We start from the raw sequence: 57,671 nt of genomic DNA on the forward strand, positions 1-57,671 counted from the left end.
TCGACAACAACCGTGCCGAGAACGCCATCCGCCCCTTCGTGATCGGCCGCAAGAACTGGCTGTTCAGCGACACGCCCAAGGGCGCCACAGCCAGCGCGCAGCTCTACAGTCTGATCGAGACCGCCAAGGCTAATGGGCAGGAGCCCTATGCCTGGCTGCGCTATATCCTCGAACGCCTGCCCTTGGCCAATAGCATCGAAGACTTCGAAGCCCTGCTGCCGTGGAACTGCCCGCCGACGAGCGCATCCTGATAACAAAGCCTCGTCAACGGAAGACGGGGTTTATGGAGCGGATACCGCGGTTGGTAGGCCACGAAGGAAATCCAGAGCCTCGTGATAGTCAGCAATACGCTGCTCACTACCTTTAGGACCAACGGTAAAGACTCCGGCGCGGCGCAGATTCGGCAAGAATCTGGAACCATCTCTAGCCACCGGAACACTAACCGCGGTCCCCCCTACTTTTTTTCTGGTAACGCCAACTCGTCTTCCAGATATTTCGTCAAGACATCACTATCGAAGCCTAGAATTGAGGCGTAGCGTTGACGCAACAGCTCTTCGCGTCGTTTGACGAAGTCCAGGAAACACTCCAACCGGAATAGATTCTTGTCAGCGGGGATTAGATGTTGCTTTGAGAACTCTTCAGTCCTTGACATGACCCAGCCATCAAAATCGCTATCAGACTTCTCCATGTTGTCTACGGATGGTAGCAACTGCAGGTTTGCCAAGCAGTCCTTTGAACTTACAAACGCTTCGACAGCCCATTCCGATACGCCACTGGAAAGAAGTCTTGCCTTAGAAAGCTTTGCTTGTGGGAATATGTGATCAACATGATACTGTGAAGCCCCCCAGCGCTTGTCTGCATAGAGCAACGAAAGCGCTAGGAAACACCCTTTATCAGAGTACTTTATCGCCAGAAGATCATTCAGGCTGCGACTGTCCGTAAAGTCGATTTGACTGTGCTTACGCAGGCCAACGAGCAAATCTCTTTCCGGAAAACCCTCAGAAACCGCGAGTGATTCCTGAATAATTTTTCTCGCAAGCGCAATAGTATTATCAGAAGATCCACTAAACGCACTTCCGAGCAATGCCTTCATCAACCACCGATGAATAGAAACAATAGCGTCCGCACCCATCGCATCGGTAGCATTGAAGCGCACCTTTGTTTTGAATAGGTAGTAAGCCACCGGCAGAAGGGCGTTAGTACTTGTCAGCGTATCCCGATCAATGCCGAAATCGTTGACTATGCGAACTGTACTTTCAAGGGCAACCTTGATGGCGTCCCAATTTTTGCGAATTAACTCAAGGTTAGACTTATTGAAGTTAGATACTTTGTACGCATTCGGCAGGTCTGAAAGAACCAGGCAAGCTTTCATTACCCAGTCTTTATCGAAGTCGTTGTGACGTGCAAGCCCAGAATTCAAGTAATCAACAAACTGGTAGATTTCTTCTCGGGCATTCAAATCCCCCCAGGTTGTTGTAATCGTGGACAGCAGCAGATCTGACTTACTTAGTTTTGTGCCGCCTTCATTCGCTCGAACGAATACGTCCAAAACCCTTTCAAGAGATTTACTGGTCTCTGTGAAGTACGCAATTACCTCATCCTTCCAAATCGCTCGATAGAGAGTTTCAAGATTTCTCTCAACTATCTTTCTATCAGTTCTATCTACCCCTTGACTCTCCAGTTTTTGCAGCAGATCATCAACATAGGAATCAAACTCTTTCTGATCCCCAAACTCTAGAACCCTGCTGACAGGGAACCAATAACTCCCCGCACCTAGAGCTGGATCGTCCTTGAAGAATTGAAGACCATATGTTACGTCAGTAAGCGAATCATCTTCACTGCGCGCATCCTGCAACAAGTCAAGATACAGATACTGCCTAACCCACGCATCCGGATTATCCCACCGCTTATTCTTCAGCTTACTCTTGTAGCTTCCCTTCAAACCTATCAAAAGAGAAGTTAGACGCTGCTGACCATCAAGCACAAGCGTGACCTGCTTATCAGTCAGATACGCAGACTCGTTATGGAAATCTCCGTAGGTAAAGTCCTCGACAAACTTATATATATTAAGATTCTCGATCTGAGCTGGACTTACGTCCCAGAATAAAAATGAGCTGATAGGATAGCCCTTTAGCAAGCTATCAAAGAGCCTAACAATTTGATCTGGAGTCCAAACGTACGGCCTCTGAATGGCTGGTAAAAAATAATCCACATTGAGACGTCTAATTACACTGGCGATATTGCTAGATTTATAAGCCACCACTAACTCCCTCTATCGTCTAAACATACCGCCCCAGAAAAAACTGAAGGCTGCAAATGAACACCATTGCATGCCACATATTCAAGCGCGCTTAAGCTACCAAATGGCAATCTGCCACATCAATATCAATTCAGCTGGATCAGACATAGCTCGTCGATCAGCCCTACCATGGCTTAGTAGCATATAGGTGGAATCGGCTGTCCAATGCATCGGTCGAAGATGCGGATCAGAGCGTTGTAGTCGCAGACAACTGCGTCGATGTTGGCCTGAATCCATTCGCACTCTTCGACTCCCCACCAGCTGAGCTCGTAACCGGCGTTGACGATGATGAACTCAAACAGGATGCGCTGAGCCCGTCCGTTTCCGTCGCGGAATGGGTGGGTCATATTCAGATCGCCAAACAGTTCAGCGGCAGCGGCGACCAGGTCGTGGCGATCCAGTCCCTCGAACCAATTGGCATTTGCCAGGGTACGGAATAGCTTCTCAGCCTCGGGCTCAATGCGGGTGACATTGCAGAAGTGAGTGCCGCCCTTGGAGATATCCACAGTGCGCAGCTCGCCGGCCCAGTCGTAGATGTCCTGGAACAACTGGTGATGAATACGCTTTAGGGATACCAAGTCGTATGGCGGGGGGATGAATTCGATTTCGCTGGCAGCGATTGCGGAGAGTGTGCGCTCTGCTTCGTTGAGCGCTTCGTCAGAGGTTAGGCCCAAGCGGTTTCTAAGCACCGAAGTGCCGGGGTAGCAGTAGGGGTCTTGGCCGACGCCGTATTTGTCGACCATCAGCCTTGCTTGTTGCGGTAAGCGTCCAGGGCAGCTTCGCGAGTAGGCAGCTTGCGGTCCGCATCGGCCGGCGTCACGTCAAAGCCTTCCAGACGGAGACTGGCGGCATAGTTGGACTGGCGCACCTTGGCGAAGTAGGCCTTTTTGGCCTGTAGGGACAGAGCTGGCATTGGGTCGCGTCTCTCGCTGATTACTGCGCGATTATAGCGGATACCCCGGTTGCGTAGTGGGCAACAGCGGCTGCCGAAAGTGGTGACTACATTAGGCGTTTTTTCTGGAAAGCTTTGGTTTGGCGAGGTTGGCGGGTGCCTGGACAGCCCGTTTTATGGGCCTTTGGGGTACAGCAGGTTGCCGCTCGGGTGATTGATCAGGCGCGGCGAGCGCGGGTCGTCGCCGAGCTTCTGCCGCAGGCGCGAGACCAGCAGGTCGATGCTGCGGTCGAAGGCCTCGATCGAACGACCCCGCGCAGCGTCCAGCAACTGCTCGCGGCTGAGCACCCGGCGCGGGCGTTCGAGGAAAACCCAGAGCAGGCGGAACTCAGCGTTGGAAAGCGGCACCACCAGCCCTTCGGGCGACTGCAGCTGGCGCAGCACGCCGTCCAGACGCCAGGCGTCGAAGCGGATGCTGCTGCGGCTGTCGGTGCGAGGCGTGTCGTGGTCGTCACGCACCCGACGCAGGATGGTCTGGATGCGTGCCACCAGTTCGCGTGGCTCGAAGGGTTTGGCCATGTAGTCATCGGCACCCAGCTCCAGGCCGATGATGCGGTCCGCCGGCTCACAGCGGGCGGTGAGCATCAGGATCGGGATATCCGACTCCGCACGCAGCCAGCGGCACAGGGACAGGCCATCCTCGCCGGGCAGCATCAGGTCCAGCACCACCACGTCGAAGCGTTCTTCGGCCAGGGCCAGGCGCATGGCCTGGCCATCGTCCACGCCCACCGCCTCGATATTGAAGCGCGCCAGATAGCCGCAGAGCAGCTCACGGATGGGCGCGTCATCGTCCACGATCAGGGCGCGGACGCTCCAGCGGTTCCGGGGAAAGGGCGTGTCCGAAGCGGAAGTCGATTGCAGGGTGAAGCTCGTGCCGAGGAGGAGGGCGTTTGGCGGCCCAGGAACTACACGCGGGCGTGCTTCGGGTGGACGAGCTACTTGGCGATGGACGTTGCGAGGCGCGGTGGGCTTTCTCACCTCCAGCCCTTCCCCATTCGGAGAAGGGCTGGGAGTGGGGGGATGCCTCAGCCTGCCCGAGCGAGAATGGCGCGCGCCACCCTCGACCCGTTCTCCTTGCCCAGCACCGCGCAGATGCGTTGCCCGGCTTCCACCAGCTTGTTCATGTCGATACCGGTCTCGATGCCCATGCCGTTGAGCAGGTAGAGCACGTCTTCGGTGGCGACGTTGCCGGTGGCGCCCTTGGCGTAGGGGCAGCCGCCGAGGCCGGCGACCGAGCTGTCGAACACGGTGATGCCTTCCAGCAGGCTGGCATGGATGTTCGCCACGGCCTGGCCGTAGGTGTCGTGGAAGTGACCGGCGAGGCGGTCACGCGGCACACGGGTGCCCACCACGTTGAACAGGTGGCGGGTGGCGCCGGCCGTGCCGGTACCGATGGTGTCGCCCAGGGACACTTCATAGCAGCCCATGGCGTAAAGCTCGGCGGCAACGCTAGCCACTTGCTCGGCGGGCACCTCGCCTTCGTAGGGGCAGCCCAGCACGCAGGACACATAGCCACGCACGCTGATGCCGTGGGCCTTGGCCGCGTCCATCACAGGCACGAAGCGCGCCAGGCTCTCGGCGATGGAGCAGTTGATGTTCTTCTGCGAAAAGGACTCGGACGCGGCCGCGAACACCGCCACCTCCTTCACCCCGGCTTCCACGGCGGCTTCGAAGCCCTTGAGGTTCGGCGCCAGGGCGGCGTAGGTCACGCCGGCCTTGCGCTGGATCTGCGCGAAGACTTCGGCGGAGCCGGCCATCTGCGGCACCCACTTGGGCGAAACGAAACTGCCCACTTCCACATAGCCGAGGCCGGCGGCGGTGAGGTCGTCCACCAGGCGCACCTTGTCGGCGACGCTGATAGGTTGCTTCTCGTTCTGCAGGCCATCGCGCGGGCCGACTTCGACCAGGCGGACCTTGCTGGGAATAGTCATTGCGTCATCTCTCTTTCGGTGCGAAACCCATCAACCCCGCGATGGGTTTCGCGGGCTCTACCCATCCTACGGTCATGCCGGGTCAGGCCTCTTCCAGCTCGACGAGGGCGGTGCCTTCGTTGACCAGCTCGCCTTCGCTGCAATACAGCGCCTTGACCACGCCATTGTGGGGCGCGCGGATGCTGTGTTCCATCTTCATGGCTTCGAGCACCACCAGGGCGGTGCCGGCTTCTACTGTCTGCCCGGTTTCCACCAGGACGCGCACGATACTGCCGTTCATGGGCGCCGTCAGCCCGCCGTGGTGGGCGTGGCTGGCTTCGACTTCCTCGATCGGGTCGACCCGGCCGACGCTGCGCAGCTCGCCATCCCACTCCAGGTAGAGGGTTTCGCTCCGGCGGATCGCCAGATGCTGGCGGCGCAGGCCGTCCTGCTCCAGGGTGACGTATTCGCCCTTGAGCTGGATCGGGCTGGCGGCGGTACCACGCAGGCGTATGACCTGGCGCTCGTCGCCGCAGGTCAGGTGCAGGTCGGTCGCGCTCGGCAGGCCGGCACGCCAGCCGCTGTTGCGGCTCCAGGGCGAGTGCGGGTCGTCGCCGCGCACGCGCTCGGCCTCGCTCTGGCGGAAGGTTTCGCCAGCCACCTGCCAGAAGACCGGGGGCAGGGCGGCCGGGGCGGGCAGCAACTGCTCCTGATGACGGGCAATGAAACCGGTGTCCAGCTCGGCAGCGGCGAAGGCCGGGTGGGCCAGCACGCGGCGCAGGAACGCCAGGTTGGTCTTGAAGCCGCCCACGGCGGTTTCGTCGAGCATGGCCAGCAGGCGTTGGCGGGCTTCTTCGCGGTTCTCGCCCCAGGCGATCAGCTTGGCCAGCATGGGGTCATAGAAGGGCGATACCTCGTCACCTTCGGCCACCCCGCTGTCCACGCGGCGGCCGGGGCCGGCGTTGGCTTCGCGGTAGAGGGCCAGGCGGCCGCTGGCGGGCAGGAAGTCCTGGTCCGGGTCTTCGGCGTAGAGGCGCACTTCGATGGCGTGGCCGATCAGCGGCACCTGCTCCTGGGTAATGGGCAGGGCTTCGCCACGGGCAACGCGAATCTGCCAGGCCACCAGGTCCAGGCCGGTGATGGCTTCGGTCACCGGGTGCTCCACCTGCAGGCGGGTGTTCATCTCCATGAAGAAGAAGTCGCCGCGTTCATCCAGCAGGAATTCCACGGTGCCGGCGCCCACGTAGCCGATGGCCTGGGCAGCGCGCACAGCGGACTCCCCCATGGCCTTGCGGATTTCCGGCGAGAGGCCGGGGGCGGGCGCTTCTTCCACCACCTTCTGGTGACGGCGCTGGATGGAGCAGTCGCGCTCGTTCAGGTACAGGCAGTTGCCATGGCTGTCGGCGAACACCTGGATTTCCACGTGGCGCGGCTTGAGGACGTACTTCTCCACCAGCATGCGCGAGTCGCCGAAGGCAGACTGCGCTTCGCGCTGGGCGGAGGCCAGGGCCTCGGCCAGCTCGCTTTCACGCTCCACGACCTTCATGCCCTTGCCACCGCCACCAGCAGCGGCTTTCAGCAGCACTGGGTAGCCAATGCGCTCGGCGGCGGTGCGGAAGGTGTCCAGGTCCTGGGCTTCGCCGTGATAGCCGGGCACCAGCGGCACGCCGGCAGCTTCCATCAGCGCCTTGGCGGCGGACTTGCTGCCCATGGCGTCGATGGCGGTGGCCGGTGGGCCGAGGAAGATCAGCCCGGCATCGGCGATGGCGCGGGCGAAACCGGCGTTCTCGGAGAGGAAGCCGTAGCCGGGGTGGATGGCCTGGGCGCCGCTGGCCTTGGCGGCGGCGATGAGTTTGTCCACCAGCAGGTAGCTTTCCGCCGGCTTGGCGCCGCCCAGGTCCACGGCCACGTCGGCCTCGCGCACGTGGCGGGCGTTGCGGTCGATGGCGCTGTGCACGGCCACGGTACGGATACCCAGCGCCTTGGCAGTGCGCATGACGCGGCAGGCGATTTCACCGCGGTTGGCGATCAGCAGGGTGGTGATCATTGTTATTGCTCCTGCCAGGACGGTTTGCGTTTTTCCAGGAAGGCGCGCAGGCCCTCCTGGCCTTCGGGGCTCACACGGATGCGGGCGATGGCGCTTTCGGTGTAGCGGCGCAGATTGGGGCTGAGGGCACCGCTGCCGACTTCGCGCAGCAGGTCCTTGGTGGCGCTCATGCCCTGCGGGCTGTTCTGCAGCAGGTTGGCCGTCCAGGCTTCCACGGCCTGGTCCAGCTCCTCGGCTGGATAGCACTCGGCGAGCAAGCCCAGTTCACGGGCGCGTTCACCGCTGAAGCGTTCGGCGGTCAGGGCGTAGCGGCGCGCGGCGCGCTCACCGATGGCCTGGACGACGAAAGGGCTGATCACCGCCGGGGCCAGACCAATGCGCACTTCCGACAGGCAGAACTGCGCGTCCACGGCGCCGATGGCCATGTCGCAGCAACTGATCAGGCCCAGCGCGCCACCGAAGGCCGCGCCCTGCACCACTGCGAGGGTTGGCACTTTGAGGTGGTAGAGGTTGTACATCAGCTCGGCCAGCTCGCGGGCATCGTCGAGGTTGGCGGCGTAGTCGAGCTGGGCGGATTCCTGCATCCAGGCCAGATCCGCGCCGGCGGAGAAGTGCCGGCCGCGGCCGCGCAGGACCAGGAAGCGCACCTTGCCATGCGCCTTGACGGCATCCAGGGCGAGGATCAGCTCTCGGATCATCCCGGCGTTGAAGGCGTTGTTCTTGTCCGGACGGTTCAGCCAGAGGGTGGCGATGCCGTTGTCGGCGATGTCCAGTTGCAGCGTGTTGAAGTCGGTCATCCTGCTCTCCTGTAGGAGCGAGCTTGCTCGCGATCAGCGGTGGTACCCGGGGTCGCCAGCAAGCTGGCTCCTACGATGGCTCCACCGCTCGCAAGCAGGGTTTACATGCGGAACACGCCGAAAGTGGTTCGCTCGATCGGGGCGTTGAGGCTGGCCGAGAGGGCGAGGCCGAGCACGTCGCGGGTCTGCGCCGGGTCGATCACACCGTCGTCCCACAGCCGTGCGCTGGAGTAATACGCATGCGCCTGGCGCTCGTACTGCTCAAGGATCGGCTGCTTGATGCGGGCTTCGTCTTCGGCGCTCAGGCTGTGGCCAGCACGTTCGCTCTGCTCGCGCTTGACCTGGGTAAGCACGCCAGCGGCCTGCTCGGCGCCCATCACGCCGATGCGGGCGTTGGGCCACATCCACAGGAAGCGCGGGTCGTAGGCGCGGCCGCACATGCCGTAGTTACCGGCACCGAAGCTGCCACCGATGATCACGGTGAACTTCGGCACCTTGGCGCAGGCCACAGCGGTCACCAGCTTGGCGCCGTGCTTGGCGATGCCGCCTTCTTCGTACTTCTTGCCCACCATGAAGCCGGTGATGTTCTGCAGGAACAGCAGCGGGATGCCGCGCTGGCAGGCCAGTTCGATGAAGTGCGCGCCTTTCTGCGCGGCTTCGGCGAAGAGGATGCCGTTGTTGGCGAGGATGGCGATGGGGTAGCCGTGCAGGTGGGCGAAGCCGCACACCAGGGTGGTGCCGAACAGCGCCTTGAACTCATCGAACTCGGAGTCGTCCACCAGGCGGGCGATGACTTCGCGCACGTCGAAGGGCTGCTTGGCATCGGCCGGGATCACGCCGTACAGCTCATCGCTGGCGTAGCGCGGCGCCAGGGGCGTGCGCAGGTTCAGTTCGCCGGCCTTGCGCCAGTTGAGGTTGGCGATGCTGCGCCGGGCCAGGGCCAGGGCGTGCTCGTCGCTCTCGGCGTAGTGGTCGGCCACGCCGGACACCTTGCAGTGCACGTCGGCGCCGCCCAGTTCTTCGGCGGTCACCACTTCACCGGTGGCGGCTTTCACCAGCGGCGGACCGGCGAGGAAGATGGTGGCCTGGTTGCGCACCATGATGGTTTCGTCGCTCATTGCCGGCACGTAGGCGCCGCCGGCGGTGCAGGAACCCATGACCACGGCGATCTGCGGGATGCCCATTGCGCTCATGTTGGCCTGGTTGAAGAAGATGCGGCCGAAGTGCTCACGGTCCGGGAACACGTCTTCCTGGCGCGGCAGGTTGGCGCCGCCGGAGTCCACCAGGTAGATGCAGGGCAGGCGGTTCTGCTGGGCGATGGTCTGGGCGCGCAGGTGCTTCTTCACGGTCAGCGGGTAGTAGGAGCCGCCTTTCACCGTGGCGTCGTTGGCCACGATCATGCATTCCACGCCTTCCACGCGGCCGATGCCGGCCACCACACCGGCGGCGGGTACGTCTTCGCCATAGACCTCATGGGCGGCGAGCTGGCCGATTTCGAGGAAGGGCGAGCCGGGGTCCAGCAGGCGATTGATGCGCTCGCGGGGCAGCAGCTTGCCGCGCGAGGTGTGGCGTTCCTGGGCCTTGGCGCCGCCGCCTTCATGGATGCGGCCGAGCAGGCTGTGCAGGGCGCCGACCTGTTCGAGCATCGCCGCGCTGTTGCGGGCGAAGTCCGGGGAACGGGTGTTGATCTGGGTGTGCAGGATGGCCATCTGGCGCGCTCCGTCGAGTGTCTGTACCGGCGCTTTCCTGTAGGAGCCAGCTTGCTGGCGAAGGCGTGTCCGCGAGCAAGCTCGCTCCTACAGGGGCTCGGTGTGGCGATCAGCGGGTTTCGTTGTACAGCTCGCGGCCAATCAGCATGCGGCGGATTTCGCTGGTGCCGGCGCCGATCTCGTAGAGCTTGGCGTCGCGCAGGAGACGGCCCGCCGGGTACTCGTTGGTGTAGCCGTTGCCGCCCAGCAGCTGGATGGTGTCCAGGGCCATCTTGGTGGCCATTTCGGCGGTGTAGAGGATCACTGCGGCGGCGTCCTTGCGCGATTCCTCGCCGCGGTCGCAGGCCTTGGCCACGGTGTACAGGTAGGACTTGGAAGCATTCATGCCGGCGTACATGTCGGCCAGCTTGCCCTGCACCAGTTGGAATTCGCCGATGGACTGCTTGAACTGCTGGCGCTCGTGCACATAGGGCAGCACCACGTCCATGCAGGCGCTCATGATCCCGGTCGGGCCGCCGGAGAGCACGGTACGTTCGTAGTCCAGACCGCTCATCAGCACGGCCACGCCACGACCTTCCGCACCGAGGATGTTTTCTTCCGGCACCTCAACGTCTTCGAACACCAGCTCGCAGGTGTTGGAACCGCGCATCCCCAGCTTGTCCAGCTTCTGGTGGCGGGAGAAGCCCTTGAAGTCGCGCTCGACGATGAAGGCGGTCATGCCGCGTGAGCCGGCGTTGACGTCAGTCTTGGCGTAGATCACGTAGGTGTTGGCGTCCGGGCCGTTGGTGATCCACATCTTGTTGCCGTTGAGCACGTAGCGGTCGCCTTTCTTGTCGGCGCGCAGCTTCATCGACACCACGTCCGAGCCGGCGTTGGGCTCGCTCATGGCCAGCGCGCCGACGTGTTCGCCGGAACACAGCTTGGGCAGATACTTGAGCTTCTGCTCGTGGGTGCCGTTCTTGCGGATCTGGTTGAGGCAGAGGTTGGAGTGGGCACCGTAGGACAGGCCGACCGAGGCGGACGCGCGGCTGATTTCTTCCATCGCCACCACGTGAGCCAGGTAGCCCATGTTGGTGCCGCCGTACTCCTCTTCCACGGTCATGCCGAGCAGGCCCATGTCGCCGAACTTGCGCCACATGTCCATGGGGAACTCGTTATCACGGTCGATCTGCGCGGCACGCGGGGCCAGTTCGGCTTGGGCGAACTGATGGACGGAATCGCGCAGCATGTCGATGGTCTCGCCGAGACCGAAGTTGAGAGTGGGGTAGCTCATCGTTACACCTGTGCTTGTCATTGTCGGAGGATGAGTGGATCAGGCGTTGACGCCCTGTTTGCGTTCGGTTTCGGCCATGGCCGCCAGGCAGCGTTCCTCGGCCGTATCCAGTTCCAGCTGCATCTGCTGGATATCCAGCAGCTGCTGTTCAAGCTGCGCGCGGCGCGCGGCGATCTTGTCCATGAAGGTCTGCAGCTGCTTGCGGTTACCGCTGCTGGGGTCGTAGAGGTCGATCAGTTCCTTGCATTCGGCCAGCGAGAAACCGATGCGCTTGCCCCGCAGGATGAGCTTGAGCGCCACCAGGTCCTTAGGGCTGTAGATGCGCTCCTGGCCGCGGCGCTCGGGGCTGAGCATGCCTTGCTCCTCATAGAAGCGGATGGCGCGGGTGGTGACGTCCAGTTCGCGGGCCAGGTCGGAAATGCTGTAGGTGGTGGGCATGGTCGGGGCTCGTGGCTGTGTTTACCTTTACGTTAACGTAAACCTGTGCCAACCTGACTGTCAACTACGCTTCGCAACAGCAGGCGACGGCCGGAATGGCTTGATACTTGCTGCCTGCAGGGGAGTTGGTCCGCTCTTTACGGACGTGGGCCGGGGGTGTAGACATTCAAGGCGAGCGACTTGACCGCCGGCCCATGCCGGGGCGCACGCTGGAGCGAGAGATGGCGCAAGACATTCGAATAAAAACCGCTGCCGATCCATTGCACGAGTCGCGTCAGGCTCGTTTGAAACTGGCCAGCGAAGGCGAACTGCCTCAGGGCGTGCTACGCGACGAGATCGATGCCTCGTGGCGGCGCAGTCTCGGCCACGGCCTCAATTGCCTGGAGGGCGAGCAGGTCGAGCAGCGGCACGACCTGCAATTGCTGCTGGACAGCAACCGCCTGCTGATCGATGCCGCCACGCCGGAGCTGGAGTACCTGGTCAGCCAGCAGGGCAAGGGCGGGCTGATCATCCTCGGCGACGCCCAGGCCAACGTCCTGGCCATCGAAGGCCAGACCGAATTCCTCAAGAGCTTCGGGCTGCGCGACCTGCGTCCCGGCAGTTGCTGGAGCGAGTCCCTGCGCGGCACCAACGCCATTGGCACCGCCGTAGTGGAAGGGCGACCGACCCTGATCAACTGCGGCGAACACTACCTGGACCGCCTCAGCCCGTTCTCCTGCACCTCGGTGCCCCTGCGCGACCCCCAGGGCCGGGTGGTCGGCGTGATCGACCTGACCCGTGAAGGGGTCATGGCCCAGCCCCAGGACAACCTCGCCACCCTGATGCTGGCCGCCGGTAACATCGAGAGCCGCATGTTCGGCCTCTGCTACCCGGATCATCTGGTGCTGGCCTTCCACAGCCGCCCGCAATATCTCGGCAGTGCCTGGCACGGCCTTCTGGCCGTCAGCCTGGACGGCGAGGTACTCGCGGCCAACGAGCGTGCCTGCGACCTGTTGCAGATACGCCGCGAAGCGCTGGTGGGCCGCCGTTCGAGCGACCTGATCGGTGAGCGCTCGCCGCAATTCATCACCCGTCTGTTGCAGGGCGGGGTGAGCAGCGTGCAGACCGCCAAGGGCGAGTTCTTCTTCCGCGCCCTTCAGGTGCCGCGCCACACCAGCCTTGGCGGCACCGCACCCGCTGCCAGGGCGCCGGCCTCGCAGAAAACCTTGCTGCTTGATGAACTGGCCGGACGCGACAGCCGTTTCGCCCGCGCCCTGCGCATGGCGCGCCAGGGCCTGGCCAATGAGCTGCCGGTGCTGCTGCTGGGCGAGACCGGCACCGGCAAGGAAGTGGTGGCCCGCGCGTTGCACCAGTCCAGCCCGCGTGCCGACAAGCCGTTCGTGGCGGTGAACTGCGCCGCCATCCCGGAGGGCCTGATCGAGTCCGAACTCTTCGGCTACCGCGAAGGCGCCTTCACCGGTTCGCGTCGCGGGGGCATGGTCGGACGGCTGATGCAGGCCCATGGCGGCACGCTGTTCCTCGACGAGATCGGCGACATGCCGCTGAGCTTGCAGGCGCGCCTGCTGCGCGTGCTGCAGGAGCGCAAGGTGGCGCCCCTGGGTGCCGGCGAAGAACAGGACATCGACGTCGCCGTGATCTGCGCCACCCACCGCGACCTCAAGCGCCTGGTGCAGGAAAAGCACTTCCGTGAAGACCTTTACTACCGCATCAACGGCGTCAGCCTGCGTCTGCCGGCCCTGCGCGAGCGGGATGACCTGGGCGGAATGATCAGCGGCGTGCTGCACAAGTTCGGCGCGTCCAACGTAAGCCTCGACAAGGACCTCACCGAACTGCTGTCCGGCTACGACTGGCCGGGCAACATCCGCCAGCTGGAAATGGTCCTGCGCTCGGCGCTGGCCATGCGTGAGGCGGGCGAGAAGGTGCTGGGGCTGGATCACCTCACCGACAGCCTGCTGGACGAACTCACCGCCAGTTGCCGCCAGCCCGGCAGCATCCGCGAGAACGAGCTGGAGCTGATCCGCAGCGCCCTGGACCGCCACCAGGGCAATGTCTCTGCCGCCGCCGACGCCCTCGGCATCAGCCGCGCGACCCTGTATCGCAAGCTGAAGCAACTGAGGGGATGACTCGCCCAAGCTGCCAATGCGGGGCTGAAACCCTGTGGGGGCGAATTCATTCGCTAAGCAGACCGCAGGTCTGCCCTGCAAGACCGAAGGGGGCTGCGTTGCAGCCCATAGCGAATGAATTCGCCCCCACAATGAACGTGCAATCCCTGGCGATTACCCGATGACCCGTCTCCTCCTCAAACTGGTGGAAACCAGCGACCCCGACCTGCTGCGCCGTGCCCTGGCCTGGCTCTATGGCTTCGTCCGCCCGCAGCTGCGCGCCATCCTCGTTCTGCTGGGCCTGTCCCTCGGCGCCTCCCTGCTGGTGCTGGCCCAACCCTGGCTGACCAAGACCCTGATCGACGACGGCCTGCTCGCCAAGGACTTCGGCCTGCTGGTGCAGGTGGCGGTGGCAATGATCGCCGTCGGCATCCTCGGCACCGTGCTGTCGGGCATCAACCGTTACCTGCACACCCGGCTCTCGGGGCGCATCCTCTTCGCCCTGCGTGATGACCTGTACCGCCACCTGCAGCAACTCTCGCCGGCCTTCTATGGCCGCAAGCGCATCGGCGACATCCTTTCCCGGCTGGATGGCGACGTGGCGGAAATCCAGCGCTTCGCCGTGGATTCGCTGTTCTCCGCCGTCTCCAGCGTCATCGGCCTGATCGGCGCGGTGACCCTGATGCTGCTGCTGTCCTGGCAACTGTCATTGCTGCTGGCGCTGCTGATCCCCATCGAAGTGCTCTGGCTGCGCTGGATGCGACGCAAGGTCGAGCGCGAGGTGCGCAGCCTGCGCGAACGCTCGGCGGACGTGTCGTCGTTCCTGGTGGAAACCCTGCCGGCGATGAAGTTCATCCAGGCCGCCGGTCAGCAGAAACGCGAGTCCGGCCGCCTGGAAAGACTCGGGCAGGGCTACATGAGCCAGTTGCTGCGCGTGCAAATCACCGAGTTCTTCACCCATGCCGTGCCCGGCACCCTGACCTCGCTGTCCCGCGCCTGTGCCTTCCTCATCGGCGGCTACTGGGTGATCCAGGGCACCTGGCAGTTGGGCGCGCTGATCGCCTTCTCCACCTACCTCGGCATGGCCGTGGGGCCGGTGCAGAGCCTGCTGGGTCTCTACGTTGCGCTGCAACGGATGACCGTGAGCCTCGGCCGGGTGATGGAACTGCAACAGGAGCCGGTGCCGGTACGCCAGCCCGACGCGCCCAAACCCATGCCGGAGGGCAGGGGAGAGCTGCGCCTGGAAGGCGTGCATTTCGCCCACGAGCAACGTGCCGGTGCCGTGCTGCGCGACGTAGACGCCTGCATTCCCGCTGGCCTCAAAGTCGCCATCAGCGGCGCCTCGGGCGTCGGCAAATCCACCCTGATCGACCTGCTGCAACGCTTCTACGACCCGGACCAGGGGCGCGTCCTGCTGGACGGCGTCGACCTGCGCGAGCTGGACCTCTTTGCCCTGCGCCGGCGCATCGCCGTGGTCAGCCAGGACATCGTCCTGTTCCGTGGCACCCTGGCGGAGAACCTCGGCTACAGCGCCCCCGACGCCAGCCGTGAGGCCCTGGAACAGGTGGCGCGGCTGGCCCGCCTGGACAGCCTGATCGAATCCCTGCCGCTTGGCCTGGACAACCCACTGGGCGAGCGCGGCCAGCAACTTTCCGGCGGGCAGAAACAACGCATCGCTATCGCCCGCGCGCTGCTGCAAGACCCGCTGATCCTGGTGCTGGACGAAGCCACGTCGGCGGTGGACGAAGCTACCGAGCGCGAAGTGATCGCCGCCATCGACCAGCTCTTCGCCGGGCGCACGCGCATCCTTATCAGCCACAGGCCATCCACCCTGGCCCAGGCCGACATCGCCTTCCGCCTGGAGCACGGCCAGTTGCACAGCCTGGAACCCGAGCAGGTGAGCCATGGCCAATGAACTCGCTATCGGCATTATCGACAGCGGCTTCGCGCCGGAGCAGGGGAGCCACGTTGCCCTGGCCCGGCGCTTCTGGCTGGAAGGCGGTGAGTTGCTCGATGGCGACACCCAGCCGGATGCCCTTGGCCACGGCAGCGTTGTGCTGGACACCTTGACGCGCCAGTGCGGCCCGGTCCGCCTCTGTGTGGCCCAGGTATTCGCTGAGCGCTGGCAGACCAGCCCGCTGCAGATTGCCGCTGCCCTTCACTGGCTGATCGAGCAGAACGTGGCCCTGGTCAACCTGAGCCTCGGCCTGCGCAACGACCGCCCGGTGCTGCGTGAGGCCTGCGTGCTGGCCCATACCGCCGGCATCCTGCTCTGCGCCTCCAGCCCGGCCCAGGGCGAGCCGGTGTACCCGGCGGCCTATCCGGGCGTGATCCGCGTGACCGGCGATGCCCGCTGCGCGCCGGGGCAATGGTCCTGGCTGAACAGCCCGCAAGCCGACTTCGGTGCCCATGTGGCAGCGGCCAATGGCGTGGCGGGTTCCAGCGTCGGTTGCGCGGCCCTTTCCGGCATCATCGCCGGCTTCCTGCAAGCCCATCCCGGCGCCGGCCGCGAGGCTGTGCTCCAGTGGCTACGCGAGGGAGCGGCCTTCACCGGACGGGAGCGCCGTGGCCATGACTGAGATCGTCGTGCTGGGTGCCGGCCCGGCTGGCGCGGCAGTGGCCCTCGGGCTGCGTCGGCTGGGCTACTCCGTGCGGGTGGTCAGCGAATGGCGCCGCTTTGCGGCAGTGGAGGGCGTGTCCCAACGGGTGCTGGATGGGTTGCGGCAAGCCGGTCTTGATCGTGCGCTGGCCTGCGCCGCCGCTCCCTCGCCGCGGCGGGTGCAGTGGAACGGCGACGGCCAGTCGATCAATCAGGAATGCCTGCTGGATCGCCCGCAGTTCGATGCTGCCATCCGCGAAGACCTGCGCGCTGCCGGCATCGAGGTGCTGGCGGCGCGCGTGCTGAAAGTGGAAAGCACCGGCGATGGTCATCTGATCCATATCGAACCGGGCGAACCCCTGCGCGCGGACTTCCTCGTCGAAGCCCGTGGCCGCCAGGCGCCGCTGGCCGGTGGTCGCCTGCGCGGACCGGAAACCTTGAGCCTGCTCAACCAGTGGCAGGACGCCCCCGGTCAACCGGCCTCGGCGGTGGAAAGCCTGCCCGATGGCTGGGCCTGGATGGCGCGCCTGACGGACGGCCGCTGCTACTGGCAGATCACCCTCAACGCCCGCGATCTGCCGCCCAAGGAGCAACTACCCGACTACTGTGCCCACCGCCGCAGCGAGTCCGTGCTGGTGCGCGAGCTGTTCGGCGCCCAGGCCCTACAGCCGGCCAGCCTGCACGCCCGCAGCAGCACGGCGATTCTCTTCCACGAGGCCAGCGGCCCCAACTGGCTGCGGGTAGGGGATGCCGCGATGGCGGTGGACCCGCTCTCCGGCAACGGCATCTTCCAGTCGCTGTCGTCGGCCCTGCAGGCATCGGCAGTGATCAACACCATGATTCAACGCCCCGAGTGCGCCGAACTGGCCCGGCGTTTCCACCAGCGCCGGGTGGAACACCTCTTCCTGCGCTTCGCCCGCACCGGGCGGGACTTCTACGCCCTGGAACAACGCTGGCCAGACGCAGCCTTCTGGCGCGACCGCCGCACCTGGCCCGACGCCGAGCCCATGCACGCGCCGGCGGACTTCAGCCAGGTGCGCGTGGAGCGCGCACCGGTGATTCATGGCGACCTGATCGAAGAAGCCGACGTGGTCGTAACGGCGGACCAGCCGCTGGGCATCTGGCACCTGCAAGGCATCGAACTCGCCCCTGTCGTTTCCGCCCTGCATCGGGGTGAGCTGCCCCAGGCCCTGGCCAGCCTCCCGGAACAGCCTCGTCGCCTGGTGCAAGGCTGGCTGCTGGCCCAGGGCTACAGACCCTGAACCCCGCTCAGGCCACTGCTTTTTCTGTTGGGGGCGAATTCATTCTGCTTGGCAATTGAGATGGCTATGTCTGCGTTACGTGTTGTCGGGAGCTGCATTGCCCGTAGGAGCTGGCTTGCCAGCGAATGGCCGCGTTTCGCTGGCAAGCCAGCTCCTACAAGGCTCTTGGCCCGATGGTCAATCTCTCGAAACAGCTAACGCAGACATAGCGATTGAAATCGCCCCTACAACGACGACGCCCAGCCTGGGCAATCAGGTGCTTGCATTGAAGCGGTACAGCGCGTGCAGGCGCAGCACGTAGCCGATCTTGATCGAGGTCGGACCCAGCATCGTCAAAAGGTGCGCCAGTACCAGCGCACCGATCGACAGGTAGGCGTCAAGGAAGTAGGCCAGCAGGACCCCGATTGCCAGCATCGCCGCGCCGCCTGCCAGCATATGGGTGGAGATTTTCAGTACGCGCCTGGGTGATTCGAAGAAGGCCAACATGGCCGGCTCCCTCTACAGAAGCAGCAGCGTTGCTCGGCTGGCTTCCGCCACGGGGTGACGGAAGCCAGGGTCGGATGAGGGCTCAGGCCACCGGAATCATCGGGTCAGCGGCTGCCAGGGCGGTGCTGCGATCAGCTGCCGGGGGGTAGATCCAGATGCTGTTGATCTGGCTCTTGAGCTCCTTGGCCTCCTGTTTCAGCAGCTTGACCTGGCGGTCCCAGCCTTCGGTGAACACCGCACCCCAGGCGCCGAGGTCCAGGCAGGTCACGTACTTGGGCTGGCGGTAGGCGGTGGGCGGCACGCCCAGCAGGTCGGCCGCAACGTTGTTGCCGGCATGGCGACCGAGGGAGATCGCGTGCTGGCAGGACATGGCGGCGAAGTTGCCCAGGTCATCGGTGGCGGCATAGGCAACGTCGCCAGCGGCGAAGATGTTGTCCTGACCGAATATCTTGAGGTTCTGATCCACGTGCAGGCGTCCCTGGCCATCGCGCACGCTGGTCAGTTGCTCGGTCAACGGGCTGGCGCGAAAACCAACGGTCCAGATCAGCGTCCGGCTCTCGATGCGACGGCCATCGGAAAGGGTCACGCCATCGGCGTCGACCGCCGATACGCTGGTATTCAGCTCCCATTCGATACCCAGGTGTTCGCTGGCCTCGACTATCGGCGGGCGGATTCCATCGCCCATGGCTGCCGCAATCTTCGGGCCGCGGTCGACGATGATCACGCGGATATGCTGGTCATCGCCGAGTACGGCGCGCAGGCGTGCCGGCATCTCCGTGGCGGTCTCGATGCCGGTGAAGCCGCCACCGGCGATCACCACGGTGTTGCGCGCGTCGCTGGCCGGCAGGTCTTTGAGGGACTTCAGGTGGTTCTCCAGGCGCACGGCCGACTCGATCTGGTCGACATCGAAGGCGTGGTCCTGCAGGCCGGGTACCGGCGGCCGGGCCAACTGGCTGCCGGTCGCCAGTACCAGGCGGTCGTAGCCCAGTTCGTGCGGCTGGCCGGCCTCGTCGCGGTAGCCGACGATCCTGGCCTGCTCATCGATGCGCTCGGCCGTACCCTTGATGAAACGCACGCCTACCGTGTCGAGCAAGGCCTCCAGGGGCGCGAACATGGCATGCACGTCGGGCTCGTAGAAACGCGGACGGATGCGCAGTTCGGCCTGGGGCGCCAGCAGGGAAATATCCACGTCGTGACGACCGTGCATGTCCAGCAGGCGCGCTGCGCTCAATGCACTCCAGAGTCCGCCGAATCCCGCGCCAATTACCAGAATATGCTGCTTCATGACTTGCTCCTGAAAAGAGTGGGTAAATGACATTGAAGTTGTTGGTTCATGTTCGGCGGAACGAGTTATATAGGCCGGGTTTGCCGCTGCGAGTTTCGTCGCATTCATTCGTCCGCTGTGGGTTCATGCTATTTGCGGACTGCGAAAGATGCACTTCTACATCGGTGCATTGGCGTTATGCGTGGGGTGGGTTGATATATACGAAGGTATATTCGAAGGGCGCCAAAGAATTTGCCGGATCGGCTCGGTGCTACTGGCGAAGGGCGTTCTCGATGCACTCCAGCAACTGGTCGGCCGAGAAAGGCTTGGGCAGGCAGGCGATCAGGCCGGGCATCGTGGTGCCGATGCGCGGAGCTGCTTCGGGGAAGGCAGTGATCAGAATGGTAGGAATCCGCAAACCCATGGTGATGAGCCGTTCGTGCAGTTCGACACCGCTCATTCCCGGCATCTGGATATCGGATATCAGGCAGTGCGTGTCCGCAGGGCCGGCGGAGTCGAGAAACGCCAGGGCATCGCAATAGGTACGGGCCTGGTAGCCGCTTGATCTCAATAAACCTTCCAGCGCCGTCCTTACGGATTCGTCATCATCGACGACTGCAATGACTGCCGTAGTGCCTGCCTGAGTTTGTTGCGTCATTTTAAGTCGCTCGTGATGGCGATTGTCGTAATTGAAAGATACGCCGTCCGGAACTGCGGAGAAGTATACCTATGTATAGTCAATCGACACTGAGGTGTTGATACCCATACCTCGACAATGCACGGCAAAATGGCTGGGAAGATTGCATCGGTATAGACCGCATCGGGTTTTATGGGGCATCTACCCAACTTCTCCTGACGGTCGGCAAGTCGCCGCATGCAATACCCATGTACAAGGGCGCACGCCCAAGAGGTATCCCGGCGGGACAGATGTACAAGTGACCTCCCGTCGTTGGCCTGAATAAGCTGGACCCACATCGTTGGCCTCTGGCTATCCGGACGGACAGCGAATTGTCGTGCGAATCCACCTATCCAGGCAGCGAACATGATGAACCGAAATGACCTGCGGCGTGCCGACCTCAACCTGCTGGTTGTCTTTGAAACCATGATGCGGGAGCGCAATGTGACGAGGGCCGGTGAGCGACTGTTCCTGGGGCAGACCACCATCAGCAGCGCCCTCGGGCGATTGCGCGCGTTGTTCAACGACCCGCTGTTCATTCGCACTGCCGGGGTGATGGAGCCTACGGCGCGTGCCGTGGAAATCCATGCACGGCTGGCGCCGGCCCTTGAAGGCATAGCCGAGGCCTTGAGCTGTACGCAGGCGTTCGATCCGCTGACCAGCGATGCGTCCTTCCATGTCGGGCTTTCGGACGATGTCGAATACGCACTGCTTCCGCGCCTGATGCGGCAGCTGCGGGACGAGGCGCCGAACGTGACCCTGGTGGTGCGCAGGGCGGACCGCTGGCAACTGCCCCAGTTGCTCAGCGCCGGCGAGATTTCCCTGGGCGTCAGCCTGACGCAGGAGCTGCCGGCCAGCACCCACTGCCGCAGACTGCGACCCATGCAGCCGATGTTGTTGCGCGCCGACAGCGCTGCCGGCCCTCTGGATCTGGACGCGTTCTGCCGACGTCCCCATGTGGTGGTGTCCTCCATGGGCAATGTCATCGACGACGTCGATCACGCCCTTGGGCTGGCCGGGCGCCGGCGCAAGGTGGTGTTGGCGGTGCCGCAGTTCAGTGCCTTGCCCGCGCTGCTCGCCGCAAGCGACATGCTGGCCATGGTGCCGGACTACGTCGCCCAGGCCATGGCACAGCTGGAAGGCATGCGCGCCGAGTTCGTGCCGCTCGACCTGCCAACGCCGGACCTGTCCATGGCCTGGCGCGGCGCCAGCCACAACGATCCGCGCGAACGCTGGCTGCGCTCGCGCTTCTGTCGCTATGTTGGCACGCAGGAGCGCGCCGCAGTGGCCGCCTGATGACCCGGTGTCTGCGTTTGTCCGTACGGCCGGTGGCGTTGCCGGCCAGGGTGACGTGGACTAAATTTTTCTGGATATCTACACCGCACGCACAGTCGGTCGGTGAAGAGGAGGCGAGATGAGTTCCTGGTCGCATTCAACGACGACCCAAGCCCCAACCGACCACAAGGAACCGATGGTCTATGTGGTCGACGACGACGAGTCGATGCGGCTCGCGCTCGACGGATTGCTACGTTCGATCGGCCTGCGCGTTGAGACGTTCGAATCGTCGCAGGACTTCCTCGCCTTCCCCAAGCAAGACGTGCCCAGCTGCCTGATCCTCGACGTCCGGCTGCGCGGCGAGAGCGGCCTTGCCCTCCAGGAACAGTTCGAGAAAAGCGGCGTGTGCATGCCCATCGTGTTCATGACCGGGCACGGCGACATCGCCATGACGGTCAAGGCGATGAAGGCGGGAGCGGTGGATTTCCTCGCCAAGCCGTTCCGCGACCAGGACATGCTTGACGCGGTCGCCGCCGCCCTGGCGCGGGATGGCGAGCGCCTGACCGCCGAGCGCTCGAACGCCACGCTGCGCGCCGCCTACGACTCGCTGACCGTGCGTGAGCGGGAAGTCATGGGCTTCGTCGTGGCCGGCCTGATGAACAAGCAGATCGCCGCCGAACTGAACCTCAGCGAAGTGACGGTAAAGGTCCATCGCGGGCAAGTGATGAAGAAACTGGCTGCGCGCTCCGTCGCCGACCTGGTGCGCAAATCGGAAGCCCTCGGCATCCAGCCGCCGCGCAAATCGTCCTGATCGCACCGCCATGGCGCGCCGGCAGCTACCTGATGGCCACATGCGGCAGGCCCACCACGACCAATGACACCGACCTCTATGACTAACAGACAGCAGATCGTTTGGGACGACGGCGAGCGCGTCTTCTGCCGGGAGCCGTACCCGGAGGAGGGCGGCAGCCGCGTGCTGGTCGTCCGGCTCGCCGCCGAACAGCCGTCACCGGCCAGCCTGGAGCGCCTTGCCCATGAATTCGGCCTGAAAGATGAACTGGATGGCGCCTGGGCGCTGCGCCCGCTGGAGCTGGTACGCGAGGCCGGGCAGCACCTGCTGGTGCTCGAAGACCCCAATGGCGAGCCGCTTTCTCGGTTGCTTGATGCACCTATGGAGATGGGCAGTTTCCTGCGCCTGGCCGCGAGCATGGCCGCGGCGCTGGGCAAACTGCACCAGCGCGGGCTGGTGCACAAGGACCTCAAGCCTGCCCACATCCTGGTGAACTGCGCCGACGGCCAGGCTCGGCTCACCGGCTTCGGTCTCACCTCGCGGCTGCCGCGCGAGCGCCAGGCCCCCGAGCCGCCGGAAACCATCGCCGGCACGCTCGCCTACATGGCCCCCGAGCAAACCGGCCGGATGAATCGTTCGATCGATTCGCGCAGCGATCTCTACGCCCTGGGCGTCACCTTCTACCAGATGCTCACCGGTGCGCTGCCGTTCGCCGCCACTGACGCCATGGAGTGGGTGCATTGCCATATCGCCAGAAAGGCCGTGCCGCCGGACGAGCGGGAAGCGACGGTGCCCGGCGTGGTCTCGCGCATCGTCATGAAACTGCTGGCCAAGACCGCCGAGGAGCGTTACCAGACCGCTGCTGGCGTCGAGCATGACGTGCTGCGCTGCCTCTCGGACTGGCAGCGGCAGGGCCACATCCACAACTTCCCCCTGGACGAGCAGGGCGTGCCGGACCGGCTACTGATCCCCGAGAAGCTTTACGGCCGGGAGCGGGAGGTGAACACCCTGGTTGCCTCGTTCGGGCGGATCGTCGGCAGCGCCTCGCCGGAGCTGGTGCTGGTCTCCGGATACTCCGGCATCGGCAAATCCTCGGTGGTCAATGAACTGCACAAGGTGCTGGTTCCGCCGCGAGGGCTGTTCGCCTCCGGCAAGTTCGACCAGTACAAGCGCAACATCCCCTATTCGACACTGGTGCAGGCCTTCCAGAGCCTGGTGCGGACGCTTCTGGGCAAGAGCGACGCGGAACTGGAAACCTGGCGCGGCTCACTGCTGGACGCCCTGGAACCCAACGCCCGGCTGATGACCGACCTGATTCCCGAGCTGAAACTCATCATTGGTGAGCAGCCACCCGTGCCAGAGCTGGAACCCCAGCAGGCGCAGCGCCGGTTCCTCCTGGTGTTCCGCCGTTTCATCGGGGTTTTCGCCCGGGGGGAGCATCCGCTCGCGCTGTTCCTCGACGACCTGCAGTGGCTCGACGCGGCGACCCTCGATCTGCTGGAGGATCTGCTGATCCATTCGGAACTGAGGCACCTGATGCTGATCGGTGCCTACCGTGACAACGAGGTCGATGCCACGCACCCGCTGACCGGCAAGCTCCAGGCCATCAGGAATGCGGGCGTGCGGATCGATGAAATCACCCTGACGCCGCTCGCCCTCGAACACATCAAGCAACTGATCGCAGAGGCGCTGCATTGCGAGCGCGCGCGCATCGCGCCGCTGGCCCAGCTGGTGCAGGACAGGACCGCCGGTAACCCGTTCTTCGTGATCCAGTTCCTGCAGGCGCTCGCCGACGAAGACCTGCTCGCCTTCGACCATGCGACACGGCAGTGGCGCTGGGACGCGGAGCGCATCCTTGCCAAGGGCTACACCGACAATGTCGTGGACCTGATGGTCGGCAAGCTGGCACGCCTGCCCCTGGAGACGCAGCAGGTATTGCAGCAACTCGCCTGTCTCGGCAACGCCGCCGGGATCGCGACACTGTCGACGGTGTTGGGCGTCACGCCGGAACAGGTCCACGCCGTCCTCTGGGAGGCCGTGCGTCAGGAACTGGTCGAGCGGCAGGAGGGCGCCTACTCGTTCGTTCACGACCGCATCCATGAAGCAGCCTATTCCTTGATCCCCCTGGCTTCGCGCGCGGAAAGCCACCTGCGTGTCGGGCGCTTGCTGGTGGCGCAGCTATCCCCGGAACGACGCGAGGAGGCCATCTTCGAAATCGTCGGCCAGCTCAATCGCGGTGCGGCGCTGATCAGCGACGTGGGCGAGCGGGAGCGGCTTGCCGAGTTCAACCTGCTCGCCGGCCAGCGCGCCAAGGCGTCCACAGCCTATGCGTCGGCGCTTGCCTACCTCGGCGCCGGTGCCGAGTTGCTCGACGAGCAGTGCTGGGAACACCGGCATGCGCTGATGTTCGCCCTCGAATTGAACCGCGCCGAATGCGAGTTCCTGACCGGGCAGTTGTCCGTCGCGGACGCGCGGCTGGCGGCTTTGTCCCATCGCGCCACGAGCACGGTCGAGCGAGCGCAGGTCGCCTGCCTGCGAATGGATGTCTACCTGCTCCTCGATTGCAGCGACCAGGCGGTGGCGGTCTGCCTCGCCTACCTGCGGCATGTCGGCATCGAGTGGTCGCCCCATCCGGAGGACGCCGAGGTGCGTCGCGAGTACGACCACATCTGGTCGATGCTCGGCGACCGCGAGATCGAGGACCTCATCGACCTGCCGCTGATGGACGATGCGGCCACCCTCGCGACTGTCGATGCCCTGACCAAGCTCTTCCCGTCTGCCTTGCAGACGGATGCAAACCTTGCCGCCCTGACGATCTGCAAGGGGATCAGCCTCAGCCTCGAACGGGGCAATTGCGATGCGTCGTGTGTGAGCTACGCCAATCTGGGCAGGGTCGCCGGACGGCGCTTCGGCGACTACCAGGCCGGCTACCGCTTCGGCCTGCTCGGCTGCCAATTGATCGACCGGCGCAATCTGAAGCGTTTCGAGGCCAGTAGCTTCCTGTGCTTCTCGATCTTCTCTGTGCGCTGGATGAGGCCCGTGGGAGAGTGCCGTGCCCTGTTGCAACGTGCGTTCACCGCGGCGAACCGGGTGGGCGATCTTGCCTACGGCGCCTATGCGGGCAACAGCCGCAACTCGGACCTGCTCTTCGCCGGTGAGCCGCTGCCCGATGTGCAGGTTGAAGCCGAACGCGGCCTGGCGTATGCCGAGAAGGTGCGCTTTGGCCTGGTCACTGATTTCATCTCCACTCAGCTTGCGCTGATCCGCATGCTGCGCGGCCTGACACCGGTGTTCGGCTGTTTCGACGACGAGCCGCGCACTGAAGCCCACCTGTCCGCCAGCTCGGACCTGGCGCTCGCCTTTTGCTGGTACTGGGTACGCAAACTGCAAGCCCGCTACCTGGCCGAGGACCACGAGGCCGCCATGGACGCCGCGCTCCGGGCGGAAGAACTGCTCTGGACCTCGTACTCCTTCTTCGAAGAGGCCGAGTACCACTTCTACGGCGCGCTAGTCCGGGCCGCCCGTTGCAATAGCTTGCCGGCCAGTGAGCATGCAGCGCACCTGGAAGCCATGGCTGCGCACCACCGGCAGCTTCAAGTGTGGGCGCAACAGTGCGCGGAGAACTTCGCCGGCCGGGTTGCGCTGGTGGGTGCCGAGATCGCCCGCGTCGAAGGTCGCCTGCTGGATGCCGAGCAGCTCTATGAGCAGGCCATCCGCTCGGCGCAGGAGAGTGGCTTCGTGCATATCGAGGCCCTGGCCAACGAGCTCGCCGCCCGCTGCTATGCGGCGCGCGGTCTGGAGAAGATCGCCCGCCTGTACCTGCGCGACGCCCGCTACGGCTACCTGCGTTGGGGGGCCGACGGCAAGGTGCGGCAACTGGAGGCGACGTACCCCTACCTGAGGGCGGAGGAAATCGCGCCGGGCCCGACCACCACCATCGCCACACCGGTCGAGCACCTCGACCTGGCCACTGTACTCAAGGTGTCGCAGGCGGCCTCGGGCGACATCGTCCTGGAACGGCTGATCGATATGGTCATGCACACGGCTATCGAGCAGGCCGGCGCCGAACGGGGCCTGCTGATCCTGTCGGAGGGCGGCGAGCACCGGGTCGTTGCGGAAACGGTCACGGGCGACGACATGACCCGGCTGCGCGACGAGGCGGCCAGTTCCGCGCTTTTGCCCGAGTCGATCCTCTACCGGGTGCTGCGCACTCGCGAGAGCGTTGTGCTCGACGACGCCCTGGCCGAGCCACCTTTCGCCGCCGACCCGTACGTCAGCCAGCACAGCACCCGCTCCATCCTCTGCCTGCCGCTGATGAACCAGGCCAAGCTCATCGGCGCGCTCTACCTGGAGAACAACCAGACCGCCCGGGTGTTCAGCCCGGCGCGCACCGCCGTGCTCAAGCTGGTGGCCTCGCAGGCGGCGATCTCCCTGGAAAACGCCCGCTTGTACCGCGATGTCGAGGAGCGTGAAGCGAAAATCCGGCGCCTCGTCGACGCCAACATCATCGGCATCATCGTCTGGAGCGCCGAAGGCGAGATCCGCGAGGCCAACGACGCCTTTCTCCACATGGTGGGCTACGAGCGGGAGGACCTGCTCTCGGGCCGTGTGCGCTGGTGGGACATGACACCGCCGGAACAGCGCGAGGACAGCGAAAAGGCCTTGGCGGAGGCCGTCCAGTACGGGCGTGCGCAGCCCTTCGAGAAGGAATACATCAGGAAGGATGGCAGCCGCCTGCCCGTCATCCTGGGCCTGGCCTCCTTCGAAGCGAGCCTCAAGGAAGGCGTCGCCTTCGTGCTCGACCTGACCGAACGCAAGCAGGCCGAGGAAAAGGTCCGCGAGGGTGAGCGGCGTTATCGCGAGGTCCAGACTGAACTGGCCCACGCCAACCGTGTCGCCACCATGGGGCAGCTCGCCGCCTCCATCGCCCACGAAGTCAACCAGCCAATCGCCGCCACGGTCACCAACGCTCATGCCGCGCAGCGCTGGCTAGGCGCCCAGCCACCTAACGTCGACGAAGTCGGGCAGGTGCTCGCGCGCATCATCAAGGATGCCAATCGGGCCTCGGAGGTCCTTGGCCGGATTCGCGGATTGATCAGGAAGGCGCCGCCGCAGAAGGAGCCGGTGGACGTCAACGAAGCCATCCGCGACATGATCGACTTCACCCGCAGCCAGGCCACCAAGGGCGGCGTCTCGGTACGCACGCAACTCGCCAATGGCCTGCCCCGCATAGAAGGCGACCGGGTCGAGCTGCAGCAAGTGCTCCTCAACCTCATCATCAACGCACTGGAGGCCATGGGCGCCAACGCCGACGCACCGCGGCACCTGCACATCACCACGGAGGAGGGCGATCCTGGCGGCGTGCTGGTGACCGTGAGCGACAGCGGACCGGGCTTCGCTGAACTGGCCAGCGAGCAGTTGTTCGCCCCGTTCTACACCACCAAGCCCACGGGCCTGGGGATGGGCCTGTCCATCTGCCGCTCGATCGTCGAAAGCCACGGTGGCCGGATGTGGGCCGGCGCTAACCAGCCCTGCGGCGCCATCGTCCGGTTCACCCTGCCGGCTCATCCAGTCGGGGAGGCGTAGCGGCAAGTCCCGCCACCACCCTGGATGGCGTCCGGGCTAGGATTGTCTGCCGCCCGGCACGCACGCTTCCTTGCTCACACAGGCCTCGCGACCATGACCAGACCAGGACCACCGGCGCGGGTGATTTCCACCCGCCGGCGATGCCGCCACGACTCCGACGCCATGTGCCCGAGCCAAGGCAACGCAACGCATGCCTGCCCGGCCTCCGTAGCCCTACGGATGGCTGGAGCGCGGAGGCGCGAGTCATGATGTCCGCCGTGAAACCCCTGACGCTTACTCGCACATTCCTGTTCTGGCTGGTGCTGTTCTGCCCCGTCGCCGCCTGGATCGGCTGGCAGGATTACGCCGACCGCTACGAGCGCTTTTTCCAGGACACCAGCATCGTGCAGCGCATGCTCAGCCAGAAGACCGTGCAGCACGAAGCTGTGCTGGAAACCCTGGCGGCGCTGTCGCACGCCCCCATTCCTGAACGCCTCTTGCCCAGCCTGCAGGCGTCCATGCCGCAGCTGCTGGGCCTGGGCCACCTGCGTGACGGGGGCTGGGCGGGCAGCACTGCTTTGCCGCCAGCCCTGCCGGCTGCGCTGGAAGAGGCCCGCCAGGCGGGGCACCCCGTCACCCTGCCGCTGGACGAGGCGTGCTATTGGCTGGTGGCCCCATCGGGCTGGAGCCTGTTGCTGGACGCGCGGCAGCTTCTGCCAGCCACCGATTTCCCGCCCTCGCTCGCCTTGCTGACGCTGGACCTGGGGAAGGGGGCGCTCACGCTGCTGGCGCGTCAGCCCGCCGCCGGGGCGCCGGGTTGGGCCCTCGATGTGCGCAAACCGTTGGGTGCGGTCAGCCAACCCTTTGCCCTGCACAGCTGGCGCACGCTGACGCCCGCCGACTGGCCCTGGCTGGAATGGTTGGCCTGGGTCGTCGCCAGCGGCCTGCTGGTGGCCGGCGCCGCTGCCTGGCAGCGGTCGCGCGCTGAGGCCAGGCGGCGACAGGAGGAGGTCCGCCTGGCAGCAATGGCACGGTTGAACACCCTGGGTGAAATGGCCGCGGGCCTGGCCCATGAGTTGAACCAGCCACTGACGGCCATCCTCGCCCAGGTGCGCGCGGCCGAGCGCCTGCTGGACGACGAAGAAGAGCGCCCCGCCGTGCGCCAGGCCCTGCTTGCCAGTGCTGGCCAGGCTCGCCGCGCGGCCGACATCATCAGCCGCATGCGTGAGCTGGTGACACCCAGCTCACCGTCATCGCGCACGCTAGTCGACCCCGACGCCCTGATGGCTTCGCTGCTGTTCCTGCGTGAAGACGAGCTGGCGCGTCGAGGCATCCGCCTGGCGTGGCGCAACACCAACCCGGGCGTTCGCCCGTTGGGAGACCGGGTGGCGCTTGAGCAGATCCTGCACAACCTGGTGCAGAACGCCGCCGATGCGCTGGTCGGCACACCGGCCAGCCGGACCATCGTCGTGACCGGCGGCGTCGAAGGCAGAGACTACGTATTCAGCGTCAGCGACAATGGCCCCGGTATCCCCGCCGAGGCCTTGCCGCGGCTGTTCGAGCCCTTCTACAGCACGCGGCCGCAAGGCATGGGGCTGGGCCTGGCATTGTGCGAAACGCTCGCCGGTGCCATGGACGGCCGCATCACGGCCAGCAACCTCGAACCCCGGGGCGCTCGCTTCACCCTGAGCCTGCCCCTGGCTGGAGCCGATGCATGAGCCTCCCCGCGCAATCCCCGCTGGTGTACCTGGTCGACGACGATGATGCGGTGCGCGACGGGCTGGCGCTGCTATTGCGCAGCGTCGGGTTGCGCAGCGAGGGCCATGGCGACCCCCGGGCCTTCCTGTCGTCACTGTCGCCACAGGCCATCGGTTGCGTGGTGCTGGACATCCGTATGCCGGGCATCGGTGGGCTGGATGTGCTGGCAAGGCTGGCGGAGTCCTCCGATCTGCCGGTGGTCATGCTGACCGGCCACGGCAACGTCGACTTGTGCCGCCGCGCCTTCAAGGGGGGCGCCGTGGAATTCCTGCAGAAGCCGGTGGATGACGACGTCTTCCTGGACGTCGTGCAGGCCGCCGTACGCAGCCATATCGCCAGCCGCGAGCGCCTGGCGGTCACGCAGGCAGCCGCCGAACGCCTGGCGCGCCTGTCCGGGCGCGAGCGTGAGGTGCTGGTGCGCATCGTCCAGGGCATGAGCAACAAGGAAATCGCGCGCGAGTTCGATCTGTCGCCGCGCACGGTGGAAACCTACCGCGCCAACGTCTTCGCCAAGCTGGAGGCCGACTCGCTGGCGCAGCTCATTCGGCAGTACGCCAGCTTGCTCGACGCCCCGTCTCCGTAGCGCTACGGAGGGCGTCCCGTAGTCGGGCGCATACCGCGGCAAGCGGGTTCTGGACACACTGGCCATTCCTGAAATCGAACCACGAAAAGGACATAGCCATGCCTCGTTCCTCCCTTGCCGCACTGCTCGGCGCCCTGGCTTTCGCGGGCACCGCCAACGCCGCCGTTCTGAACGAAAGCAACCTCTCGAGCGCGGACGCCCAGAAGCTGGCCGCCGCCACCGTCGCCGCGTGCCAGGCCAAGGGCTACAACGTGAGCGCCTCGGTCGTGGACCGCGCAGGCCTGCTGAAAGCCTTCGCCCGCGCCGACAACGCCGGCCCCCACACCATCGAGGCCAGCCGTGCCAAGGCATTCACCGCCGCCTCCGCCAAGACGCCGACCCTGGCCATCATGGAAAACGCCCAGAAGAACCCGGTCGCGGCCAACCTGACCGACATTCCAGGCTTCCTGCTGCTGGGGGGCGGTGTTCCGGTCAAGGCCGGCGATACCGTCATCGGAGCCATCGGCGTGGCGGGTGCCCCTGGCGGTCATCTGGACGCGCAGTGCGCCGACGCCGTCCTGGCCGACAACGCCGCCCTGTTCAAGTAAGCGCAGTGCCCGGCCTCTCTCGGCAGGGGGGCCGGCCACTCCGGTGACCATGAGCATCGGCCTGGTGCTGGCCCAGGTGCTCGAGACTACGCACTGAGGCGATTGCGTCGCTCGGACTGCCTGGGCTGCCAATGGGCGTCGCGTTGGCTTGAACGCTGCCGATAGTCTTTTCTCCAAGGATGTGATCGCGAGGTCGTCATCTTGGAGAGCCTTGTTCATGGAAAGTCTGCTGGTCGCTGCCGGGGTATTCATCTGCCTGAGCGTTGCCTCGCTCACGATGATGCATTTCTATCCGCGTCTGTCCTTGCGCCATCGGGATGAAGAGACCAACACGGTTGTGCGCCTGGTGGCCAACATATTCGTGGTGATGACATCCCTGGTGTTCGGCCTGTTCATCAACTCGGCCAAGAACACCTTCGAGTCCATCGATGCCAGCATCCATGCCTATGCCGCCGACATCATCATCCTCGACCGGACCCTGCGCACCTACGGTTCCGGCGCCGATGCCGCGCGCCGCCAACTGACCACCTATGTACGGGAAGCCATCGCGAATCCGTCCAGGAGCAATGATGCGCTGCAGCGGCGGGTGAGCGGGGCAGTCCGGTACCTGGACGACCTTGGTGACGAGCTGGCCGCCATCAGTCCTACCGACCGCTACCACGAAACCATGCTCGCGGACCTCCGCCAGCAGTACCACAGCCTCCTGCAGAAACGGTGGCAGATCGTGGAGCAATCCGAAGGCAACATCCCCAGCCCGCTCATCACCATGCTCGTTGCCTGGATGACCCTCGTCTTCGCCAGCTTCGGCTATCGTGCGCCCCACAATCCCATGGTCGTCACCATGCTCCTGGTGTCCGCATTGCTGTTCGCAGGTTCTGTCTACCTCGTGCTCGACATGGACATCCCCTTCAGCGGGCCCATCCAGATATCCGACGAGCCCCTGCGCAGGGCCCTGGCCGAGATCGAGACGCTCTAGCAGCAGGCCGGCGGGCAAGGCGAGCGGCGTCGCCGCACGTCAGTGTCTTGGTCTCGCCTGGCCTTCGTTCGCTATCGCAACCCGCTATGGGCGGCATGCGCCTCTGGTATTGGCGTGGGTTGGCGGGCCTCCCTAGAGTCGCGGAGGGACCGCGTGTCCGTTCATACCAACAAGACCAGAACGAGCCTTTACATGCCCAGCTTCCGCCTCAGCGCCATCGCCCTGGCGCTTTTCCTGTCCGGCGGCGTCCATGCCGACCTGCCCGCTGCCGGCAAGCCTGCCACCGAGTTCACCCGCAGCCTTAACCAGGGCTGGCTCGAGCGCCTGCCCTTTGCCGACAAGGCCGATTTCGAGAACGCCCGCCGGGGGCTGCTCGAGCCCTTCAAGGGTGTCGTCGAAAATGCCGACGGGCTGCCGGTGTGGAACCGCAAGGCCTACGACTTCCTGGATGGCAGGGATGCCCCGGCCAGCGTCAACCCCAGCCTCTGGCGCATGGCACAGCTGAACAACATCGCCGGTCTGTTCCAGGTACGCGAACGCGTTTACCAGGTGCGCGGGCTGGACCTGTCGAACATGACGATCATTGAAGGTGACAGCGGGCTGATCCTCATCGACCCGCTGATCAGTACCGAAACCGCCCGCGCCGGCCTGGAGATGTACTACCGGCATCGCCCACGCAAACCGGTGCTGGCCGTGATCTACAGCCATTCCCACGTCGACCATTTTGGCGGTGTTCGTGGCGTGATCGAGGAGGCTGACGTGAAGGCTGGCAAGGTGCAGGTGATCGCGCCGGAGGGCTTCTACGAACACGCTGTCAGCGAGAACGTGCTGGCCGGCCCGGCGATGATGCGCCGTGCCCAGTACATGTACGGTTCGCAGCTGCCACGGGGCGAGCGGGGTCAGGTGGATGCCGGCCTGGGCAAGAGCACGCCGAACAATGCCACGGTGACGCTGATTCCCCCCACCGAGTTGATCGCCAAGCCCCTTGAGACGCGCACCGTCGACGGGGTGGAGATCGAGTTCCAGCTCACCCCCGGCACCGAGGCGCCGGCGGAGATGAACCTCTATTTCCCGCAGTTCCGCACCCTTTGCATGGCCGAGAACGCCACCCATACCCAGCACAACGTGCTGACCCTGCGGGGCGCACTGGTGCGTGACGCCAAGGTCTGGGCGCACTACCTGGACGATGCGTTGGTGCGCTACGGCGACAAGGCCGATGTGCTCTTCGCCCAGCACCATTGGCCCACCTGGGGAGGCGCCGAGATCCGTGACTATCTGGCGGACCAGCGTGACATGTACGCCTTCCTCGACAGCCAGACGCTGCGCCTGATCAACCAGGGCCTGACGCCCACCGAGATCGCCGCGCAACTGTCGTCGTTGCCGCCGCGTCTGGCCAGCAAGTGGTACAGCCGCGACTACTACGGTTCCCTCAGCCACAACGTGCGAGCCGTCTACCAGCGCTACATGGGTTTTTACGACGGCAACCCGGCCAACCTCGACCCCTTGCCGCCGGAAGACGCCGGCACGCGCTACGTCGAAGCCATGGGCGGCGCCGACTCGGTACTGGCCAGCGCCCACAAGGCCTTCGCGGCCGGGGAGTATCGCTGGGCCGCGCAGTTGCTTAACCATCTGGTCTTCGCCGAGCCCGGCAACCAGGCGGCGCGGGACCTGCAGGCCGACACCCTGGAGCAGTTGGGTTACCAGAGCGAGAACGCCACCTGGCGCAACGTCTACCTGAGTGGCGCCCAGGAACTGCGCCAGGGCGTGGCACAACCCCGTGGCCGCAACGGCGCGCCAGACATGATCCGCGCCCTGACGCCGAGCATGTTCTTCGACTACCTGGCGGTGCGCATCGACGCCATGAAGGCCGCCGGGGAGGACTTGCGCATCAACTGGCGTTTCAGCGACCTGGGCGAGGATTACGCCTTGACCCTGCGCAACGGCGTGCTGACCTACCGCAAGGGCATGCGTCATGCCGAGGCGGAGGTGGACTTGACCATGACCAAGGCGCTGCTGGATCGCATCTCGCTGAAGGAAACCGGCTTCCTCAAGGAGGCTACCGTGGGTGGCATCGAGTTCGAGAGCGGCCGCCTCAAGCTGCTCAAGCTTCTCGGTGGGCTGGACGAGGCCAATCCGCAGTTCAACCTGGTGGAACCCTGATTCCACGCCAAGGCCCCGGTCGCGCAGTGTGGCTGCTGCGCGCCGGGGCTTTTTTGTGGCGGTAGGTCAGGCCGGCGGTTATCTGCGCGATTCCGCCAACTTCCAGGCTTCGGCGCGGCTTCCTAGTGTGGGGCTGGGGGTGTTGTATTCCCGTGTTGGGTAGCCGGCGCGCGGATAGTCATTGTTGTCGCTTCCTTGTGAAGGGCAGTGGGCTGCGCCGAGCGCCAGGCGCCCTGGAGGGCGACCAGCGTCATCACCACCAGGGCCAGGCTGGTACCGATCACCAGGACCGGTCGCGCACGACCGCATTCGTCCTGCAGCATGGTCTGGCTGATCCGGTAGCGCCCGCTCTGGCCGGTCCACAGCAGACCCGCGGTTGCCAGGGCGATGATCATCAGCAGGGGCGACTGGCCACGTAGCGCCAGGCAGGCGATCACCAGCAGGGACACCTGGGTGCGACGCCAGGCCAGCTCGGTGCGCTCGGCCTGCAGGCCCCGGTCGGTGTTGCTAGTGGTCATCTCAGCGGGGCCAGAACAGGCTGGCCAGGATCAGCGCCGCCAGGCAGCAGCCCAGGGTCAACAGCGGCACCAGCACCGGCAAGGGCAGGGCGCGACCGTGGCGCAGCGCCCGCTCAACGGCCAGCCAGCGCAGGCAGGCGCCGATGCTGACCAGCAGGCTCAGGGCCAGCAAGCAGAGGGTGATGGTCAATCGCAGCCAGGGCTCGAAAGCCTGGCCCGCGAAGGTTTCCACGGCGATGCCGCCGCCCATCAGGGCGAGCGCCGTGCGGACCCAGGCCAGGAAGGTGCGCTCGTTGGCCAGGGTGAATCGCGGGTCGGGTTCGTCGCCGCCAAGCAGGGTGTCGCTGAGCGACTTTCGGGGGGATGGGGTGGGCATGGTGTTCCGGCCAGGAAGGGCCGCCATCGGCAGGGCGCACGATGGCGGCAGGAGGGTCACTCAGCGCAATCCCTTGCTGCGCAGGGCGCCGGGTGAGTAGTCAGAAGTGCTGGCCTGATAGCTGAAGTCGAATGGATGGCGCTGTTCGCTGGTCAGGCCGGAGGCCAGGTAGCGGCCGTTGTTGAGGTCGTAGGTGATCTCCATGGCGTTGACCGCCGACTGCCCGCTGTAGTGGTAGTAGCTGTGGGCCTCGCCGATGCGCCAGAGCTCGCCACGGTTGTCGTAGTGGTCAGCCTCGAGGATGGCCCAGGTGTCCTCGTCGATGAAGTAGTGACGCTTGCTGTAGATATGCCGCATGCCGGGCTTGAGGGTGGCAACCACCTCCCATACGCGGTGCAGCTCGTAGCGGGTGGCGTTGGGGTTGACGTGGCCGGGTTGCAGCAGGTCGTCGTAGTGCTGGTCGGGGGAGGCCAGCCGGTAGCTGTTGTAGGGCACGTAGAGGGTCTTCTTGCCCACCAGTTTCCAGTCGTAGCGGTCCGGCGCACCGTTGAACATGTCTCGGCTATCGGCGGTACGCAGGCCGGCGGTGGTGGGGCCAGCCGTGTCATAAGCGATGCTGGGGGCACGCCGTACCCGCCGCTGACCGGCGCTGTAGACCCAGGACAGGCGCGGCTCGGCCACCTGGTCGAGGGTTTCATGCACCAGTACCACTTCGCCCACCATGCGCGAAGGCGCGGTCAGCAGGTGGCTGTAGTAGTAGAGGATGTTGCGCGCCTGCTCCGGTGCCATGCCCTTCACCGCGTCGCGGCGGGTGAAGTATTGCTGGGTCGTCATGATGGTGTAGGCGCCGTCCTTCTGGGGCGCCGCGCTGTCGGAGGTCAGGCTGAAGCTGGCGTTGCGATTGCGGGTCAGATGGTTCCAGAGCACCTCCAGCCCATTCTGCGGGATGGGGAACGCGACCATTCCAGAGAAGCCTTCCACGCCGTTGCCGTCATTCATCAGGCGGGCGCTGGTGGCGTTGCGTGCGGCAGATTCACGGAGGGCGTCGGGTATGGCCGCCGAGCGGTGGCTGGGGTAGACCGGCAGGTGGAAGCTGTTCGGGTAGCGCTTGAGCAGGGCGATCTGCCCGGGGCTCAGATGCTCCTGGTGCTCGGTGTAGTTGCGCGCATCGATAGTGAACAGTGGCTGCTCACCGCGAAAGGGATCGGCCGGCGTGCCATTGGCCGTCAGCTCAGGCTTGGCGGGTTGCAAGCCGCCGTCCCAGGCCGGAATGCGGCCGTCGGCGCTGCCGGCGCGTTCGGCACCGATCGGGGTCAGGGGGCCTTGCAGTTTGGCCGCCTCTTCCGGCGAGACAGCGGCCAGGACCTGGCCGGACAGGAGGAGGGTGCAGAAGAGTGCGCCGCCACGCACCAGGCTGTGGGTGTTGATCATGAGGGACTCCACTTAGAAATTGACGCCCAGGCTGATGGACAGGTAATCGCGGTCGCCACGGGTGCCGTAGTCGCCGTCGATGAAGTCGGTGTATGCCAGGCTGGCGCTGTAGGTGTTGTTGAGGGAGGCGTCGAGGCCGACGCTGATGGCCTTGGAACCTTCACTGAAGGCCGAGCCTTCGCCGGGGCCGTTGCCGTCCACATCGTGCTGCCAGGAGAGGTTGGGGCGCAGGTCGATACCGGCGATGGCGTTGGGGTAGCTCAGGTTGGTGCGCACCCGGTAACCCCAGGAGAAGCGCGTGAGAAAGCCCTGGTCGTTACAGTGCTCTGGCGTTTTCGAGGTACCCGCACAGGCGCCGCTGGCGAGGATGCCGCTGCCATAGGTGCCGCTGCGGCCATAGCGTGGACCGAAGGTGCCGTCCAGGCCGCCGACCCAGGTGGCTCCCGCTTCGCCTACCACCACCAGTTGATCGGCCCCCAGTACCTGGGCGAAAGAGTGGGTGGCGGTGACCTGCGCCTGGGTGACTTCCTTGCGTCGGTAGCCGTTGAACAGCGTGCTGTCCGCGTTGGGGCGGATGTCTTCGGCCACCAGGGGCGAGCGTGCGGCGTTGTTCAGCAGCGATTGGATGACGTCTGTACCGTTGAGCTGGATCGGCATGTTCGGCCGGTAGCTGATCTCACCCTGTAGCGCGGTACCGGTGCTGAGGTTGGTGGAGAACGACAGGCCATACAGGCGGATGTCTTCCGGGTACTGGGCCAGGTACTGGGAGGTACCCAGGCGCAGGGCACCGGCCAGACTCTGGCCGTTGGCGCTGCGAAGGAAGGCACCGCAGTTGGCCAGGGGCACGCCGAGGTTGGCGCACAGCTGCGGGGCGAAGCTGGTGTTGGTGTAGTAGGGGCTGCTGATGGTGCCCATGTAGGGCACGCGGCTGTGGTAGTTGGCGATATAGGCGCCGAATTCCGTGTCCAGGTTGGCGGCGAACCAGCGCAGGGACATCCCCCACTGGCCGCCGTTGCGGGCATCTTCATCGCCGGCACGGGGAACACGGATGCCCTCGTCGGTGAGGTTGACGCCGAACGGCGTAAGGCCAGCCACTGCCGCCGGGTTGCCGGTGAGCACGTTGCCCACGTCGAGGCCGTCGCAGCCATCGGCAAGGAAGTCGTTGCTGGAGAAGAAGGTGCCGCAGTTGTCCAGCTGGGTCTGTTCCCAATCCAGCTGGTAGAAGAAGTCCCCGGAGATCGCATCAGTCAGGTTCTGCGACACGTAGAACATATTTACCGGAACCAGGCCTTCCTTCACCTCCGAACCCGGACGGCGCAAGGCCGAAAGATTGAAGGGGTTGACCACGTTCATACCACCCTGGATGAACGTGCTTTCGCCCCAGTTCACCACCTGCTTGCCCAGGCGCGCCGAGCCCGGTTGATCGGCGATGGCGTAGTTGTAGTAGACGAAGGCGTCCAGTAACTCGGTGCCCGCAGTCTTCGCCGAGCGCTTGCGGTTATTGTCTTCCACGTTCTTGAAACGCTGGTCCTGGTCCCGCAGGACGTAGTCGTACCAGTAGCTGCCCCGCACGAAGACGCCGACGTCACCGTGGCTCAACTGCAGGTCATGGGTGCCTTTGAAGATGCCGGAGAAGGCGTCGCCCGAGCGGAAGTTGCGCCTGCCGTCGTCGCTGGTGGCGCTATTGAGCTGCTTCGGGTCAGGGTTGGCGGTAGAGATGCTGGTGCCGATGGAGAGCGAGGAATCCAGTTGGCCCTCGATCTCGCCGATCTGGAAATCGGCTGCCAGTGCATGACTGACAAGACAACTCAGCGGCAATAGGAGAAAAGGCGGACGAATAATGCCGCGCATATTGAATCTCATCACTCATTATCCTCTTTGTTTTCGAGTGAGAACCAAGTTTCAGGCGCAGGCACAACAAGTTCGGGTATATCCAGGCAATAGGAATCCCGGCCGCTTGAGCGACGAATCGACACTATTCGGCAGAATGGATATCGAGGTGGGAAGTTGGCTCTGGTTGCCTTTTACTTATTGTTCTGCGTAGTTGGGTGAAGTTGCGGATACTCCCTTCTGTCGGATGTTTAAGCGATACTAGGGGCGCCCCGGAACCCCGACAAATAGTGTCTTCCGATAGTTGCCATATCACTTCGGCATAGCCAGCGAGACCCCTATGACCCTCAAGCAGCTCCGCTACCTGATCGCCATCGCCGAGGCAGGAAGCTTCTCCGCCGCCGCGCGCCGCTCCTTCATCGCGCAGCCGGCCCTGAGCCGGCAGATCGGTCTGCTGGAAAGCGAGCTGGAAATACAGCTGCTGGAGCGCCAGCACGATGGCGTAGCCCTGACCGATGCCGGCCGGCGCCTCTACGAGGTGGCGCGTTCGGTAGTGCAGAAGCTGGATTCGGTGAAGGACGAACTGACCTCGACACGGGGGGATCCCAAGGGGCATGTGTCCGTTTCCATTCCTGCTACCGCCTCGGCATTGCTGCTGCCGGAGATCATCTCGCGGGCGGCGGAGAAGTTCCCCAGCATCACCCTGACGGTGTGCGACGGCCTCACCCGCGAGGGCGGCCAGGCCATCGAGCTGGGCAAGGTGGACTTCGGCGTGGTGCCCAATGCCGAGGAGCTGGAGCACGTAGCCGCCGAACCCATCTTCAGCGAGGACCTGTATTGGGTGGGGCCGGCCAGCGAGGCCGAGAAGAACACCCCCATCACCCTGGCCGAGGCGGCCGCCACGCGGCTGGTGGTGGCGCCGCGGGCCTTGCACCTACGACGGCGCATCGAGCAGGCGGCGATGGAGGCGGGGGTGGTGCTCAACGTGGCCTACGAACAGCAGTCAGCCCCGGGGATTGCCAGCCTGGTCCGCAGTGGGTTGGCGGCGACCATCTGCAACTGGCCGCCGCTGGTGGAGCTGTTCGAACCGACGGGCGCGCGGATGGTGGTGGAACCGCGCATCACCCGCACCGTGTCCATCGCCCACTCGATCCACAAACCGCTGTCCTTCGCCGCGTCCTGCATGCGGGACCTGGTGCGCACGATCCTGCTGGATGCGGTGCGGGAAGGCCGCTGGCGCGGCAGCCTGATCGAGCGCGTCGACGAGGAGACTCAGGCCCTGGAGCAGAGCGCGGGCGAGTCGTCCTGAGCCAGTCGCTCGCGGGAGCGCTGCGGGTTCATCGTCACCAGGCCGATCAGGCCCGCCACGATCAGCACGCCGCCGCACACCAGGAAGCCCTGGGCGTAGCCCTGCGGATGCCCGGCACCGGCGCCATGCACCAGCAGGCCGGTGACCACAGGGGCCGAGAGCCCGGCCAGCGAGGCCACCGCATTGCCGATGGCGAGGATGCCGCCGCGCTGGCTGCTGGGCGTGAACTCCGCCAGCATCGCCGGCCCCACCGAGTACATCACCAGTGCCAGGCCGCCGCTCAGGGTCAGGGTGATGATGCGCGTGGTGACCGAAAGCTCCTGGAGGATCAGCGACGCGGAGAACAGCCCGGCGACGATCAGGCAGCCCGAGACGAAAGCGCCACGGGCCAGGCGTGACGGCACGCCGCGATGCAGCAGGCGCTGGGACAGCCAAGCCATGAACAGGCTGAGCGGTGTGGTCACCACCACGAAGAGGACGAACATGCGGCCGGTGTTCAGCGGGTCGATGCCCAGGCCCACTTCCAGGTAGCTCGGCACCCAGGTCAGGGTCAGCGCCAGGGACCAGTTGGCAGCGAAGTGGCAGGCGTAGTTGCCCAGCACGCTGCCATCGGTCAGCAGGCGGCGGTAGGGCACGCGGTGGGTGTCCGGGGTCACCTGGCCGGCGCGCAGGTTATCGAGGGTGCCTTCCCGGCCCAGCAGCAGCCAGAGGGCGCACCAGACCAGGCCGATGGCCGCCAGCACGGCGAAGTTGGTGCGCCAGCCGTAGTGCAGGCTGATCCAGGGGATCATGGCGCCGGCCACCAGCAGGCCCATGGCGCTACCGGAGTGCAACAGCGCGACTGGCAGGCTGCGGCGATCATCGGGAAACCACTTGTACAGGGCGTGGGTCGCCACCGGGGAGGCGGGGCCTTCACCGATGCCCAGCAGCACACGGCAGGCGACGATCATCCAGAGGGAACTGGCGAACAGCATGGGCAGCTGGATCAGCGCCCAGAAAAGCCCCATGCCCAGCAACAGGGTGCGGGTAGGCCGGCGGTTGGCGAGAAAACCGCCGACCACAGCGGAGACGGCGAAGAGCCAATGCAGGGCTCCGCCGATCAGGCCGAACTCAGTGGGGGTCAGGCCCAGTTCCTCGGTCATCGGCACGGCGACCAGGCCGATCACCACCTTGTCGAGGAAATTGACCAGCATCATGAAGGCCAGCAGGACCGCAATGGTCCAGGCGCTGGCAGGGCGGAAGGCAGTGTTGTCTCGGTTCATGGGGATGCTCTTGTTGTAGTTGTAGAAGACCCCGTCCGGCTTCCCCGGCCAGACGGGTACTGCAGGGCGCGTCAACCGGGCATCAGAATACCCTTGGCGATGGTGTTGCGCTGGATCTCACTGGTGCCGGTCAGGATGCGCATCATGCGCGTTGCGCGGAATAGCCACTCGACGGGATGGCCCGCAACAAGCCCCGAACCGCCGTGGATCTGCACCGCACGGTCGGCGATGCGGAAGGCGGTTTCCGAGGCGTACAGCTTGCACATCGATGCCTCGACCTTGATATCGCCGCCGGCGTCGTTGCTGAGGGCGGTGGCGAACATCATGCTGCGTGCCGCATGGAGCTCGGTGGCCATGTCGGCGAGCATGTGGCTGATGGACTGGAACAGCGCAATGGGCTGGCCGAACTGCTTGCGCGTGCGGGCGTGGTCCATTGACAGGTTCAGGGCCAGGCCCGCCATGCCGAGCATGGTTGGGCAGTGCAGCAGGCGGTTCAGCGTGATGCGCCCCATGGCCAGCTTGAAGCCAGCGCCTTCGTCACCGATGCGGTTCTCCACGGGGACGCGGACGTTCTCCAGCAGGATGTTGCCGTGGGCGCCGCCGCCGGACATCACCGAGTAGTCGCTGTCCACCTGAACCCCGTCGGCAGTGAGGTCGACGAAGAATGCCGAAATGCCCTGGGGGCCGCGTCCCGGCTCGGTCACCGCCAGCAGCACGGCGATGTCGGCGTAGGAAGCGCCGGAGATGTAGCGCTTGGCGCCGTTGAGTACGTAATGGTCACCCTCGCGGCGGGCTTCGGTACGGATGGCGGTGGCGTCGGAACCGGCTTCCGCCTCGGTCAGGGCAAAGCACACGGCCTTATCCGCCCGGCATACCGGCTTCAGGAAGGCGTCCACCTGGAAGTCGCTGGCGACCCGGAACAAGTGGCCGATACGGGGTGGCCCGGAGAGTTCGCCCAGTATGTGCGGGGCGAGGGGCGAGCCGGTCAGCACCGCCGCCTCCTTCACTGCACAGAGTTCGGCAATGCTGAGTCCGGCGCCGCCCAGGTTTTCCGGTAGCAGGGCGTTGTAGAAGCCCAACTCGCAGGAGCGCTTCCAGATATCCCGCAGCAGGGGCCGGGCGACCGGTTGGCCCCAGGTGATACCTTCCCGCTGCCCCAGCGGGTCGAGTTCGTCGCGGACGAATGTGTTGATGCCGTCGATAACGCGACTGGCCTTCTCGCTTGGTTTGAGCATTTGCCTGTCTCCCTTAGATACGTCGTTCGCTGTTCTGCCAGTACGCTTCGCGGATCAGGCGGCGCACGACCTTGCCGTTGGGGTTCTTCGGCAGTTCCTTGACGAAATCCACCGCGCGGGGCTTCTTGAAGCCCGCCAGGGAACGCCCGCAATACTCGATGATGGCTTCGGCGCTCAGGCTCTCGCCCGGTTTCAGGACCACCACCGCGCGGACTGCCTCGCCCCATTGCTCGTCCGGTACGCCCACCACAGCCGCCTCGAACACCTGGGGCAGGCTGTAGAGCACTTGTTCCACTTCGGTGGGGTAGATGTTGAAACCGCCGGAAATGATCATTTCCTTCTTGCGGTCAACGATGAACACGTAGCCGCGCTCGTCCACCGTGGCCAGGTCGCCGGTGAGGTAATAGCCGTCGCGCATGACCTCGGCGGTCAGCTCCGGCGCCTGCCAGTAGCCCTTCATGATGTCCGGGCCCTTGACCACGATTTCGCCGATCTCGCCGGGGCCTACGTCCTCGAAGGCATCGTTCACCACCCGCAGGGTGGTCTCGAAATAGCAGCGGCCGCAGGAGGCCAGGCGGCGCTGGTCGTCGCCCTCGATCAGGTGGTCCTGTTCGGTCAGCACCGTCACCAGGGAGCACGTCTCGCCCGCACCGTAGCCCTGGGCCAGGATCGGCCCGAATACGTCGATGGCGCGCTTCACCAGGGCAGGAGCCATGGGGGCGGCGCCGTACATCACCAGGCGCAGGCTGGAGAGGTCGAAACGCTCCACCTCCGGGACGTTCACCAGGCGGTTGATCATGGCCGGCACCAGGAACAAACGGGTGACCCGCTCACGCTGGATGGTCTCCAGCAGCAGATGGTCGTCGTAGCGCTCCAGGAGGAGGTTGCAGGCGCCCACGGCCAGCAACGGCATGATCTGCATGCCACTGGCATGAGTGATGGGGCCCACATGGGCCATCACATCGCCCGGGGCAGCACGCCGGGTAGGGCTGGCGATGCTCTTGCGGATCAGCGCCTTGCGGTTGCCGAAACTGAGCATTGCGGCCTTGAGTACGCCGGAGCTACCAGAGGTGTAGTGCAGCACCGCCAGGTCATCGTCGTCTGGCTCACAGTGCACCGGGGCCTCGCTGCCTCGTTCCAGCACGTCCGGATAGCGGGCGTCGCCAGCTTCGTCGTCGAGGGAGATGATCCAGCGCAGGCGCGGCACTTCACTGCGACGGGCGTGGAGGGCAGCGGCGAAGCGGCCGTTGGCCAGCACCGCCTGGCTGTGGGAGTCGTCAAGGACCTGGAGGATTTCGTCCAGGGAGAGGCGGGCGTTGATCGGCACCTTGACCATGCCGGCCTTGTAGAAGGCGATCTCCGCTTCCACCAGCTCCACCCGGTTCAGCGCCAGAATCGCCACATGGGCGCCCCGGGTCAGCTCCAGGGCCTGGAGCCCGGAGGCAAGACGATTGGTGCGAGCCTCCAGCTGCGCGAAAGTGATCCGTTGCCGGCTATCGACAACCGCCTCGTAGTCGGGCCAGTACAGGGCACTTCGACTGATGATCTTTCCTAAGTTCATTTATTGTTCTCATCGGCAGGACAACTGCGCCGATGCTAGCCAAGCGAACTTCGCGGCAACTAATACAACAGTACGATGCAGGCCATAGCGATATGGAATAGCTGCAACAACGCGGTGAATTCGCCCAACTTTCCTGTGGCGGCGATTTCAGTTGCCCCGGGCGCCGTACCCAATCACCTGCAGCGCACGGCCAACCCCCTCTCCCTCTGGGCGAGGGCAGGGGTGAGGGAAATCGATCCTGGCGCGAACGTCAGGCCCGGTCCTGTGGAGGCGACTTCAGTCGCGAAGAAACAACCCCCACAACACCGAGCCCTCACGTCACAGCACACGCCGCCCAATCGGCAACTTCACCATCTCCACCAGTTGGCAGAAATCCTCGTGGCTACTGCGGGACAAGTGAATCACCGCATCCAGGAGGGCGCCTTCCCGGTACTCGTTGAGGTAAGGCCCCGGATCGCCGTCGCGCAGTGCCGCGTTATCCATCAACACCTCGGCAATTACCTGAGTGGTATGCAGCCGCGCCTCCAACCGCTGCACCAACCGCTGGACCCGCCGCTCTTCATGGGAAGCACTCATGGCGACACCTCCACGCCGTCCACAATGAATGCCGGCAAATCCCGCCAGGCCACCCACAGCTCCCGCTGCCAACGCACCACACCCACCTGCCGGTTGGCCCAACTGATAAAAGCCCGTCGCGGCTCGGCACTCGGGTCACGGTGATAGTCGTGCAGCGTCGGCACCAGCACCTCGCTCAGCCAGCGACTGATCTCGGCATGCGCGGGTCGCGCGAAGCGAAACAGCGCCTTGTAGGCCCCGGCATCGCTGATGGCTTCCACTTCTTCATGAAGGCCGCTGGCGCTCGCCAGCAAAACGGTGCGCCTTTCAAAACGCTCCAGGGCATGGAGCAAGCGACGGGCGTTGCGAACACCCATCAACTGGGCAAAGTCATGGGCGACGAACCAGGGCTGGTTGTCGATCATCACGGCGCGCAGGCGGTGGGTGTGGTGATGGAAAAGGATGGGGGTGTATGCGTCGTGCATGGTGGAGCTCCTAGCTCTAGTCCTTGGAGTCGTCACCGTCCGCTGTCAGTCGAAGGGTGACGGACCACGCGGGGTTGACAGACCGGAGCTAGGACCCGGCAGACCCGAGGGCCTCCCCGCGCGATCCGCCATAGAGCAGTGCAGTTCAAAAACTGCATACGCGTGGAGGCCTGCAAAAAACGTCCGCCGTTTTTCGCATGCACCTTGTGGCGCAATCGCGCCTAGCTAACAGGCTGTCAAACCCGGCCACGGGATTGACCGTGGCCGGGGCAGGATAGGGATAGAGGAGGGGGAGGGCAAGGGGATACGAAAGGGGCTGCTATCGGCCGGACACAGTCATTAGAAACGCCTACAAAAATGGAGGAATTCCAGTCTCTCCGAAGGCCTTTCTCATTTCGCTACCAGAGTAAGTTCGTTCCCAGAATTCGACATGTCTGCCGTCTCGCCGGTGAGGTACAGGTAAATCGACTGATTGTCGCCAGCCCCCGCTGGCCTATTCCCATTTCACGACATGCGATGATCGACAGATGAACACTAGTGAGCCAAAAACGCAGGAGCTATCTGGTCTCCGGTACGAATAGTCGCCTTCAGAGCGCTAGTTCTTGTCGTACCAAGCGGCGTCGCGAAATGAGAACTGCGCGTCCATTTATCAGCCCTCGATTTGCGCATCAGTCTCATCTGGCTAGGCTAGTGCTTGTCATGGCAGGGATGGCCGCACCGCTGCACTGCAGTCGCTACCCACAAAACTGCACGTGGACCCAAGTGGGCGACCATGTATCGGAAGTGCCGTGATTGTCTTGTTTGGCAGGGGATGCTCCATGATGAAATTTGGCACTCGCACTTCGCGTCACGTCTGTGTTGCGGCACTCGCATCCGGTCTTGGCCTCCTCGGTAACCAGGCGCACGCTGGCGGCATCCTGATCTACGAGGCCGGGCAGGAAGGCGCGGGCTTGGCCAACGCCGGTTCCGCCGCGCTGGCCACCGACCCCAGCGTGCTAATGAGTAACCCCGCCGGTATCGCCGGGCTCAAGGGCACGCAGATCAGCGCCAACGGCCAATTGATCCTCGGCCACCTGCGCTTCTCCCGCGACGCCAACAACCAGTTCGACGGTAATGAAGGCGGCAATTCCCTGGAGTGGCTGCCCGGCGCGAGCCTGTTCGTCAGCCACCAGGTTGGGGAGCGCTCGGCCATCGGCTTCGGCACCTACGGCAACTTCGGCCTGGCGCTGGATTACGATGACGACTGGGCCGGCCGCTACTTCAGCCAGGAGGCGGCGGTGATCGGCGTGTCCTTCCAGCCGACCGTCGCGCACCAGTTCACCGACCAGCTCTCGGTGGGTGTCGGCCCGCGTATCGTCTACGGCTACTACCGCACCGAGGTGGCCATCAACAACAATCTGCTGGGTCTGCGCGACAACCCGGACGGGCAGCTGGAGTACAAGGACACCGACGTCGGCGCCGGGGTCAACCTCGGCCTGCTCTACAAGCTCGACGAACGCACCCAGGTCGGGCTCGCCTACACCAGCAAGGTGAGGCTGGAATTCGAGGACAAGCCGGACGTACGCAAGGTCAGCAACCCAATCATCAACGCCGCCCTGCGCCGGCTGGATGCGGACTCGCTGGAATTGGACATGAACATCCCGCAGACCCTGCTGCTCAGTGTGGCCCACCAGCTCGATACGCAGTGGACGCTGCTCGGCAGCCTTGGCTGGCAGGATTGGAGCGAGTTCGGCGATATCGGCGTGGAAGTCGACGCCGACGCCGGCAATGTCGACCGCACGGTGGACCGCCAGTACAAGGACACCTGGCACGCCTCCGTCGGCGCGCAGTACCAGGCCACCCGGCAGCTGCGCTGGAGCATGGGCGTGGGCTACGACAGCTCCGCCGTGGACGACGAGGACCGCACCGTCGACAACCCCATGGGCGAGGCCTGGCGCTTCGCCACTGGGGTCAATTACCAGGTGGAGGAGGGGCTCGACCTGCACCTGGCCTACACCCTGGTCTGGCTGGGCGACATGGACGTGGACCAGACCAAGCGGCGTTCCGGCACCACCCTCTCCGGCAGCTACGACAACGCCGCCCTGCACATCATCGGCGGCGGCGCGACCTGGCGTTTCTGACCCGGAGTGCCGAGCGTGCGACAACGGACAACGACCCACACTGCAGGATCGACCACCAGGAGCTACACCATGACATTGAAGCCGTTAGCGGTAGTGCTGTGCCTCGCCTCGCTGGGGATGGCGGGTTGTGCCAGCAAGTACGTGGAACCCGAGGAGTACTCAGGGTTCCTCAAGGACTACAAAGCCCTCCAGGAAGAGAAATCCCCTTCCGGCGCACCGGTGGCGCGCTGGATTAAGCCCGGGGTGGACGTTGGCCAGTTCACCAGTGTCCATGTCGAGCCGAGCCAGTTCTACCCACAACCCAAACCCACCGAGAAAATTCCCGCGAGCACCCTGCAAGGCATCACGACCTACTACGACCAAGTGCTGCAGACCCAGTTCGCCAAGGCGCTGCCGCTGGCCGACGGCCCCGGACCCGGCGTGCTGGTGGTACGTCCAGCGATCACCGGAGTCAGCGCCTCGACCAAAGGGTTGCAACCCTACGAGGTAATCCCGATCGCCCTGGTCGCCGCTGGTGTGAGCGCCGCCACCGGCATCCGCGATCAGGACACCAGCATCGCCACCGAGGCGGCCTTCCTCGACGGCGGCAGCAACGAGGTGGTGGCCCAGGTGGTACGCAAGGGCGCCGGTGCCGAGTTGGACAATTCTTCCCAGGTCATGACCGCCAGCGACACCAAGGCGGTGCTCGATGGTTGGGCGCGGGACATGGTCACGTCGTTCCAGGGCTTAAAACGACAATAGTCACGGCTTGGCGACAGGCTCCCGATAGGGGAGCGTCGCCCGGCCCCATGCAGCATGAATTGATAGGAAAACATCGCTGGCAGTTGCCTCGAAAGGTACGGCGCATCAGGCAAGAAGGAGTTTGAAATGAAAGCGCACACTCGTTCCCCGTCCCAACCTGCCAGCCCAGCGGCCACCCGCCTGTGGAGCTTCAGCACCTCGTTCCTGCTGGCGGCGGCCATCTCGACCACCAGCCAAGCCTGGGCCGCTGATACACCCAAGCCGGCCACCGACGCCACCAAGGCGGCCAACGCCGCGCTGCTCAAGGAACTGCCGTTCAACGACAAGACATCCTTCGAGCTGGCCCACAAGGGCTTCATCGCGCCCCTGCCTGCGGAGCCGATCAAGGGCGCCCAGGGCAACATGATCTGGGACCCGGCCAAGTACGCCTTCATCAAGGAAGGCGAAGCCGCGCCGGACACCACCAACCCGAGCCTCTGGCGGCAGTCCCAGCTGATCAACATCTCCGGCCTGTTCGAGGTCACCGATGGCCTCTACCAGGTGCGCAACTACGACCTGTCGAACATGACCATCGTCGAGGGCAAGGACGGGATCACCATCATGGACCCGCTGATCTCCTCGGAGACGGCCAAGGCAGCGTTGGATCTGTACTTCAAGCATCGCCCGAAGAAACCCGTGGTGGCGGTGATCTACACCCACAGCCACGTGGACCACTACGGCGGCGTGCGCGGCGTGGTGGACGAAGCCGACGTCAAGGCCGGCAAGGTGAAGATCTACGCTCCGCTGGGCTTCCTCGAACACGCGGTGGCCGAGAACGTGATGGCCGGTACCGCCATGAGCCGACGCGCCAGCTACATGTACGGCAACCTGCTGCCGCCGAACCCGCAGGGTCAATTGGGCGCGGGCCTCGGCACCACCACCTCGGCCGGTACGGTGACGCTTATCCCGCCCACCGACATCATCCAAAAGACCGGCGAGAAGCACGTCATCGACGGCCTGACCTACGAGTTCCTCTATGCGCCGGGCAGCGAGGCGCCGGCCGAGATGCTCTATTACATCAAGGAGAAGAAGGCCCTGAACACGGCCGAGGACTCCACCCACACCCTGCACAACACCTATTCGCTGCGCGGCGCCAAGATCCGCGAACCGCTGCCCTGGTCGAAGTACCTCAACGAGGCGATCAAACTCTGGGGTGACGACGTCCAGGTGATGTACGCCATGCACCACTGGCCGGTCTGGGGCAACAAGGAGGTGAAGGAGCAACTGTCGTCCCAGCGCGACATGTACCGCTACATCAACGATGAAACCCTGCGTCTGGCCAACAAGGGCTACACCATGACGGAGATCGGCGAGCAGGTGAAACTGCCGAAGGCGATCGCCAGCAAGTTCTCCAACCGCGGCTACTACGGTTCGCTGAACCACAACGTCAAGGCCACCTATGTGCTGCACTTGGGCTGGTTCATCGGCAACCCGGCCACCCTCAACGAATGGCCGCCGGAAGAGCAGGCCAAGCGCTACGTCGACATGATGGGCGGCGAAACGGAAGTGCTGAAGAAAGCCAAGGCCTACTACGACAAGGGCGACTACCGCTGGGTGGCCGAAGTGGTGAACCACGTGGTGTTCGCCAACCCCAACAACCAGGCGGCGAAGGACCTGCAGGCCGACGCGCTGGAGCAACTGGGCTACCAGGCCGAAAGCGGCCCGTGGCGCAACTTCTACCTCACCGGCGCCCAGGAACTGCGCAATGGCGTGGCCAAGCTGCCCACGCCTAACACCGCGAGCCCGGATACCGTGCGCGCCATGGACCTGGACCTGTTCTTCGACTACCTGGCCATGCGCCTGAACGGGCCGAAGGCCGAAGACAAGAAGATCACCTTGAACTTCGACTTCACCGACCTCAAGCAGAAGTACGCCCTGGAAATGGTCAACGGTGTGCTCAACCACACCGCAGACATGCAAGCCAAGGACGCCGACGCCACCGTGACCTTGACCCGTGACACCCTGAACAGGATCGTGCTGCAGGAAACCACCCTTAAGGACGCGATTGCCAAGGGTGACATCAAGGTGACGGGTAGCGAAGGCAAGCTGGAGGAACTGGTGTCTTACCTCGACAACTTCGACTTCTGGTTCAACATCGTCACGCCCTGATGCTCCAACTGATGCTTCTAGGCATCGAGGCAAGCCATTGGCCAATGGCTTGCCTTTTTTTGCCGAGAGTCGGCAAGTGGGGCTGAGCGCTGAGCTCTTCCAGCAGCCCCGTCTACCTGCCATTTGGTGCCTAAGCGACGACCTGGCTGTAACCGCGCCTCGCGCTGGATGCCTTAAGCAAGAAGGTACGGATCATGGACACTATTCGCGGTACCGCATTTCTGCAGTTTGGCGATCTGCTTGCCGAACACGGGGCATCCCTTAGGGAGCATCTCGCTCCGCATCGTATCGGCATGGACGTCGTAGGCGATTACGAGAAGAAGTTCTCCTACAGAAGTCTTGTGCAAGTTTTTGAAGGCAGCGCGCACGCTCTGGAAATGCCCTACCTCGGCATGGAACTGGCTACCCGTCAAAAGTCGACGCTGCTCGGTCCGCTACAACACCTAGGGCAGACGGCACCGACCGCCGGAGAGGGATTAGCAGCCGTTGTACGCTACATGTGCGTGTACAGCCCTTCGATCCTATTTCATCTGGAACGTCGCCCCGGCTGTACCTTGTTGTGCTTCGACAACGCCTTGCCGTGCATCCAAGAGATTCCTCAGATAGTCGAAAAGTCGCTGCTGCACGGCAAGCTGTTGATGGCCGAACTGCTAGGCGACTCATTCCGACCAACGACTGTACTGCTGCGCCATCAACCTCAGGCGGATCTCGCGGAGTACCAGCGCTACTTTGGTTGTCAGGTTCGGTTCGGCCAGGATCAGAACGCGCTCGCGATTAGACTGAAGGACATGCAGCGCCCCTGCGTTCGGCACGACCCGATGCTGCACTCCATCGTGAAGTTCTACCTGGAAGCCCATTCGGACACGAATGAGAAGCTGGGCTTCGAGGTAGAACGTCATATTTATGCGTTGCTACCCAAACAACGCTGCAATTTGGAGCAGATTGCCCAACTGCTCGACCTGCACCCCAGGGCGTTGCAGCGGCGCCTGGCCAATGACGGTATCGATTTCGAAGAGCGCGTCGATGAGATCCGCCGGCACCAAGCCGAACAACTGCTAGGGCAGTCAAAATTGACGATTGGACAGATTGCCCAGGAACTCGGTTACCGGCGGACATCGTCCTTCTGCCGCGCACACCAACGCTGGTTCGGCATTTCTCCTAATGAGCATCGATATTTGTTGAGAACCTGAGCGGGTACATCGGTGCCTGCCGATTGCTTCGTGATCAAAGGGGGTTCCATGCGAGTTGTATCGTTACGCGTGTTGTCCGCGGTGCTCGCGTGCCTGGGTACATCACCGGTACTGGCCGGCTCTGCGGGTTTTGCCGGTATCGCCGCCAGTGCCGACAGCGCCGAGACCGCCAGCGACAACCCCGCCGGCATGGCGCGGCTGGATAAGCCCACGGCAACGATCAGCCTGTTGCAGGCGACCGGGATGGGCAAATTCGAGGTGGACGAGGGACAGACCACCACCAGCGGCGGCGACCCGGACAACGATCTCAACCCCGTCATGGTGCCCCAGGCCTACTACGTCAGGCCGCTCACCGACGATCTGCATGCTGGCATTTCGCTCACCATTCCTTCCGGGTTCGGCTCGGAATACGGCTCCGACTGGGCCGGCCGCTACTACACCGATAGCTACTCGCTGGTGTACGTCGCCGTGACACCCGCGCTGTCCTGGCGGATCAACGAGCAGTGGTCGGTGGGGGCCTCGCTGGGCATCAACTACATCTCGTCGCAATCGGAGGTAGTCCTCAACACGCTGACGCCGGGTGCCGGCGATGGAAAGCTGGAGGCCGACCTTGACGGAGTGGGCACCAACTTCAGCCTGTCGTTGCTGTGGGAGATGACCGAGAAGACCCGCTTCGGCCTGGTCTATACGAGCGAGTCAAAGACCGATATCGACGGCGACCTCAAGTTCCGCAACCCCGGGCCGGTAATCGGCGGGCTGCTGGAGAGGGGCATCCTGGATGACGAGATCGAGGTCGAGCAGGTGATGCCCCAGCGCATCATCGGTGGCGTGTACCACGAGCTGGATTCGGGGGCGTTCATCGTCGCCGACATCGCCTGGGTGGAGTTCTCGAAGTTCGGCGCCAACTCCATCTCCATGGATGGCACCACCCTCGACCTGGAAGACGGCGGCTTCAACAACTTCTGGGCCGGCACCCTGGGCTACGGTTTTCCGGCTAACGGCGGCCTGCGCTATACCCTCGACACCTTCTACGTTCAGGCTCCGGTGGACGACGACAAGCGCACTCTGGCCCTGGCCCTGGACCGCATGTGGGGTGTCGGCGCTGGGGTGCAGGTGGACTACGGCAATGGCAAGGCCATGGAGTTCAACCTGCACCTGGTGGACTTCGGCAAGTCCCCCGTGGATACCGGCCCCTCGGCGGTACGTGGCCGGGTGGTGGGGGAGACCGAGCATCCCTACGCCGTGATCATTTCCGGGGCGTACCACTTTTAATTCTGCGGGTGCGGAAAGAGTTGCCCTGAATGTGTATCCCTGTCGGGGCCAAGCGAGAGATAGGAATGTCTTCTATTGGCCGACAGCAGCACTACATCCCCCACCTACGCACTTCAAAGCCGGGAAACCGACAACAATGTGCTTTTGCCGTCCAAACCGACACCGCTTGCAGGTCCGTCCGTTGGGTTTCGCTTCGCTCTAGCGGAACGCCGCCCGCACCAACCTACGTCGCTTTTCTCGCGCACAAAAAAAGCCCGCCATGAAGGCGGGCACAAGCCGTCCAGCATAAAACTCAGTAGGCGTCGTCCATGCCGTCGTCGATGGCGATGCCTTGTTCGCGCATCTGTTTGATCAGGCCTGCGCGGGTTTCGGGCAGGTTGAGCAGGGCGACTTTGCGGACTGCGGCCACTTCGGCCTCGGTGTAGGGCTGGTAGTTGTCCGGCACGCTCATGCCGGCCATGCCGTCCTTGCGCATCAGCCAGTTGAGCAGGTCGGCCAGTTGGGCGTTGTTCAGCGCCGACTGGGACATGCCCGGCACTCGCACCAGGAACTCACGGCCGCCTTCTACCTTGAGGAAGTTGCCGACGAAGTCCTTCATCTTCGGTGTGTCGTTGGCCTTTGAGCCGGTGCCGTCGCCCAGGTGGCAGCCGGCGCATTGCAGTTGGTAGTTCACCGGGGTGCTGTAGCCCGCCTGGGCGATGGGCTTTTGCAGCTCTTCGTTGCCCGGTGCGTGTTTCTGGTTCGGGTCCGGAATGGCGCGGGCCAGGGCCAGCGGGGCCGCCATGGCGCACATCAGTCCAGCAATCAACAGGTAACGCATGGCGGCCCTCCGGGGTCAGATCGCGACGCCGCGGATGATGGAGACGGTGCAGTGGTAGATGTGCGATTTAGCCGCCAGGCACCAGTTCACGTCGTTGTTGTTGAACGGACGGTACATCGGCTCTTCGCTGTCGTTGCGGGTGCAGGCGCACTGGGCGCAGCTGTGCTTACCGCAGCAGTCGTTGTAGGAAATGATGTAGTCCTTGTTGTCGGCCGGGTTGCGGCAGGTACCGATCCAGGTCACCTGGGAGGCCTCGGTGCCGGGCGGGCAGGAGGTCACCGAGCCGCCGCAGCAGCTGCACAGGAAGCCGTCGATGGAGCAGTAGCGCCAGTAGTCGCAGCTGTTGGGGTCACCCGGATCGCCGGCTTTCGGGGCTTCGGCGGCCAGGGCCTTGCTGGTGCGGTCGATGGGCAGCAGCACCGGCAGGGCGGCGCCGGCGACCATCAGCGAACCCAGACGGGCGAGGAGTTTGCGTCGCGAAGTGGTGTCAGCGACGTGGCGCGTGGAGCGCTCGAACAGGCGGTCTAGCAGTTTCATGGAGAGCTCCCTTCCTCAGTGGTTGTGTGCGCCGTGGGCGTGCGAGTGGTTGTGCAGGTACTGCTGCAGGGTGGCGCTGCCCAGGTGCTCGGCTTCGAACAGGCTGTCGAGGTGCTCGCGGGAGTTCACCAGGCCCTTGGAGCGCAGCACGCCGGCGTTGTCGATCAGTGCGGCGTAGGGGAGCTTGCCGATCTGGTAGGTCATGCCCACTTCCGGGCCGACTACGTAGGTGGCGTCTTCCAGCTTGTGCTCGGCGATCAGCGCCTTCTGGGCATCCATGTCGCCGTCGCTGACGTAGATCACGTCGAGGCGGTCGGCCTGGTCCTTGGCGATGGACTTGATGGCCGGCAGCAGGGATTTGCAGATCGGGCAGGTGGGCGAGAGGAAGAACAGCAGTTGGGCTTTCTCGCCGGCATAGCCGAAGTTGACCGGGCGGCCGTTACGGTCGGCGGCGGTGACCTTGGGGGCGGGTTCGTTGACGGCCACGCCTTTGTCGACCATCAGCGCGCCGGCCGGGGCCAGGCGGCCGTGGAGTACGCCGATCTGGCGAACCAGGCCCATCACGGCGAAGGCCAGGGCAATCAAGAGGCACCAGAGCAGGACGTTGGAAACGATCAGGGCTTCCATAATTCACCTTCCAATAAGTTTGAGCAGACGGGGAGCGTTGGCCATCAGGCCATCGGCAGCGGCATAGATGAGCAGGGCCACGGCGCTGGAGGCGATCACGACGAAGCTGTCGAAAACGCCCAGCTCGCGGCTGAGGGGGGCGAGGCTGGCGATCAGCGCCAGGCCCACCAGTACGGCGTTGCGGGCCAGCAGCACCGGACGGATCGGCTGGGCCTGTTCGGGGCCGGCGCAACCGCAGTCGATGTCGCGGCGGCCGCGCCACAGGTTGATCGCGATGGCCCCGGCGTAACCGGCCAGCAGGGCGGCGGCGACCCATGCGGCAACCGGGCGGCTGGCGGGTACCAGCAGGGCGAAGGCCACGGCCACTTCGATGAAGGGCAGTACCCGTGCTACCGGGCGTACCAGGCCGCGCGGCAGCAACTGGTAATCCTCCACCTGGTTGGCGAAGCGCGCCGGCGCACGCAGCTTGTGGGTCGCTGCGCTGGCCAGGATCACCGCAACCGCAACGGCGGCGGCGATGACGAAGATAGGATCAGGTTGCATGGCTGCACCTCGTCAGTGGCTGAGGACCTGGATCGGCGTCTTGGCGATGCGTTCCATGGTGCCGGTGTGCTTGCCGCTCTTCAGGTCGAAGACTTCCAGGCCGCCGCTGATGTTGGTGCCCAGCAGCAGGGGCTGGTCATCGCTGGTGGCGTGCAGGCTCCAGATCGGGTTGGGTGCTTCCAGGGTGCCGATGCGCTTCTGGGTCTTGAGGTCGTAGACCCAGACGAAGGGGCTCGGGTCTTCCCACTTCATCGGCTCATGGGCGTCATGCATCAGCACGTAGAGGCGGTTCAGCTTGGGCGCGACGGTGATCAGCTGCCAGCCGCCCGGTGCCCAGCCGGCCTTCTTCTCGGCGGCATCGCTCACCAGATCCCAGGCCTCGAGGATTTTCGGCGACTTGCCGGAGAAATCCACGCCGCGCACGGTGCCGGTGGTGGTGACGAAGTAGTAGGTGTCACCCACGGCGTAGGCGCGCTCCACCAGCTTCTCGGCGTTCGGGTCGAAGAAGGCGGTGTGGGTCCGGGAGATTTCCTTGCCTTCGTCGTTCAGCGTCACCAGTTGCAGGTTGCCGTCGCCACACAGGGAGGCGAAGGAGCGCTTGCCCACCGGGTAGTTGAGCACGCAGCCGGGAATGGCGATCTCGGTCGCGACGGCTTTCGCCTTGGTATCGACCACGGTCACCGAGGTGGACGGGGTGAAGTTGTAGACGTAGACGAAGCGGTCATCGGCGCTGGTGCCCAGGGCGTAGCGCTGGGTCAGGGTTTCGGCGCGCTTGGTGGGGATCAGCACTTCCCAGGACGGCGACAGGTTGCTGGTGTCCCAGGCGGTCAGCACGTCGGTGCGGGTGCCACGGGTTCCACGGGAGTAGAACAGGTCGGCGGTGTACAGCAGCTTGCCGTCGCGGCTCAGGGTGGAGGGCGCGGCAAAGCCGGTGCTTACCATGCCGAGCATCTTTTTCTTCTCGGGATCGACCACGGTCACGCGGCCGGCGACGAAGTTCTCGAACTCCACGTCGACGATGTAGGCGCGGTGCGGTTCCGGTGGGAAGGGCAAAGTGGTCTGGCCGATGCCTGGATCAGCGGGCAGCTCGGCACTTGCGTTGCCGAGGCCGATGAGCGAGACGCCCAGGGCCAGCGTTGATTGGGCGAGGATCCTGGTTATTCGCATAGGGGCGGCTCCCTGAATTATTGGTCTTTATCGCGGGTGCAGGGCAGAAATCTGCAGTCCTAGTCTGCCTCTGGCTGCCGGCGGGGAGCTTGTTGTCCGTGCCAACCCCTTGTGTGCCTGTGCCACTTCTTTTGGCAGGCTGCCAACGCTTTGGAGAATGCGACAGAAAGCATAGACCCGGCGGGGGGAAGCTCAGGCAGGGAGAATGAGTGGTGGAATTGCATCGGGGGGGCAGCTGCGCCGCCCTTGGCGATTGAAATGGCTCTGTCTGCATTACGTGTTGTAGGTAGCTGCATTGCCCGTAGGCGCTGGCTTGCCAGCGAATGGCGGCGTTTCGCTGGCAAGCCAGCTCCTACAAGTCTCTAGGCCCGAGGGTGAATTTCTCGCAACCGCTAACGCAGACATAGCGATTGAATTCGCCCTTACAAGGAGCCGCGAGGCCGTCAGGTCCCTGACTTCAGCTTCGTCCAGGCACGGGTGCGGGCGCGTTCGGCGTTGCGCTCCAGCGGTATCAGGGTGAAGAGCGTGGCCTGGGCTTCGGCGGTGGGGTAGAGGTTGGGGTTGTTGCGGATTTCCGGGCTGACCAGGGCGGTGGCGTCCTTGTTCGGGTTCGGGTAACCGACGAAGTCACTGACCGGGGCGATCACCTGGGGCTGTAGCAGGTAGTTGATGAAGGCATGGGCGTCTTCGGGGTTCTGCGCGCCCTTGGGAATGGCCAGCATGTCGAACCATACCGGTGCGCCTTCCTTGGGCAGGCGCATGTCCACCACCACCCCGTTGCCGGCTTCCTTGGCGCGGTTGGCCGCCTGGGAGAAGCTGCCGGAGTAGCCCACGGCCACGCAGATGTCACCGTTGGCGATATCGGCCATGTATTTGGAGGAGTGGAAGTAGGCGACGTTGGGGCGGATCTTCTGCAGCAGCGCGCCGGCCTTGTCGTAGTCCTTCGGCTCGTTGCTGTTGGGCGGCAGGCCCAGGTAGTGCAGGGCGATGGGCAGGATCTCCGACGGCGAGTCCAGCAGGGCCACGCCGCACTGCTTGAGCTTGGCGATGTTCTCTTCCTTGAAGATCAGGTCCCAACTGTCCACCGGGGCATTCTCGCCCAGGGCTGCCTTGACCTTGGCCGGGTTGAAGCCGATCAGCACCGTTCCGTACATGTAAGGCACGGCGAAGCGGTTGCCCGGGTCGTTGGCCTCGATCAGCTTCATCAGCTGCGGGTCCAGGTGGTTCCAGTTGGGCAGCTTGCTGCGGTCGAGCGGCTGGAACACGCCTGCCTCGATCTGCTTGGCGAGGAAGACGTTGGACGGCACCACCACGTCATAACCCGAATTGCCGGTGAGCAGCTTGGCTTCCAGGGCCTCGTTGGTGTCGAAGATGTCGTAGATCAGCTTGGCGCCGTTCTCCTTCTTGAAGGTGTCCAGGGTCTGCGGGGTGATGTAGTCGAACCAGTTGTAGACACGCAGGGTGCGCTCTTCGGCCAGGGAATGGGTGGCGAGCAGGCCGCACAAGGCGGCGCCAAGAAGGCGGGGGAGTGTGTGTTTGATCAATTGCGGCAACCTTTGGGTGAGCTGAGTTGGGCCTAAATCGATATCTATCCGTTCAGGTCGCAATTCTGTAAGCAAATGCCGCGCCATGTAGGTGGGAAGGCCGATATACATCGATAAAACCCCAAAAAGACTGGGCGCGAGGGGAAGCGGGGATTACCGGGCGTAACGGCCGATGGCACCGGGCTACCCAAGTGAGTTCAAACGAACCCCTACACGATCACCCGCACCAGTTGCCAGGCAGCGAAGCCCAGCAGAAAGACCCCGGCGGTGCGGTCGATCCATTGCATGGCGCCCACGCCCAGCCGATGGCGAATCGTGGAGACGCCAAGGCTCAAGGCCAGCCACCAGAGGGCGGAGCCGAAGAACACCCCCAACACCATGACCAGGCCATCCGCTCCGGAAAGGGCCTTGCCGCCGGACAGCGTGGCGAAGATGGCGATGAAGGAAAGGATGGTCAGCGGGTTGCTGAGGGTCAGCACGAACACCGAGGCGAAGGCCGGCAGTGCGCGCACCGGGTCGCCTGCGCTGGCGGCGCGATCCGGGGGCGTTGCGCGCAGCATCTTCAGGCCCATCCAGGCCAGGAACAGGGCGCCAGCGAGCGCGAGTGGCGTGGACAGCGCGACGAAGACGCGGGTGATGGCGCCAATGCCGAAGGCCCCCAGCGCGCCGTAGCAGGCATCCGCCGCTGCCGCGCCCAGGCCGCTGATGAAGCCAATGCGCGCGCCGTGGCCCAGGGTGCGCTGGATGCACAGCAATCCGATGGGACCAACCGGGGCGGCGATGGACAGGCCGATCAGGACGGACTTGAGAAACAGCAGGGCTTCCATGCGCAGGCTCCGGAGGCAGTGGACATGGCGAATATTCTGCGCTGCACTGCCTGGAGCTTGAATGC

Annotated in this window: 48 protein-coding genes; 19 read left to right on the top strand and 29 right to left on the bottom strand. The window is 64.4% G+C overall.

What is annotated here, in order from left to right:
• On the top strand, window positions 1–251 hold a 251-nt coding region (locus tag G559_RS29140; protein WP_036997628.1), incomplete at its 5' end, for a transposase domain-containing protein.
• A 203-nt stretch (window positions 252–454) separates the two neighbouring features.
• On the opposite strand, the gene G559_RS0120570 is transcribed toward G559_RS29140, so the two are convergent.
• The 10 genes from G559_RS0120570 to G559_RS0120615 all read right to left on the bottom strand — a co-directional run bounded on the left by G559_RS0120570 (window position 455) and on the right by G559_RS0120615 (window position 11,425).
• Complete coding sequence (locus G559_RS0120570; protein WP_028630056.1) at window positions 455–2,260, bottom strand: DUF262 domain-containing protein; 1,806 nt, start codon at window positions 2,258–2,260, stop codon at window positions 455–457.
• A 173-nt stretch (window positions 2,261–2,433) separates the two neighbouring features.
• Window positions 2,434–3,042 carry a putative adenosine monophosphate-protein transferase Fic gene (locus G559_RS0120575; protein ID WP_028630057.1) on the bottom strand — a complete coding sequence of 203 codons (609 nt, stop codon included), beginning with the start codon at window positions 3,040–3,042 and terminating at the stop codon, window positions 2,434–2,436.
• Window positions 3,042–3,212 carry a YhfG family protein gene (locus G559_RS30480; RefSeq protein WP_137822365.1) on the bottom strand — a complete coding sequence of 57 codons (171 nt, stop codon included), beginning with the start codon at window positions 3,210–3,212 and terminating at the stop codon, window positions 3,042–3,044. Before G559_RS30480 ends, G559_RS0120575 begins: the two co-directional genes overlap by 1 nt.
• Before the next feature lie 153 nt (window positions 3,213–3,365).
• Window positions 3,366–4,112: a response regulator gene (locus tag G559_RS29145; RefSeq protein ID WP_051246810.1), complete on the bottom strand. Its 747-nt coding sequence runs from the start codon at window positions 4,110–4,112 to the stop codon at window positions 3,366–3,368.
• A gap of 164 nt (window positions 4,113–4,276) precedes the next feature.
• Window positions 4,277–5,182: a hydroxymethylglutaryl-CoA lyase gene (locus G559_RS0120590; RefSeq protein WP_028630058.1), complete on the bottom strand. Its 906-nt coding sequence runs from the start codon at window positions 5,180–5,182 to the stop codon at window positions 4,277–4,279.
• An 82-nt stretch (window positions 5,183–5,264) separates the two neighbouring features.
• Window positions 5,265–7,208, bottom strand: coding sequence for an acetyl/propionyl/methylcrotonyl-CoA carboxylase subunit alpha (locus G559_RS0120595; protein WP_028630059.1), 1,944 nt, complete (start codon window positions 7,206–7,208; stop codon window positions 5,265–5,267).
• A gap of 2 nt (window positions 7,209–7,210) precedes the next feature.
• Window positions 7,211–8,005, bottom strand: a complete 795-nt coding sequence (locus G559_RS0120600; protein ID WP_028630060.1) for a gamma-carboxygeranoyl-CoA hydratase — start codon at window positions 8,003–8,005, stop codon at window positions 7,211–7,213.
• A gap of 101 nt (window positions 8,006–8,106) precedes the next feature.
• Window positions 8,107–9,714 carry a carboxyl transferase domain-containing protein gene (locus tag G559_RS0120605; protein ID WP_028630061.1) on the bottom strand — a complete coding sequence of 536 codons (1,608 nt, stop codon included), beginning with the start codon at window positions 9,712–9,714 and terminating at the stop codon, window positions 8,107–8,109.
• A 109-nt stretch (window positions 9,715–9,823) separates the two neighbouring features.
• Window positions 9,824–10,987, bottom strand: a complete 1,164-nt coding sequence (locus G559_RS0120610; RefSeq protein ID WP_028630062.1) for an isovaleryl-CoA dehydrogenase — start codon at window positions 10,985–10,987, stop codon at window positions 9,824–9,826.
• Window positions 10,988–11,026: 39 nt separating this feature from the next.
• Window positions 11,027–11,425, bottom strand: a complete 399-nt coding sequence (locus G559_RS0120615) for a MerR family transcriptional regulator (protein WP_028630063.1) — start codon at window positions 11,423–11,425, stop codon at window positions 11,027–11,029.
• A gap of 221 nt (window positions 11,426–11,646) precedes the next feature.
• Here G559_RS0120615 and G559_RS0120620 point away from each other — a divergent pair, with 221 nt between their 5' ends.
• The 4 genes from G559_RS0120620 (at window position 11,647) to qhpG (ending at window position 17,388) form a co-directional block, all read left to right on the top strand.
• Window positions 11,647–13,548, top strand: coding sequence for a sigma-54-dependent Fis family transcriptional regulator (locus G559_RS0120620; RefSeq protein ID WP_028630064.1), 1,902 nt, complete (start codon window positions 11,647–11,649; stop codon window positions 13,546–13,548).
• Window positions 13,549–13,708: 160 nt separating this feature from the next.
• A complete protein-coding gene (locus tag G559_RS0120625) occupies window positions 13,709–15,442 on the top strand; it encodes an ABC transporter ATP-binding protein (protein ID WP_028630065.1) in 1,734 nt (577 codons plus the stop codon).
• A complete protein-coding gene (gene qhpE, locus G559_RS0120630) occupies window positions 15,432–16,106 on the top strand; it encodes a subtilisin-like serine protease QhpE (protein WP_028630066.1) in 675 nt (224 codons plus the stop codon). The genes G559_RS0120625 and qhpE overlap by 11 nt, the downstream gene beginning before the upstream one ends.
• Window positions 16,099–17,388, top strand: a complete 1,290-nt coding sequence (qhpG, locus tag G559_RS0120635; RefSeq protein ID WP_028630067.1) for a flavin-dependent monooxygenase QhpG — start codon at window positions 16,099–16,101, stop codon at window positions 17,386–17,388. Before qhpE ends, qhpG begins: the two co-directional genes overlap by 8 nt.
• 252 nt (window positions 17,389–17,640) lie before the next feature.
• Here the strand turns inward: qhpG and G559_RS0120640 are convergent, their stop codons facing one another.
• The 3 genes from G559_RS0120640 to G559_RS0120650 form a co-directional block, all read right to left on the bottom strand.
• Window positions 17,641–17,874 (bottom strand): hypothetical protein, encoded by a 234-nt coding sequence (locus G559_RS0120640; RefSeq protein WP_028630068.1) that lies wholly within the window; start codon window positions 17,872–17,874, stop codon window positions 17,641–17,643.
• An 82-nt stretch (window positions 17,875–17,956) separates the two neighbouring features.
• Window positions 17,957–19,159 (bottom strand): NAD(P)/FAD-dependent oxidoreductase, encoded by a 1,203-nt coding sequence (locus G559_RS0120645; protein WP_028630069.1) that lies wholly within the window; start codon window positions 19,157–19,159, stop codon window positions 17,957–17,959.
• A 250-nt stretch (window positions 19,160–19,409) separates the two neighbouring features.
• Window positions 19,410–19,796, bottom strand: coding sequence for a response regulator transcription factor (locus tag G559_RS0120650; RefSeq protein ID WP_028630070.1), 387 nt, complete (start codon window positions 19,794–19,796; stop codon window positions 19,410–19,412).
• A 387-nt stretch (window positions 19,797–20,183) separates the two neighbouring features.
• On the opposite strand from G559_RS0120650, the gene G559_RS0120655 reads away from it, so the two are divergent.
• The 8 genes from G559_RS0120655 to G559_RS0120690 all read left to right on the top strand — a co-directional run bounded on the left by G559_RS0120655 (window position 20,184) and on the right by G559_RS0120690 (window position 33,508).
• Entirely contained in the window at window positions 20,184–21,110 is a 927-nt protein-coding gene (locus G559_RS0120655) for a LysR substrate-binding domain-containing protein (RefSeq protein ID WP_028630071.1), read from the top strand.
• A 118-nt stretch (window positions 21,111–21,228) separates the two neighbouring features.
• On the top strand, window positions 21,229–21,900 hold the full coding sequence (locus G559_RS0120660; protein WP_028630072.1) for a response regulator transcription factor: 672 nt from the start codon (window positions 21,229–21,231) through the stop codon (window positions 21,898–21,900).
• A 78-nt stretch (window positions 21,901–21,978) separates the two neighbouring features.
• Complete coding sequence (locus G559_RS0120665) at window positions 21,979–27,465, top strand: AAA family ATPase (protein WP_028630073.1); 5,487 nt, start codon at window positions 21,979–21,981, stop codon at window positions 27,463–27,465.
• A 245-nt stretch (window positions 27,466–27,710) separates the two neighbouring features.
• Window positions 27,711–29,162 (top strand): sensor histidine kinase, encoded by a 1,452-nt coding sequence (locus tag G559_RS0120670; protein WP_245586526.1) that lies wholly within the window; start codon window positions 27,711–27,713, stop codon window positions 29,160–29,162.
• Window positions 29,159–29,785, top strand: a complete 627-nt coding sequence (locus G559_RS0120675) for a response regulator transcription factor (protein WP_028630075.1) — start codon at window positions 29,159–29,161, stop codon at window positions 29,783–29,785. Before G559_RS0120670 ends, G559_RS0120675 begins: the two co-directional genes overlap by 4 nt.
• Before the next feature lie 98 nt (window positions 29,786–29,883).
• Window positions 29,884–30,372: a GlcG/HbpS family heme-binding protein gene (locus G559_RS0120680; protein ID WP_028630076.1), complete on the top strand. Its 489-nt coding sequence runs from the start codon at window positions 29,884–29,886 to the stop codon at window positions 30,370–30,372.
• A gap of 217 nt (window positions 30,373–30,589) precedes the next feature.
• Window positions 30,590–31,348 (top strand): bestrophin-like domain, encoded by a 759-nt coding sequence (locus tag G559_RS0120685; protein WP_028630077.1) that lies wholly within the window; start codon window positions 30,590–30,592, stop codon window positions 31,346–31,348.
• A 192-nt stretch (window positions 31,349–31,540) separates the two neighbouring features.
• Window positions 31,541–33,508: an alkyl/aryl-sulfatase gene (locus G559_RS0120690; protein ID WP_028630078.1), complete on the top strand. Its 1,968-nt coding sequence runs from the start codon at window positions 31,541–31,543 to the stop codon at window positions 33,506–33,508.
• Between the two features lie 122 nt (window positions 33,509–33,630).
• On the opposite strand, the gene G559_RS29150 is transcribed toward G559_RS0120690, so the two are convergent.
• From G559_RS29150 to G559_RS0120710, 4 genes are read right to left on the bottom strand one after another with little or no spacing between them, the layout of a single operon-like run.
• Window positions 33,631–34,026: a DUF202 domain-containing protein gene (locus G559_RS29150; protein ID WP_081668122.1), complete on the bottom strand. Its 396-nt coding sequence runs from the start codon at window positions 34,024–34,026 to the stop codon at window positions 33,631–33,633.
• Window position 34,027: 1 nt separating this feature from the next.
• Window positions 34,028–34,402 carry a YidH family protein gene (locus tag G559_RS0120700; RefSeq protein WP_028630079.1) on the bottom strand — a complete coding sequence of 125 codons (375 nt, stop codon included), beginning with the start codon at window positions 34,400–34,402 and terminating at the stop codon, window positions 34,028–34,030.
• A gap of 60 nt (window positions 34,403–34,462) precedes the next feature.
• The gene (locus G559_RS0120705) at window positions 34,463–35,833 is read right to left on the bottom strand and encodes a DUF1329 domain-containing protein (protein WP_051246804.1); all 1,371 of its coding nucleotides are present in this window, start codon (window positions 35,831–35,833) and stop codon (window positions 34,463–34,465) included.
• Window positions 35,834–35,845: 12 nt separating this feature from the next.
• On the bottom strand, window positions 35,846–37,696 hold the full coding sequence (locus G559_RS0120710; protein ID WP_028630081.1) for a DUF1302 domain-containing protein: 1,851 nt from the start codon (window positions 37,694–37,696) through the stop codon (window positions 35,846–35,848).
• 307 nt (window positions 37,697–38,003) lie between these two features.
• Here G559_RS0120710 and G559_RS0120715 point away from each other — a divergent pair, with 307 nt between their 5' ends.
• Entirely contained in the window at window positions 38,004–38,972 is a 969-nt protein-coding gene (locus tag G559_RS0120715) for a LysR family transcriptional regulator (protein WP_028630082.1), read from the top strand.
• On the opposite strand, the gene G559_RS0120720 is transcribed toward G559_RS0120715, so the two are convergent.
• The 5 genes from G559_RS0120720 to G559_RS0120740 form a co-directional block, all read right to left on the bottom strand.
• The gene (locus G559_RS0120720; RefSeq protein WP_028630083.1) at window positions 38,936–40,234 is read right to left on the bottom strand and encodes an MFS transporter; all 1,299 of its coding nucleotides are present in this window, start codon (window positions 40,232–40,234) and stop codon (window positions 38,936–38,938) included. The genes G559_RS0120715 and G559_RS0120720 overlap by 37 nt on opposite strands.
• Window positions 40,235–40,305: 71 nt before the next feature.
• Window positions 40,306–41,469 (bottom strand): acyl-CoA dehydrogenase family protein, encoded by a 1,164-nt coding sequence (locus G559_RS0120725; protein WP_028630084.1) that lies wholly within the window; start codon window positions 41,467–41,469, stop codon window positions 40,306–40,308.
• 13 nt (window positions 41,470–41,482) lie between these two features.
• Complete coding sequence (locus G559_RS0120730; RefSeq protein ID WP_028630085.1) at window positions 41,483–43,030, bottom strand: AMP-binding protein; 1,548 nt, start codon at window positions 43,028–43,030, stop codon at window positions 41,483–41,485.
• A 318-nt stretch (window positions 43,031–43,348) separates the two neighbouring features.
• On the bottom strand, window positions 43,349–43,606 hold the full coding sequence (locus G559_RS0120735) for a hypothetical protein (RefSeq protein ID WP_028630086.1): 258 nt from the start codon (window positions 43,604–43,606) through the stop codon (window positions 43,349–43,351).
• Window positions 43,603–44,070 (bottom strand): BRO-N domain-containing protein, encoded by a 468-nt coding sequence (locus G559_RS0120740; RefSeq protein WP_028630087.1) that lies wholly within the window; start codon window positions 44,068–44,070, stop codon window positions 43,603–43,605. Before G559_RS0120740 ends, G559_RS0120735 begins: the two co-directional genes overlap by 4 nt.
• Before the next feature lie 818 nt (window positions 44,071–44,888).
• Between G559_RS0120740 and G559_RS0120745 the strand changes: the two genes are divergently transcribed.
• The 5 genes from G559_RS0120745 to G559_RS0120765 all read left to right on the top strand — a co-directional run bounded on the left by G559_RS0120745 (window position 44,889) and on the right by G559_RS0120765 (window position 51,541).
• Window positions 44,889–46,190, top strand: a complete 1,302-nt coding sequence (locus tag G559_RS0120745; protein ID WP_028630088.1) for an OmpP1/FadL family transporter — start codon at window positions 44,889–44,891, stop codon at window positions 46,188–46,190.
• Window positions 46,191–46,259: 69 nt separating this feature from the next.
• Window positions 46,260–46,931, top strand: coding sequence for a DUF3313 domain-containing protein (locus G559_RS0120750; protein ID WP_028630089.1), 672 nt, complete (start codon window positions 46,260–46,262; stop codon window positions 46,929–46,931).
• A gap of 126 nt (window positions 46,932–47,057) precedes the next feature.
• The gene (locus G559_RS0120755; RefSeq protein WP_081668123.1) at window positions 47,058–49,079 is read left to right on the top strand and encodes an alkyl/aryl-sulfatase; all 2,022 of its coding nucleotides are present in this window, start codon (window positions 47,058–47,060) and stop codon (window positions 49,077–49,079) included.
• A gap of 194 nt (window positions 49,080–49,273) precedes the next feature.
• Entirely contained in the window at window positions 49,274–50,269 is a 996-nt protein-coding gene (locus G559_RS0120760) for an AraC family transcriptional regulator (protein ID WP_028630091.1), read from the top strand.
• Between the two features lie 48 nt (window positions 50,270–50,317).
• Entirely contained in the window at window positions 50,318–51,541 is a 1,224-nt protein-coding gene (locus tag G559_RS0120765) for an OmpP1/FadL family transporter (RefSeq protein ID WP_081668124.1), read from the top strand.
• A 292-nt stretch (window positions 51,542–51,833) separates the two neighbouring features.
• Here G559_RS0120765 and G559_RS0120770 read toward each other — a convergent pair whose 3' ends face one another.
• From G559_RS0120770 to G559_RS0120800, 7 genes are all read right to left on the bottom strand, one after another.
• Window positions 51,834–52,361, bottom strand: a complete 528-nt coding sequence (locus tag G559_RS0120770) for a hypothetical protein (protein ID WP_028630093.1) — start codon at window positions 52,359–52,361, stop codon at window positions 51,834–51,836.
• A 15-nt stretch (window positions 52,362–52,376) separates the two neighbouring features.
• Window positions 52,377–52,898 carry a methylamine dehydrogenase light chain gene (locus G559_RS0120775; protein ID WP_028630094.1) on the bottom strand — a complete coding sequence of 174 codons (522 nt, stop codon included), beginning with the start codon at window positions 52,896–52,898 and terminating at the stop codon, window positions 52,377–52,379.
• A 15-nt stretch (window positions 52,899–52,913) separates the two neighbouring features.
• Window positions 52,914–53,525 carry a methylamine dehydrogenase accessory protein MauD gene (mauD, locus tag G559_RS0120780; protein ID WP_028630095.1) on the bottom strand — a complete coding sequence of 204 codons (612 nt, stop codon included), beginning with the start codon at window positions 53,523–53,525 and terminating at the stop codon, window positions 52,914–52,916.
• A gap of 3 nt (window positions 53,526–53,528) precedes the next feature.
• Window positions 53,529–54,068 (bottom strand): MauE/DoxX family redox-associated membrane protein, encoded by a 540-nt coding sequence (locus G559_RS0120785; protein ID WP_028630096.1) that lies wholly within the window; start codon window positions 54,066–54,068, stop codon window positions 53,529–53,531.
• Window positions 54,069–54,080: 12 nt separating this feature from the next.
• The gene (locus G559_RS0120790) at window positions 54,081–55,235 is read right to left on the bottom strand and encodes an amine dehydrogenase large subunit (protein WP_028630097.1); all 1,155 of its coding nucleotides are present in this window, start codon (window positions 55,233–55,235) and stop codon (window positions 54,081–54,083) included.
• Window positions 55,236–55,678: 443 nt separating this feature from the next.
• Complete coding sequence (locus G559_RS0120795) at window positions 55,679–56,740, bottom strand: polyamine ABC transporter substrate-binding protein (protein ID WP_245586527.1); 1,062 nt, start codon at window positions 56,738–56,740, stop codon at window positions 55,679–55,681.
• 248 nt (window positions 56,741–56,988) lie between these two features.
• A complete protein-coding gene (locus G559_RS0120800; RefSeq protein ID WP_028630099.1) occupies window positions 56,989–57,606 on the bottom strand; it encodes a LysE family translocator in 618 nt (205 codons plus the stop codon).
• Window positions 57,607–57,671 lie beyond the last annotated feature (65 nt).

It is taken from the genome of Metapseudomonas resinovorans DSM 21078, from assembly GCF_000423545.1.
Taxonomy (GTDB): Bacteria; Pseudomonadota; Gammaproteobacteria; order Pseudomonadales; family Pseudomonadaceae; genus Metapseudomonas; species Metapseudomonas resinovorans.

Coding starts and splice junctions, on each gene's coding strand:
- G559_RS0120740 (WP_028630087.1), bottom strand. CDS start 44,070: ATGCACGACGCATACACCCCCATCCTTTTCCATCACCACACCCACCGC.
- G559_RS0120665 (WP_028630073.1), top strand. CDS start 21,979: ATGACTAACAGACAGCAGATCGTTTGGGACGACGGCGAGCGCGTCTTC.
- G559_RS0120660 (WP_028630072.1), top strand. CDS start 21,229: ATGAGTTCCTGGTCGCATTCAACGACGACCCAAGCCCCAACCGACCAC.
- G559_RS0120725 (WP_028630084.1), bottom strand. CDS start 41,469: ATGCTCAAACCAAGCGAGAAGGCCAGTCGCGTTATCGACGGCATCAAC.
- G559_RS0120625 (WP_028630065.1), top strand. CDS start 13,709: ATGACCCGTCTCCTCCTCAAACTGGTGGAAACCAGCGACCCCGACCTG.
- G559_RS0120715 (WP_028630082.1), top strand. CDS start 38,004: ATGACCCTCAAGCAGCTCCGCTACCTGATCGCCATCGCCGAGGCAGGA.
- G559_RS30480 (WP_137822365.1), bottom strand. CDS start 3,212: ATGCCAGCTCTGTCCCTACAGGCCAAAAAGGCCTACTTCGCCAAGGTG.
- G559_RS0120750 (WP_028630089.1), top strand. CDS start 46,260: ATGACATTGAAGCCGTTAGCGGTAGTGCTGTGCCTCGCCTCGCTGGGG.
- G559_RS0120785 (WP_028630096.1), bottom strand. CDS start 54,068: ATGCAACCTGATCCTATCTTCGTCATCGCCGCCGCCGTTGCGGTTGCG.
- G559_RS0120720 (WP_028630083.1), bottom strand. CDS start 40,234: ATGAACCGAGACAACACTGCCTTCCGCCCTGCCAGCGCCTGGACCATT.
- G559_RS0120765 (WP_081668124.1), top strand. CDS start 50,318: ATGCGAGTTGTATCGTTACGCGTGTTGTCCGCGGTGCTCGCGTGCCTG.
- G559_RS0120610 (WP_028630062.1), bottom strand. CDS start 10,987: ATGAGCTACCCCACTCTCAACTTCGGTCTCGGCGAGACCATCGACATG.
- G559_RS0120685 (WP_028630077.1), top strand. CDS start 30,590: ATGGAAAGTCTGCTGGTCGCTGCCGGGGTATTCATCTGCCTGAGCGTT.
- G559_RS0120690 (WP_028630078.1), top strand. CDS start 31,541: ATGCCCAGCTTCCGCCTCAGCGCCATCGCCCTGGCGCTTTTCCTGTCC.
- G559_RS0120790 (WP_028630097.1), bottom strand. CDS start 55,235: ATGCGAATAACCAGGATCCTCGCCCAATCAACGCTGGCCCTGGGCGTC.
- G559_RS0120605 (WP_028630061.1), bottom strand. CDS start 9,714: ATGGCCATCCTGCACACCCAGATCAACACCCGTTCCCCGGACTTCGCC.
- G559_RS0120680 (WP_028630076.1), top strand. CDS start 29,884: ATGCCTCGTTCCTCCCTTGCCGCACTGCTCGGCGCCCTGGCTTTCGCG.
- G559_RS0120650 (WP_028630070.1), bottom strand. CDS start 19,796: ATGACGCAACAAACTCAGGCAGGCACTACGGCAGTCATTGCAGTCGTC.
- G559_RS0120615 (WP_028630063.1), bottom strand. CDS start 11,425: ATGCCCACCACCTACAGCATTTCCGACCTGGCCCGCGAACTGGACGTC.
- G559_RS0120800 (WP_028630099.1), bottom strand. CDS start 57,606: ATGGAAGCCCTGCTGTTTCTCAAGTCCGTCCTGATCGGCCTGTCCATC.
- G559_RS0120710 (WP_028630081.1), bottom strand. CDS start 37,696: ATGAGATTCAATATGCGCGGCATTATTCGTCCGCCTTTTCTCCTATTG.
- G559_RS0120645 (WP_028630069.1), bottom strand. CDS start 19,159: ATGAAGCAGCATATTCTGGTAATTGGCGCGGGATTCGGCGGACTCTGG.
- G559_RS0120755 (WP_081668123.1), top strand. CDS start 47,058: ATGAAAGCGCACACTCGTTCCCCGTCCCAACCTGCCAGCCCAGCGGCC.
- G559_RS0120745 (WP_028630088.1), top strand. CDS start 44,889: ATGATGAAATTTGGCACTCGCACTTCGCGTCACGTCTGTGTTGCGGCA.
- G559_RS0120640 (WP_028630068.1), bottom strand. CDS start 17,874: ATGTTGGCCTTCTTCGAATCACCCAGGCGCGTACTGAAAATCTCCACC.
- G559_RS0120670 (WP_245586526.1), top strand. CDS start 27,711: ATGATGTCCGCCGTGAAACCCCTGACGCTTACTCGCACATTCCTGTTC.
- G559_RS0120590 (WP_028630058.1), bottom strand. CDS start 5,182: ATGACTATTCCCAGCAAGGTCCGCCTGGTCGAAGTCGGCCCGCGCGAT.
- mauD (WP_028630095.1), bottom strand. CDS start 53,525: ATGGAAGCCCTGATCGTTTCCAACGTCCTGCTCTGGTGCCTCTTGATT.
- G559_RS0120600 (WP_028630060.1), bottom strand. CDS start 8,005: ATGACCGACTTCAACACGCTGCAACTGGACATCGCCGACAACGGCATC.
- G559_RS29150 (WP_081668122.1), bottom strand. CDS start 34,026: ATGACCACTAGCAACACCGACCGGGGCCTGCAGGCCGAGCGCACCGAG.
- G559_RS0120595 (WP_028630059.1), bottom strand. CDS start 7,208: ATGATCACCACCCTGCTGATCGCCAACCGCGGTGAAATCGCCTGCCGC.
- G559_RS0120700 (WP_028630079.1), bottom strand. CDS start 34,402: ATGCCCACCCCATCCCCCCGAAAGTCGCTCAGCGACACCCTGCTTGGC.
- G559_RS0120705 (WP_051246804.1), bottom strand. CDS start 35,833: ATGATCAACACCCACAGCCTGGTGCGTGGCGGCGCACTCTTCTGCACC.
- G559_RS0120575 (WP_028630057.1), bottom strand. CDS start 3,042: ATGGTCGACAAATACGGCGTCGGCCAAGACCCCTACTGCTACCCCGGC.
- G559_RS0120775 (WP_028630094.1), bottom strand. CDS start 52,898: ATGAAACTGCTAGACCGCCTGTTCGAGCGCTCCACGCGCCACGTCGCT.
- qhpE (WP_028630066.1), top strand. CDS start 15,432: ATGGCCAATGAACTCGCTATCGGCATTATCGACAGCGGCTTCGCGCCG.
- G559_RS0120770 (WP_028630093.1), bottom strand. CDS start 52,361: ATGCGTTACCTGTTGATTGCTGGACTGATGTGCGCCATGGCGGCCCCG.
- G559_RS0120735 (WP_028630086.1), bottom strand. CDS start 43,606: ATGAGTGCTTCCCATGAAGAGCGGCGGGTCCAGCGGTTGGTGCAGCGG.
- G559_RS0120620 (WP_028630064.1), top strand. CDS start 11,647: ATGGCGCAAGACATTCGAATAAAAACCGCTGCCGATCCATTGCACGAG.
- G559_RS0120730 (WP_028630085.1), bottom strand. CDS start 43,030: ATGAACTTAGGAAAGATCATCAGTCGAAGTGCCCTGTACTGGCCCGAC.
- G559_RS0120655 (WP_028630071.1), top strand. CDS start 20,184: ATGAACCGAAATGACCTGCGGCGTGCCGACCTCAACCTGCTGGTTGTC.
- G559_RS0120760 (WP_028630091.1), top strand. CDS start 49,274: ATGGACACTATTCGCGGTACCGCATTTCTGCAGTTTGGCGATCTGCTT.
- qhpG (WP_028630067.1), top strand. CDS start 16,099: ATGACTGAGATCGTCGTGCTGGGTGCCGGCCCGGCTGGCGCGGCAGTG.
- G559_RS0120675 (WP_028630075.1), top strand. CDS start 29,159: ATGAGCCTCCCCGCGCAATCCCCGCTGGTGTACCTGGTCGACGACGAT.